This is a genomic window from Acinetobacter sp. GXMZU3951 (assembly GCF_054457875.1).
In genome coordinates this window covers 1-45,445 of record NZ_JBTLFO010000013.1, presented here as the reverse complement: position 1 = coordinate 45,445, position 45,445 = coordinate 1, and the positions used below count along the sequence as shown (strand labels likewise).

Below are 45,445 nucleotides of genomic sequence, written 5' to 3'. Positions count from 1 at the left end.
TAAGTCATCGCCAGCTCATTAATTCTAAACACCCCCTGTTAATCAACAGGGGGTGTTTTTTTATGTGCGGGAAATAAGGAAAATAATCAAATTAAGAAGAATTAAAAATAAGATAAACAGTCAAATGGTTGTAAAAGTATCAATTAATCTTAGTGCAGCGCTTAAAAATTGTATGACTTTTACTAAAACTGTGCTATAAAAATACAAATCGGCATAAAAATTGCTTATATTTAATGATTAATAATGAGTAGGATTGTATGAAGTTATCGGTTGGACTTAAAGTTGCGAACTCATTGTCGTTGACACCTCAGTTGCAACAAGCCATTCGCTTGCTTCAATTATCTAGTTTGGAATTAGAACAAGAAATTCAAATTCAACTCGACAGTAACCCATTGTTAGAAAAAGTTGAAGAGCAAAATAGTGTTGAAAGTTTAGCTAGTGTAGAAAAAGAACAAGAGAATAGTGATTTAACCAACGAATTAAATGCAGATCATTTACCTGATGATTTACCCGTTGATACGGATTGGGATGATGTCTATACGCATCAATCGACCAGTTTAGCGAGCCCTGAATTTGAAGAGCGTGAAGATAATCGCCAAGGTCATTTAGGTCTAAAAGAGCATATGCTGGAACAAATTAATTTACTGCATTTTTCACAAATTGATCGTTTAATTGCCTACTGTATTATTGATTCCTTGGATGATAAGGGTTTTTTAGAAGTTGATATTTCTGAAATCACCTCATCGGTTCAGCATCTTTTAGACTCTATGGATTATGATGAAAGCGTTGAAGATGATGAAGTTATAGTGGTGTTAAAACATATTCAACGTCTTGATCCTATTGGCATTGGTTCTAGAAATTTGGCCGAATGCTTAATGGTGCAACTGGAAAGTTTACCAATACAGACCACACATCGAAATGAAGCCATAATCTTACTGAAGCATTATGAGTTGCTGATTTCGAATGAACTTGCAAAGTTGCTTAAACAAACAGGATTAAGTACTGAACAGTTAAAATCAGCCGTTAATTTGTTAAAAACATTAAAAGCTCATCCTGGTCTTGAGTTTGAAGATAAAGATTCGGATTATCAAATTCCTGATGTGGTGGTCATGAAGCGTCATGATCATTGGCAAGTTCAGCTCAATCCTGATGTGATGCCTAAATTAAGAATCAATTCTTTCTATGCTAATATGATTCGTCGCGCAGATCAAAGTGATGAAAATCAATATTTGCGCAACCAAATGCTAGAAGCCAAAAATTTTATTAAAAGTGTCGATGAGCGGCATAAAACCTTATTAAAAGTAGCTTCTTGTATTGTCGAACATCAAAAAGCATTCTTAGAAATTGGTGCTGAAGGCATGAAACCTTTAGTGCTGAGAGATATTGCTGAAGAAGTTGAATTACATGAATCCACTGTTTCTCGAGTCACCACCAATAAATATATGCTGACCCCGCGTGGCTTATTCGAATTGAAATATTTCTTTTCCAGTCATGTCGGAACGACTTCGGGTGGGGAAGCTTCTTCTACTGCAATTCGCGCTAAAATAAAAAAAATGATTGCAGAAGAAAATGTACGTAAGCCTTTGTCTGATAACGCAATTGCAAATATGTTGAAGGAAGAGGGGATTGATGTGGCAAGACGTACAGTGGCAAAGTATCGTGAATCGTTACATATTCCATCGTCTTCTGAACGAAAAGTCTTGATCTAAAATTTAAAGTATGACTATTCTAGAGATTCATTATGACGAAATAATGAATCTCTTTTTTATTTTAAAGGATAGTTGAAATGCTTTGATCAGATTGTGCAGATTCGTTTTCTGGCTGTGAAACATTTCGGCTGTACCTTTGCTAATCCTAAAAGAAGGTGAGGGATAGAATTATGCAAATAACAATTCGTGGTCATCATTTAACTATCACCCCTGCAATCGAAGAAAATATTCGTGATAAATTTGCCCAAATGACGAAGCATTTAGATCAAGTCAATAGTATGCAGGTGAAGCTGTCCAAAGATCATCAGATTGACAAACATTCTAAAAAAGGTAGTTCGAATCATATTGCGGAAGCTATTATTCGCTTACCTGGAATAGAATTGTTTGCTCAGGCAACAGCAGATGATATGTATACCTCAATCAAGTTATTAACAGAAAAACTAAAACGACAGCTAAATAAACATCGTGAATTACAGCTGGACTATGCACCTGTATTGGCTTAGTTGAACGCTGATTATGAGGAGGTTGATATTAAACCTCCTTTTTTTATATATAAAAATTGTGCCTCGAATGCATTATTTTTCTTGATTTATAGTAAAATGGCGGGTTTTACACCATTGGTCCTATATAGAGGTCTTTGTCATGAATAGTGAACAGCTCACTGAAATTTTAAAAGCTGCTTTTCCTGAAGCTGAAGTTGCAGTTAGTGGGCAAGCTGGCAAGTTTGATCTTCGAATTGTTGATGATCAGTTTGAAGGTAAGCGTCCTGTTGCGCGTCAACAGACTGTTTATGCTCCCTTGAACTCTTATATTGCAAGTGGTGAAGTACATGCGGTTACAATTCGCGCGATGACAAAAGAAGAATGGCGCAAAGCAAGCCTGTTCGGAGCTTAAAAATTAATGGATAAGTTTTTAATTCAAGGTGGTATTAAGCTCGAAGGCGAAGTACGAATTTCAGGTGCAAAAAATGCAGCCTTGCCTTTACTTGCTGCAATGATTTTAGCCGATTCACCAATTACATTGACGAATGTTCCGCATTTAAAAGATGTGAATACTTTGGTGAAATTGATTGCTGGTTTGGGCATCACCATGACTTATGAAGGTGATACGGTTACTGCCGACACCTCGACTTTAGATAACCAATTCGCGCCTTATGAATTGGTCAAAACTATGCGTGCCTCTATCTTAGTGCTTGGTCCACTTGTTGCTCGTTATGGTAGTGCTAAAGTCTCTTTGCCAGGTGGCTGTGCGATTGGTTCTCGTCCAGTCGATCAGCATTTAAAAGCTTTAGAGGCTTTAGGGGCTGAAATTGAAGTCGAAAATGGTTATGTACATGCCAAAGTCGATGGCCGTTTAAAAGGCGGTGAAGTTGTCTTTGATATGGTGACCGTAGGTGGTACTGAAAATATTTTAATGGCGGCTGTGCTTGCCGATGGTGTTACGACGATACGTAACGCTGCACGCGAACCTGAAATTACCGATCTTGCTAAAATGTTGATCAAGATGGGGGCTAAAATTGAAGGTTTGGATACCGATACCTTAGTGGTGACTGGTGTAGAAAGTTTACATGGCTGTGAATATGCAGTAGTTGCCGATCGTATCGAGACTGGTTCATATTTAGCAGCAGCTGCGATTACCGGTGGCCGCATTAAAACGACCCATACCGACCCGACATTGTTGGAATCTGTGCTAGATAAGTTTGAAGAAATGGGCGCAGAAGTGACCCGTGGTGATGACTGGATTGAGCTAGATATGATGGGCAAACGACCAAAAGCTGTTAGCTTCCGTACACTGCCACATCCTGAATTTCCAACCGACATGCAAGCGCAATTAATGGCTGTAAATGTCATTGGTCGTGGATTTGCTACGATTTCAGAAACGATTTTTGAAAACCGTTTTATGCATGTGCCTGAATTGTCTCGTATGGGTGCAAATATTGAAGTTGAAGGTAACGATGCGATTGTGACGGGCGTAGAAAAATTATCTGCAGCACCAGTCATGGCAACTGATTTACGTGCTTCTTTTTCATTGGTACTCGCTGCTTTAGCGGCTGAAGGTGAAACATTGATTGACCGTATTTATCATATTGATCGCGGTTATGAAGATGTAGAAGCAAAATTACAAGGTTTAGGTGCTCAAATTAAGCGAGTAAGTGCATGAGTGACATGAGAAACGATGATCCTAATTTCAATGTAATGGGTAATTTTGATCATGGTTTAACATTGGCATTAAGTAAGGGGCGTATTCTTAAGGAAACTTTACCTTTACTTGAAACAGCAGGGATTAATTTACTTGAAGACCCTGATAAATCACGTAAATTGATTTTTCCAACCACCCATAAACAAGTGCGTATTTTAATTTTACGTGCTTCTGATGTGCCGACCTACGTGGAAAATGGTGCAGCCGATTTGGGTGTGGCGGGTAAAGATGTGTTGATGGAGCATGGGGCACAAAATGTCTATGAACCATTAGATCTTAAAATTGCCAACTGCAAGTTAATGACGGCAGGTAAGGTGGGGATGGAGCGTCCTAAGGGCCGTTTGAAGATTGCCACCAAGTATGTCAATTTAACTCGTCAGTACTATGCCAGCTTGGGTGAACAAGTGGATGTGATTAAGCTCTATGGTTCAATGGAGCTAGCACCGCTCGTTGGTTTGGGTGATTACATTGTGGATGTGGTGGATACAGGCAATACTTTACGCGCCAATGGTTTAGAACCCTTGGAAGAAATTTGCAAAGTGTCTTCACGTTTAATCGTGAATAAAGCGAGTTTTAAACGTAAACAAGCCTTGTTAAATCCCATTCTTGCACAGTTAGAAAAAGCGGTAGAAGAGCGTCAAGCGAAGAACTGATTTACGATTGCTCGAAATTAAAAGACTGCCAATGCAGTCTTTTTCTTTTGGGGAGAATTGAAATTGAAGATGATCTTTTCAGCCATACATTAATAACTGTAAAGGATTTTTCCCATAAAACTCAGATGCTGTAAGCTGATATCTTCCCCACAAAGGCAGTGAAACAAGGTAAACTTGGTCTTTCTTCTCAACCTTGTGGGTAAATTGATGCGACGTTTATCGACTCAAGATCAAAACTTCAAGCAGGCTTTTGCAGACTTGTTGGCTTTTGAAACTGTAAGTGATCCTGAACTTTTAAAAACCGTAGACCAAATCATCGCTGATGTTCGTCAGTATGGCGATGCTCATGTTCTAAAGCTTACTCAGCAGTTCGATCGACATCCAGCGCATCAATTTTCTGATCTAGAACTGACTCAAACACAATTAAAAGCGGCTTTTGACGGATTAGACGCGGAGGTGCGAACTGCGCTTGAATTTGCAGCCGAGCGCATTCGTGAGTTTCACCAAGCACAAAAGCAAGAAGGTTGGACTTATGTTGATGCTTTGGGGAATACCTTAGGGCAAAAAGTGACGCCTTTAGATCGTGTGGGTATTTATGTACCTGGTGGTCTGGCGTCCTATCCATCTTCGGTATTAATGAATGCTGTACCCGCACATGTTGCTGGAGTCCCTGAAATTATTATGGTTGTACCCGCACCAAATGGTGACTTAAATCCATTGGTGCTTGCAGCTGCATATTTGGCTGGTGTGACGCGAGTATTTACCATTGGTGGTGCTCAAGCAGTCGCTGCATTGGCGTATGGTACCGAAACGATTCCTTGTGTAGATAAAATCACGGGACCTGGCAACCGCTTTGTGGCTGCGGCGAAACGCGCAGTCTTCGGTCAAGTGGGCATTGATATGATTGCAGGGCCTTCTGAAATTTTAGTGTATGCCGAAGGTGCAAATAATGCGCAATGGCTGGCGATGGATGCTTTGTCCCAAGCTGAACATGATACGGTTGCACAAGCTATTTTTATCACACCAGATGAGCAACTCTTGAATGAGGTTGCACAAGCGATTGAAGAGCATTTAGCTATCCTGCCTAAAGCTGAAATTGCACGTACTTCGATTGCCAATCGTGGGGCTTTGGTTTTGGTGAAAGATCGTCAGGAAGCCATTGATTTAATTAATCAGGTGGCACCAGAACATTTACAGTTGTGTCTCGATGACGCTCAAGTGATGGCGGAACAGATCCGTCATGCTGGCGCAATCTTTATGGGACGTTTCACGCCAGAAGCAATTGGGGATTATTGTGCAGGCCCGAATCACGTCTTACCGACTTCAGGTACAGCGAGATTTTCATCTCCATTAGGCGTTTACGATTTCCAAAAACGTTCTAGCTTAATCATGTGTTCGCAACAAGGGGTTAAACCTTTGGCTCAGACTGCGGATATTTTGGCACAGCAAGAAAATTTAGATGCGCATGCGCGATCTGCGCGTTACCGTTATCAGGACTAAGTCTGATGTTCCCTTCTTCAAAATATGGAGAAGGGGCTTCCTGAGCTTGAGTGTATATATGATGTGCTCCAAAGTGTTCTGTGTAGCCTAAACGAGGTTTAGGCAGAGCCGAAACCGGAAATGTTAGAGATGTATCTCAGCTTCAATTAAGCTAGCCGCATTAAAAATAATCTTTCCTCAGCTTGAATGAACAGATTTTGGGTACAAAAAAAGATAAGAGAAATGAAGATGTCGACCATCACTACTGAACAAATGCGATTTTGGAGTCCAGAAGTACGTGAGTTAGAACCTTATGTCCCTGGCGAGCAGCCCAAAATTCAAAATTTATTAAAATTAAATACCAACGAAAACCCTTATCCGCCTTCACCTAAAGTGGTCGCAGCGGTGCAAGCGCTGTTAGTGAATTCTGCGGATATTTTACGCTTATATCCAGATCCTGATGCGATGGCTTTAAAGCAGGCGATTGCACAACAACAACAGGTGGATGTGCATCATGTATTTGTGGGCAATGGCTCAGATGAGGTTTTAGCACACATTTTTAAAGCCTTTTTGGTACAAGAAAAGCCGATTCTATATCCAGATATTACTTATAGCTTTTATCCTGTATATAGTCAGTTCTTTGGGGTAAATACACAAATTTTACCGCTGAACGAGAAATTCGAGATTGAGGTTGACGATTACAAGCAGGAAAATGGCGGTATCATTATCACCAATCCAAATGCTCCAACCAGTATCGCTTTAGGCTTGTCCGCGATTGAAGAAATACTGCAAGCAAATCCAAATTCTGTGGTGGTAATCGATGAAGCTTACGTCGATTTTGGTGCGGAATCTGCGGTTAAATTAGTGGAAAAGTATGAAAATCTAGTGGTGTGTCAAACCACGTCCAAATCACGTTCTTTAGCGGGCTTACGAGTTGGTTTTGCAATTGGTCAGCCGCATTTAATCGCTGCACTTGAAGCTGTGAAAAATAGTTTTAACTCTTATCCGATTGACCGTTTTGCAATTGCAGCAGCCATCGCTTCATTTGAAGATCAGGCCTATTTTGAACAGCAATGTGAAAAAGTCATTCGCAGTCGAGAGCAATTAGTCACTGAACTGCAAGCGATTGGTTTTCATGTGCTACCTTCAAAAGCCAACTTTATTTTTGCATCCTTACCAGGTAAAGATGCAGGAGAGCTGGCAGCAGAATTGCGTGCTTGTGGCATTATTGTGCGTTACTTCAATAAGCCACGAATCAATCAGTTCCTAAGGATTACCATCGGAACAGATGAGCAAAATCAACGTTTAGTCGAAACCTTAAAGCAAGATATTCTCGCTTAAGGATGAGTTTTCTGCCATGTATTGAGTAAGTTCAGCATGGCAGAAACTTTATCAAAACATTCCTGATATTCAGCATCACAATCTGATGCAATGGTGATTCCGCCACCGGCCCAGAGTGAAAGGTCTTGTTGCGATTTTTGAATGGATCGAATCAAGATATTCCAGCAACCCGTGCCATCAAAATTAAAATACCCAAGCGAACCACAATAGGCACCTCGCGGAGCACCTTCAAGTTCTTCAATGATTTGCATCGCGCGGATTTTAGGTGCACCAGTAATTGATCCGCCTGGTAATGCTGCCATTAAAACCTCTAGGGGATTTACCTCAGGTTTGAGCGTGGCCCTCACTTCACTGACCATATGATGAACCTGATTAAAGGATTCAATTTCAAAAAGTTTTGGAGTTTTCACAGAACCTGTTTCAGCATAAACACTTAAGTCATTGCGAAGCAAATCAACGATCATGACATTTTCAGCTTGATCTTTCGGGGATTGTTTTAATTTTAATTTAGATTGTTCATCGCGTTGAGGATCGGCATAGCGTGGCATGGTTCCCTTAATCGGTTTGGTCACCAGTTTTCGATTTGCTAAAAATTCGATAAATAATTCGGGGGAACAACTTAATAATTCAAATCCTTCGGTTTTTAGATAACCTGAGTAAGGGGCATCAGTGAGCTGCCAAAACTCTTGAGCAACCGATAATAAGCGCCCTTCGGCTTGTCCTACAAACTCTTGGGTGAGGTTAATTTGATAACAGTCCCCAGCTCGAATGTAGTCTTGAACTTGAGCAAAAGCATGTTGATATTGTGGTTTGCTCCAACGTGCTTGGCAAGCCTGAGTCAGTTGCAAGGCATCAATGTTACTAACTCGATTTAATTGGGTTTGAATGAATGTATACAGTTGTTCAGCTTCGGCTTCATCACTGTAAAAATACCAACCATCTTCGGTGTATTTTAGATAACTGCGGAAAAGACCAAGCCAATAAGCAGGTTGATCTTTTGAGTGAACATTCACGTGCTGACCACTGGCAAAGTCATAACCAATAAAGCCCATCAGTCCACCATTGAAGCCTTTGTTCAAGCTGTCTTGATAGGCCGATGGCTTAAAGTCTAAGGCTGTTTCAACTTGTTGATATTGGTAGTTTGGGGTTCGCTGATAGGTTTCACGCTTTCCATTTTTTACCCATTCAAATTCGACTGGTAAAAATGCAATGACAGGGGCGTGGTTATTCTTAAGGTAAATGAAATGTGATAAATCATCTAGACGAGAAAGAATATCTTGAATACTAAGAGATTGATCAAAAAGAATTTTATGGGAGAAAGAAGGGGTGGTCATACACTCGGAGCAAGCTTTCGTCAAAACGATATTTTATAGTTTACTCGAATGTGAAGGAAACAATACAGTAAATACCGTTTGTCGGTAAGATTCATATTGCGACCAACAGCAGTTGAACAAAAAATAACACACATATAACGTTGTCAGGGCCAACGGATCGCTCAAGGAAAAATGTGGCGCTGTCGAAAAACAAATAAAACAGCGGTTACATCGAGTGGTTGACACTAAAGAAAAATAATACTCTTGGGAGAGTGGAACATGAAAAATTTGACTAAACTAGTTTTAGTTTCTTCGATGGCTATTAGCGCGAATGCGATGGCTATGCAAGCAATGGATGATGCTGCATTAAGCGCGGCAACGGGTCAAGATGGTTTAAATATCGGAATTGGCATTTCTAAGGTTGAAATTGAAAAATTATTCATTCATGACAATGATGGTTTGGCAGCAGCGGGTACGGCTGGTCAAGCAGGATTTGGTGGTACATCAACTGCTGGTGCAATTGTGATTAAAGGTAATGGTTCTGGTGCAACGGCTACCAAAGGTATTGTAATTGGTGCCAACTATGACAACGCTGGCGCATATTTATTAGCTTCACGTAACCTTGCAGATTTAACCATTGATAGCGATGCGGGTACAACAGGAACTGGCGGAGCATTCTTAAACATTGGTGCGCAAGTTTCTGGTTTAGATATTAAAATTGGTGAAATTGGGGTAACAGGTTCAGGTGCGCTTCCAACTGCAGCTTCTACAAGTATTCGTCGTGGTGGGGATGACGCGAACTACAATGCGATCTTGTCTGGTTTATCATTAAAAACAGGCCCGATGTCTGCCAATATTCAACTCGGTGCAGCGCCTCAAGGTGCGATGGTGAAATTGAATGCACAAATGATTGGTGGTCTAGAAATTACCAATTTAGGTATTTTAGATAATTCAACTAAGCAGGGTAATGGTGATGGTACCGCAGGTAACCGTGCAGCAGGTCAAATCTTTGTGGAGAGCATTAAAGTTGCTGATGCCAATGCAAAAGATTTAACCTTGAATCAAGCGATTAGCGTCATTGGTGCTGAAGGTGCAAACAATGGCTATTTACGTATTATTAGCTCAAGCGGTCCAGTAGATAACTATGTGAAAGGAGTTCATTTGGGTAGCCAAGGTGCAGCATCAATTGGTGATGTCGAGGTGCAAGGCTTACAGACTTATTACAGTCCAGCTATGGGAGTTTATACTCCTGGTGCTGTGATTACGATTTCTGGTCACTAATCGCTTCTATATAAAAAGCGCGTGAGTTCACGCGCTTTTTTTTACAAAAAATATTCAATTCATCGAAAAAAGTAAGAAAAAGCTGTTTCTTTTTTGAAAAAACAGGTATCTTTCAAAACACATGGAAGTATAGAGTATTTACTCTAGAAAAATAATAAACTTCAGGCACATCATGCCGAAAACTAGAAAGTTAGGAAATATGTTAGAGATCGCATTCGGCTCGGCATTGATGTATTTTTTTGCCACACAAGCCTTTGAAATCAAAGAAAAACCACCTGAGACTATTTATTACACAGAAACCCTAGATTCACGGCAAGACTCCTTTACCCGGATGCATCGTGAGACTGTACAAATTCAGCCCGCAATCATTGATCAGTTCCGTGGCATCGTTCGACAAGCCTATGATTACAGCTGTGGGTCGGCTGCATTAACCACCTTATTAAATGGTTATGTTGGGACGCAACTCACTGAACAGCAAACCATGACGGGTTTACTGAAATTTGGTGAATCTGAACGTATTATTGAGCGTCGAAGCTTTTCTTTATTAGACATGAAACGATTTGTCGCGGCTTTGGGCTTAGAAAGTGGGGGCTACAAAGGCGAGTTTTCAGATTTAGTTGCTCAAGGCCAACCCGCTATAGTTCCTATTTCCTACGCGGGCTTTAAACATTTTGTCGTGTACAAGGCTTATAAGGATGGCCGTGTCTATGTAGCCGATCCTGCGTTGGGCAATATTAGTTTTGATGAAGAGCGTTTTAAGCAAGTTTGGGAAAATAACACGTTATTTTTAATTAGCGTACCACCAGAGCAGCGCAAAAATTTATTGGCATTACAGGAAAGCGATATGCGCCATGTTGAGGATGCAACCGTAAACCGTTACGCATTAGTTGATATCCAATATCCGCAGTTTTATATGGAAAAACTGGCGGATCGGGGAGCAACGACCTCAAGAATTGTCAATAATAACCCTGAATCAGAGATGAACGGCCAATATGTTGATCGACATTTACGCCTATATTACAAAAGCAAATAGCACAGTTTAAAGCAAATAAAAAAAGAATAGAGTGGACTGCAATGAAAAATCAATGGATGAGTAAAACAATCTTGGTGCTGAGTATCCAAATTTTAATGGGGACTGCTTACGCGACAGAGTTAACATCAGAAACACCCAATACAGCCGTTTCAACTGATGCTGAAACAGCGGCACCGCAGGATGCTTCAACTGCATTACAGCAACAAGAAGGTGATGCCACCAAGCAAACCAATCTTGAAGAGGTCTTTACCTCAAATGAGCGCCAATATTCTCTCATTAAACAAGGTGATATCTCTGCATTTTATGATGTGGATTATACCTATTATCGAGATACTCAATTAGATTTAGAGATGGCACAAGGGAGTCTGTATCAATTACGTGTACAGGAAAATGCCAGCCATACTTTAACCAATACGTTCACCGTTCAGTATGGTGTTTTAGATAATTTAACTTTGACTGCATCCTTACCTTTGGTGGCAAAAACCGATAATTTAAAAGATACCTCAACGGCGGGTTTAGGCGATATTTCCTTTGGCACGCGCTGGGAACCCTTCCCATTAAAAACAGGACGTATACCACTGATTTTGTTTGGTAATGTATCAACCAAAACAGGAGATAGTCCTTATGAGATTAACCCAATCACCGATTTAGCGACTGGTAAGGGCTATTATTCAGTGGGTGTTGGAGCAAGTACACGTAAATATATTGACCCAGTGGTACTTTTTGCATCTGTTTCAGCCAATTATGGTTTCAAAGAAACAGGACTAGACCAGCGTCGCGGTCCTCGTGTGATTGAAGAATTTGATCCAGGCATGAGTGGTGGCTTTTCATTCGGATTTGCCTATTCATTTAACTATGATGTCTCGATGACGATGTCCTATCAACAAAGTTTTAATACTGGGGCGGAGTTCCAATATACCTCTGGCGAAAGTTACTCTCCAGCTGATCAAACCAGTTCAACCTTTGCAATTTCATTGGGTGTCCGCGTTTCACCAGAAACCATTGTGAATGGCACCTTAGGCATTGGTTTGACCGAAGATGCACCTGATGTTTCACTAGGGTTGTCTTTGCCACTAGATATTGCAGGTTTTGGTAAAAAAATTAGCTAAGAGGGCGGTCGCATGTACAAGGTACGACTTAGCCCGTTAGTTTCAGCGATAATTTTATCGGGCTGTTCAAGTATGGCTTTTGCTCAACTCGGGCAAAATCTATCTGTAGATATTCGTTCACTGGCAATGGGGAATGCTGTTACGGCGGACCCACCTGGGGTCAGTGCTGTGCATTATAACCCCGCAGCATTAACCAAAATTGAAGGTTTACAAACAGATGTACAAGGAATCTTGGCCAATTTTAATATTCAGCGGCAATATTCTGCCCCTGAAGGTTATAACGTTTTTGGTTATTCAGATGATCCTTTAATTTGTAATGATGGACCAGAAGTCGCTTCAGATTTGTGTACCGACTATAAGGGCAGCGTTAATGGCGATGTTGAATATATTAGTTTGTATGTGCCTTTTCTGAAGAAAGTTGTGGATTTAGGCGAAGGCATGCCAATGCTTGCCCCAACAGCAGGCGCTGCCTATAAGCCGCCAGGTTCGAAAATGACCTTTGCTACAGCATTTTATGCACCGCTTGTCGCAGGATTTGGAGCTGAAAATGGGAATCCGAGTAACTTTATGGGACAGCAGGTTGCTTTGGAGCGGTTTACTTATTTGTCTCCCTCAATCGCCTTTGAAGTCAATGATGAACTTTCAATCGGTGCCTCCGTGGGCATGTCCTATCAGGCTTTTGCGCTAAAAACGGATTTGCGTTTTCCCAATGAAATGATTGGGATGTTACGCATGATTGATGAAGTGGTGTGTACGCCATTTAAAGACAATTCAGATGTCATTACCGATATTTTGTTACTCGGGATATGTAATGCCGAGGAGGGGATGAACCCGTTTGGTCTGTTTGGTCGAATGGAAGTGGCCATGGAGCAATCTTTGAGTCCCAGTTTTAACCTAGGAGTGATGTGGGAACCTACGGATGATTTCAGCTTTGGTATGGTTTATCAAAGTGCAGCGAAAATGCGCCTAAAAGGTAAATATACGATTGATAACTCCAAAGCACCACGAGAGTTAATTAATGGCTTGATGTCATCACCGACTGGGCAAATTCTTGCCGCGATTCTAGACTTTCCGCAAAGTATTCCGGCTTCGGAGTCGGGTTTGGTATCTATGGATTTTGAATATCCGCAGCATATTCAAGCCGGGATTAAATATAAAATTTTACCGGATTTACAGGTGAATTTTGATGTGGGCTGGACCGATTATCGCGCTTGGGACAAGTTTAAGTTTGAATTTGACCGCTCAATTTCAGCCTTGAAAATTGCGAAGTTGTTATCTCCAGATATTACTGACAATAGTCTGGCCTTACCGCTGCGTTTTGATTCGCCATGGAACTATGGCATAGGCATAGAGTATTCCGCAACGGATCGTCTGAAATTGCGTGCAGGCTATGAACCGCGAACCAGTGCAATTCCTGATGATAAGCGTAATACCATGGTCCCGATCAATAATGCGCAATTGTTTGGTCTAGGAGTGGGGTATCGATTTGATGCGGATACCGATCTTGACTTATCTATTGGTTATTTACGCAGTAAGGACAGTATCCCAGCCAATACCAGTACTTTATCGAATCAAACTGGGGTGAATAATATTTTATTAAACCCTTATGCGGGGCTGAACGTGAAAACAGAAACCAATCTCACAATTTTAGGGTTGAGCTATCGTACAAAATGGTAAGAACAAAGAAGATAAATTGGCGAGTGGCAAGCGTGCCATCAACCCTGCTGTTCATGTGTGGGGCTATGGCATGCGCGGTACATGCAGCAGAGTTTTATACCATTATTGGTCCAGATGGTCGTCCAATGGTGGTGCCGCGCGTCACTTCCGAGATCAAGAAAACTGAAGTACACAAGCAGGTTTCGGAGAGTAAGCCAGCGTTGACGCAAAGCTCAAAAAATAATCCTCACGGTGTTCAAGCTGCTCAGGTAGAGCGATTGTCTGAACTTTCCAAAATGGAACAACCGCAGCACCCATCGGTTCCAGTTAATCAAATAGCCGTGAGCCATGCCAAACCTTTAGCGCAGAAGCCAGTTCCAGTCATACCCACTCAAAATACGGCATTAACAACCATAGCAGTGACTGAACTTCAGCAACTGCCCACTTCAAAGGTGGAAATTCAGAAATCAGTGCCAGTGAATAGGCTATCGGAACAAAATGCGCACAAAGCCAGTGCAATCACGGTTCAGCAAAGTGAGGCGAAACCAGCACTTGAAAACGTTGTTGAATCGCTGCATCAACCTGTAACCATCGCTACAGATTCTATGTCAGCGACATCGGTTGACCGGGCTTTGCATCAAATTGAAACTAATATGGCATTTGAAAAAGCGAGCCGATTAGCGCCCCCACCCAACATAAGTTCACACACATCCGCATCGAATGGTTTTTTTGAAGTGAATGGCGAACGCTATGTCAAAAATGAATATTTAGAAGGGCAAGAGTTTAACTTAGAAAATAAAAAGCGCTTTTATGTCATGCCAGAAGGTGTGGTAGATAAGGAGTTAACACCACGACTACAAGTGATTGAACGAGAAAAAGGGGTCAATAAAGGAGTATTGGATCGTCTGTTTAACACGCAACAAAAGGATGAAAGTTCAGTTATTAGCTTATCAACCCAATATTACCCAATCGCTAAAGAGCAAGTGGTTCAGAGTCTTGGACAAGCGTGTTATCGCGATAAAAAAATACAGAAAGCCAAAGTGCTGAAAGCACAGCAGGACGTCAATGTTTGGGCACGGCAACCTTTAAAAGATCAGTTTGATTATGAAGTGGTGGCAGTACAGGCAGGAATTCAAAATGTGCAGTTAAGTTCCTATGCAGCAAGTCAACATCAGCCGAGTTTTTATTGGCCTTTTGTGGTGTTTTTAGATCAATCCGGTTGTGTCATAGAAGGGGTAACGGGTTTTAAAAATCAAGATCGGCTGGGGAATACTTATCGCTATGCAGTGATGGACGGTATGTTACAACTGCCCGCTCAAACCCGATACATTTTTATGACGCCGTTACTTTCGGCTGTTGATGTTGAAGATCAAAAACTCAGTAATCAGGGACAAATCAAGCTAACCGCAATTCGTTAGTAGAATTTAAGAGTAATAGCAATGAAAAATAAATATATTTTACCGTTAGCATTTTCTGGATTGATGGCTGGACTGACGGGGTGTGGAGGTGAAAGTGCCAACATTATTCCCGAAAAAAATAATAACAGTACCGTCAATGGGAGTTGTACGGCAGGTGCTGCCAATTGTATTCAATTCGCACTCGACTATCCTTTAGATGGTTTAAATTTTTCTTGTAGTAGTGATACACAAAATACCTTTGTGACCTTGATGGATTTAGAGAACGGGGTCTCCACAGGAACCTGTAAGTATAGCGATACGGTGAATGTATTTTTGTTGGGCAAAGCTGATAAACGGATTGCTTTGGGATCTTTCCCGATCAGTAATATTGCTATGGTGAGTACCAACCAAATTCCACGTTTAACGGTACTAGATATAGCGGTAGGTATGACCAATCGGAACGCCGTGACACTTGATCCGAGTGATGTAACTGTCAAAACCGCGATGAATTTGGTCAAGATGATTCAGGCATTGGCATTACAACAGGGCAGTATTAACAATAAAACCGATATTCAAGCGCTTTATATCAATGACAGTATTCGTGAAGGCCTCGATAAGATGAGCAGTTCCATAACGGCGCAACAGGTCGTCAATGGAGAGTATGCTGCGATAATCAAGCCATGGTTGGATGTATCGGTGATTTCTGATGCAGAAGCATTTGAAGTCGTCACTAAGCTTTTAAATATCAGTAATGCTGCGGTGTATCAGCCAGAATTTTCACTGTTTTCCACTTCTGGAAGTGTGATTAGTAGCCTTACAGGTTCGGATGGTTTAACAGGTTGTAATAAAGAGATCTGTGAAGCCAATGACACCAGCACCAAGCATTTGTTTGGACATTTTATGTTACTGACTGATCGTCAGGGTTATACCTTTGGCAGCGGCTTGCAGTGGCGAGGGCTGGCTAAATCAGGTTTAACCTCAATAGCGGGGGTGAATGCCGAACTGATTCGGAGCTATAAGCCAACCCGAATGACGGCTTATCCGCAAAATCATTGGATCAATCCACTGAATAAACGCATTGACCAGCACTATTATATTGGGGTAGATGATCCAGAGTCTGAGGATCTGAGCATATATCAGGGCAAGTTGTATAATGATTATATGATTGCCGGCAAAGAAAAGTTTTATCAGTTACTGACGCAAAAAACGACGGTGACCGCTGAGGACCTGAAAGATTTAGGTCAATGGCAACAGCGCTATGGGGCAACGGATACTTATAAAGGCTCATTAGATATTTTTAAAGTTTTCCCCATCACGTATTTAGATAAACAGGTCTTCAAATCGAGTGGAAATGTCGTCGCTGGTGAAAAATATATTTTTCCACTTTATGCCGATTTGACCTTTAAATTTAGCGATAGCACCGTACCGAATGTCAAACTGGGCATTGTGATTGATGAAAATGGCGACATTCGTACCAATATGAAAGCAGCTGCAACTGATATGGATATGAGTACAGGGAGCTGTAGTCTAAGCATAGGCAGTAACTTAAAAGACAGTAATGGCGTTCAGCAATACCGTTTGGGGACGACGTCACGTGCCTTTATTGATGATCGGGCCATTTCTTTACGTCTAATTTTGGGTGATGAAGCATTAAAAACCATCAATGGCGCCTTGGTGGGAGTGAACTCCAGCATCCAAACGTCTGCCGCAGGTGAAAGTATTGTGGTCGGTGGAGCATTGCTGCATGTGCAAAATCTATTGAATGCATCCGCAGGTAGCACCGGACGTATTAGCTTTACCGATTCGGCAGGCGAGAGTGTGAAATGGGCCAATAGTTATGCCAGTTTTCAAAAAGTCTATAACGCCAACAACACCGATGAAACCGCAGAAGACACCGCTTTGGCAAAATTAAGCGGGGGAACTTTGGAAATGAATTTAGCCTCGTGTTATACGGTGAAAGCGAAGATCTAAATCATTGCTATGCAAAAAAAGCCGATTCAATTGAATCGGCTTTTGAGTCTTTGGAAATCTGTGATTTTTTAACCAGTATGATCCAGACGAGTGCCTAGCGTTTCTAAATGGGTCACAAACTGATTGTTTTTACGGTCGGCAAAATAGTGTTTCAGGGTTTGCTCGACACTTGGAAACGCCAACTCTGTCCACGGAATTTCATGTTCTTCAAAGAGACGACATTCAATGCTTTCTTCGCCTGCACCAAAAGAACCATCAATCAATTGAGCTTTAAACAACACATAGATTTGCCCGATACGGGGAATATTGTACATACAATACAGTTGTTCAATGGCGACTTCGGCTTCGGCTTCTTCACGTGTTTCTCGTGCTGCACCTTGTTCCATGGTTTCAAAAAGTTCCATGTAACCCGCAGGAAGCGTCCATAAGCCATACCGTGGTTCAATCGCACGGCGGCAGAGTAAGACTTTGTCTTCCCAGATTGCCAAAGCACCACAAATGACTTTGGGATTTACATAATGAATATGACCACATTCTGTACAAACGCGACGTAATTGATGATCGCCAAGTGGGATTTTTTCAGTCGTTTTATGTCCACAATTTCCGCAGAAGTTCATATTCATCATCAATGATAAAGTTGCCACTCAGCATAACTGAAAAAAAGAACTTTGACATCAATTCTCTCCAATCCACTCAAAATTCAGCTATGATGAAAAGAAGAAGAATAGAGGTGAGTGATATGGATGATCGTTCATTAACACATGTGTTACAACAGCATTTAAGATTTTCGACCCGAAAGCGTGAAGCCGAAGCTGCTGTGTTAATTGCGATTACCGATGAAGCTGATCCTAAAGTATTGTTAACCCGCCGTTCCGTGTATTTGTCGAATCATGCGGGGGAGGTGTCTTTTCCGGGAGGGAAGCGTGATCCTCAAGATACCAGCAATATTGTGGTGGCCCTCAGAGAAGCCCAAGAAGAAACCGCCTTAAATCCGTTTGATGTTCGTCTGCTCGGTGATTTACCGATGCAAAAGGCCCGCAATGGAATGTTGGTCAAACCGATTGTCGGGCTCATTCCGCCTCAGGTAGATTTAATTGCGCAACCCTCAGAAATTGATCGTATTTTTTTTGCATCCTTAAAACATTTAATGGATGCTCCACCGACACCCTATGAAGTGCGTTATGCCCAACAATCCTTATATTTTCCCAGTATGCGGGTAGAAAATGAAATTGTATGGGGGCTTACCGCACGCATGCTGATTTCGCTGTTTCAATATGGATTGAATTATCAAAAGGAATGGCCATTTTTATTAAATTCGCCATTATTTTATGCCCAGCAGGCATTACTCAAAACAAAAGGACGTAACTCAACATGATGTACAAATTTGCAGGGCATGCACCGAAAGCTACGCATGCTCCCTTTGATGGCTGGGTCGCAGACAATGCCACGGTGATTGGGCAAGTGGAATTGGGGCAGCAGGTCAGTGTCTGGTTTGGTGCGGTGATCCGTGCAGATAACAGCAGCATTAAACTCGGGGATTTTACCAATGTGCAGGAAAATGCCGTGTTACATACCGATGCGGGCATTCCGATGCGGATTGGCAATTATGTGACCATTGGCCATCAAGCGATGCTGCATGGTTGTACCGTGGGCGATAATTCATTGATCGGAATTAATGCTGTGATTCTGAATCATGCGGTGATTGGTAAAAACTGTATTATTGGTGCGAATGCTTTAATTCCAGAAGGTAAAGTCATTCCCGATAATTCATTGGTCATGGGTTCACCTGGCAAAGTGGTGAAAAGCTTAGATGCCGATGTTGAAGCTAAACTCAAACTGAGCGCCCTACATTATGCCGAGCATTATAAAAAGTTCACCCAATTAGAAGTTTTTGAGTTCTGATGAATCTCATCTTAAAAAGCCAAGCATATGCTTGGTTTTTTTGTATCTACCGTTGGAAATTCTCGCGTCCAAGATATGAGTGGAGTATGATAGCCCTCGTTTTTTAAGATTAAATTGAAGCAAGGTTGAGCATGAAATTGCTGGCATTAGAAACAGCCAATGAACAGTGTTCTGTTTCTATCGTAGATGAAAATCAAGAACTGTTTTTCCAATTAGATACGCGTGCAAAAGCTCAAACGCAAACCATTTTACCGATGATTGAACAGGGCTATACGCAACTAGGTCTGAGCACAGCAGATTTAACCGCGATCGCCTTTAGCCGAGGACCGGGTTCATTCAGTGGGGTTCGAATTAATGCCGCAGTCACGCAAGCTTTGGCATGGTCGCATGATGTCCCCGTGATTCCTGTTTCGACCTTACAAGCTCTGGCACAAGCGGCTTATCGACTGCAGGGTTTGACCCAAGTGACTGCAGTTCTTGATGCCCGTATGAATGAAGTCTATATCGCCAGCTTTAGTCTGGATGATCAAGGCATTATGCAAGCCATTGATGAAGAACAATTATTAGACTATGCGCAAGCGGCAGAAGCAACAAAATTTACTTTAGTTGGATCGGGTTCAGCTTTAATTCAGCCTGACGCTTTAGCATTCAAACAGTTGGTAGCGACTGCACAAGATATTGCTCAGATTGCCCGAGCAGCCGCAGGCAAAGCGCAGTGGTTTAGCGCAGAACAAGCACTTCCAGTATATTTACGTGATAATGCGTGGAAAAAAATTCCAGAACAAGGCAAATCATAATTAGGATTTTCTATGGATCTTTTACTGCTGCTGAAAGCAGCGATTATGGGTATCGTTGAAGGTATCACTGAGTTTTTACCAATTTCGAGTACAGGGCATCTTATTCTGGCATCAGAGTTAATGCAGTTCTGGACCAAAGAAAAAAGCGATGTCTTTGTAATTGCGATTCAAATGGGGGCAATTGCAGCGGTTATTTATGAATATTGGTCTCGCCTTTGGGGTGCAGCCACGGGGATGTTTACGGGTGAACCTAAAGGACGTCATTTAGGATTTAACCTGATTATTGCCTCGATTCCGATTATTCTGGTCGGTTTGACTTTTGGACAGACGGTTAAAGAACTGTTGTTTAATGACATTACCGTGGGTCTAGGCTTGATTATTGGCGGTTTGATTATTATGTGGATTGAAAGAAATCCACCAACAGTCAATGCTCAAGAGGTTGAAAACATTAGCTACAAAGAGGCAATCTGGATTGGTTTAATTCAGGTTCTGTCTTTAGTCCCTGGCACATCACGTTCAGGTGCTACGATTATTGGGGCCATGTTCCTTGGGGTATCTCGTAAAGCTGCGACTGAGTTTTCATTCTTTCTTGGTATTCCCGTCATTATTGGTGCAGGTCTACTCGATTTATATCAAAGCTATGACGTGTATCAAACCACCGAAGATTGGACAGTCTTAGCGGTTGGTATCATTGTTTCATTTATTTCAGCCCTGATTTTAATTCGTGCTTTGGTGGCCTATGTGGCAAAACGTGATTTTATGGTTTTTGCTTGGTACCGCATTCTTTCTGGCATCATAATTTTGATGTTTGCCTTCACAGGTTGGAAATTATGGTAAGCGAATTGCGCTTATATACAGAAGCCGAGTTTCAACAACACGCGCAGCACTATGCGGCTGTGCTTGTTTCACGTGGTGTTGCTGTCAGTATTGAGCAGATTGAAAAACTCAATGCGCGCTTTTTGCGGTTAAATCCAGATTTGGCCCTGTGTGTAGATGAACAGGGCTTATGGTTATGTGCCAACGGGATGAAAATGCAGCCCGATTGGCAGGCTGAAATTCCACGCTTAAAGCGGGCATCACTGAAATCTGAAATGATTGCACGTGCCTGTCAGTTGGCTGAAAAACCGCGTTTAATCGATGCGACAGCAGGGCTTGGGCATGACAGCCTATTGCTTGCGGCACTTGGGGCTACAGTGACCTTGGTCGAGCGTCATCCCGTGTTATTTACCTTACTGGAAGATACACAACGGCAAGCACTGCAAGATCCCTACTTGGCTCCGATTGCAGCCCGGATTAATTTGGTTTTTGCTGATTCTGCAGATTACTTAAAGCAATGTGCCGAACAGCAGCAGCTCAGTGATGTGGTGTATTTAGACCCGATGTTCCCGCAACGCGATCAAAATCAACAGGCAGTGAAAAAGCAGGCGCAAGTGAAAAAGCAGATGCAATTGTTGCATATGCTTTTACCTGAAGATGGGGAAATGGATTTAGGCGATCAGCTTTTACCTTTAGCGCAGCAAATTGCAAAACGGGTGGTGGTGAAGCGTCCACGACTGGCGGTATTTCTGAATGACCAGCAACCGGATACCCAATGGCAAGGGGATGCTTGTCGCTTTGATGCTTACTTCCAGCTTGATCATCCGACCTTAGGATAATTGCTTCATTATTGGGCAAAGATTTGTTATATAGTTAAAAATAATATTGATAAAACCCTGATCAAGCATAAACTAACAATGCGATTGAGCGAACAGCATTAGCCACCTGAACACCTTATGAAAATTGATTTCAAACCCTCCATAAATTTTTGGCACGATTTTAAAAGCAACCAAACGGCAGGGATGTGGCTTTTTTTGGGTTCGCGTCGCGCCTTGCAGATTGTGCATCCTTCCATCCTGCAACTGATTTTTTGGGGGATTTTAGGCGGCTGCGCCAATACCCTGTTTAGTTGGCTCAGTGCGGGAGAAGTCGGGGAGTTTAACTCGCAAGGCTTAGTGAGTTATGCGCTATGGCCCTTTATCGCTTTAATTGTTGGTATATTCTTATCACAACGTGTTAATAATCCACGTCTAATGTTGGTTCCGGCCTTATTGTGGCTGGTCTTGGACACGCACATCGCCTTGTTGCAAAGTCTGATTCAGTATTTGGGCATGATCGATATTTTGCCTTATGCGCTTTATGATTACTTGCCGACCATTTTCATGGTGCTATTTGTTTGGCAAAGTCTGGCCGTGGTCTGGGTCTTTGCCCGTGAGTTGAAATGGCCGTGGTGGGAGCGAGCACTGATTATGCTGGCGACACTGTTCACCTTGGTGGTGTGGCAGATGTCTGTGAAAAGCCAACCCATCTGGAAAGTGGAAGAGGTTGCCCCAACTTTTGCTGAAGATGCCTTTTATGCACAAAGCCGATTATTAAATAAAAGCTTACAAGCAGTTGAATATGGCGAGTTTGCTCAGTCACATTGGTATTTCTTGGGGGTGGCAGGTGCGAGTTATCAAGACGTATTTATGTCTGAGGTCAAGCGTATTCGCGAACAGTTTGATACCCGTTTTGGCACCTTCGGACGTTCGCTGATTTTGGTGAATAACCCTGCGACACGGACCGAGATTCCAATTGCTTCGCGCACCAGTATGGAGCTGGCGTTAAAGCGAATGGGTCAGCAAATGAATCGTGAAAGTGATGTGTTATTTTTATATATGACTTCACATGGCTTACAGAACCAGTTCGAGATGGAAAATGCGCCACTCGATTTGGCGCAAGTTGATCCTAAATGGTTGCGGGATACCTTAGATCGTTCAGGGATTCGCTGGCGTGTCATTGTGATTTCAGCCTGTTATTCGGGCAGTTTTGTCTCGGCACTGCAAAATGACAATACCTTAATTATTACCGCTTCTGCTGCAGATCGTGCCTCATTCGGTTGTTCGAGTGAAGCAGACTATACCTATTTCGGACGTGCCTTTTTTGATCAGGCCATGCGTGAACAGCATTCGATGAAAGATGCCTTTGCGCAAGCCAAAGATACAGTGGCGCAATGGGAAACGGCGCAAGGCTTTGAGCCTTCAGAACCGCAGTGGTCGATTGGTAAAAATATGGAACTGATGTTGCCTCAACTGGAGCAACGCTTATTTCCGCCCACTACAATGACACAGCAAACTCAAGCGCAAGCGGTTGCGCATACACCTTAAAAAAGGAAGTGAAGATGGAATTATTACAACAAAATCGTTGTTTTGATGGTGAGCAAAGGATTTATCGTTTTAATTCTGAGTCGCTGCAAGGCGATAGCCGTTTCGGGGTGTTTCTCCCACCACAAGCACTTGAAGGTGAGGCCTGTCCAGCCTTGTTTTATTTGGCCGGTTTAACCTGTACCGAAGAAACCTTCGCGATTAAGGCACATGCACAACGACTAGCGGCTCAATTGGGGCTGATTTTAATTAGCCCGGATACTTCGCCACGTGGTGAACAAGTGGCTCAAGGTGATCATTGGGATATCGGACAAGGGGCTGGATTCTATATTAATGCGACACAAGCGCCGTGGGCTGAACATTATCAAATGGAACGTTTGATCGCGCATGAGCTGTATGCACTTATAATGCAGCAGTTTCCAGTTCAACAGCATCGAATTGGAATTTTTGGACATTCCATGGGAGGACATGGCGCATTAACTTTGGCGTTTAAATACCCAGAGAAGTTTAAATCTGTATCAGCATTTGCCCCGATTTGTGCACCAAGTCAGTGTCCTTGGGGAGAAAAAGCCTTTTCTAATTATTTAGGCCATGATCAAAGCCAGTGGCAGCAGCATGATGCAACAGCTTTGGTAATAGAGAAAGGTGCGTTATTTAATGAAATTTTGATTGATCAAGGTTTGCAAGATCAGTTTTATGCGCAATTACATCCAGCTGCTTTTAAACAGGCATGTGCACAAGCGGGGCAGGCACTGACTTTACGTGAACATGAAGGTTATGATCATGGTTATTACTTTATCCAAAGTTTTATGGATGATCACCTACAATTTCATGCGGTACAACTTGAATCTTAATCACTGTAGATGGGGCGGAGTTTAACTCCGCTGCCATTCTGCTGCAAACTCTTGCTGTGCCATACGGCTTAAATGATCCAGCACCACTTTTTCCAAATGATCCAGCTTTTCTGCTGCTGCGGTAATTTCAACGGCTAAGTATTCAGCCTGTGGAATCAGGCTGACTTGCGCTTCAGGCATGATAATTTCAAATTGTTGCTCAGATTCTTTGACTTCAAATTTGTGTTTCCAGTGATTGTATAAACGCTTGGCGATACGAGCAGATTCGAGTGTGGCAATTTGACTGCTGCTTTTCATTTTCTTCGACCATGATGTAGGGATTTCACCTTAACAAATTTGCTGTGCTTAAACAGTAGTCCTTTGCAACGCTCCGTTGCAAAAATGAAATGTCACAGACCTTGGTCGCAGTTTGCTATAATATTGGCATTAAATTCATGAACTCTCAGGTTGATCCATGTCTAAGCCCTATTTAATCGCACCTTCAATTTTATCTGCTGACTTTGCTCGTTTGGGTGAAGATGTTGAAAAAGTATTAGAGGCAGGTGCTGATGTGGTGCATTTTGATGTGATGGACAACCACTACGTACCGAACCTGACTTTTGGTGCGGGTGTCTGCAAGGCATTAAAAAACTATGGCATTAAAGCCCCAATTGATGTGCATTTAATGGTTTCGCCAGTGGATCGTATGATTGGTGATTTCTTGGATGCTGGTGCAGATATTATTACTTTCCACCCAGAAGCTACAGAACATATTGATCGTTCTTTACAACTGATTAAAGCAGGCGGTGCCAAAGCTGGTCTGGTGTTTAACCCAGCAACCCCGTTACATTATTTGGACTATGTACTGGATAAAGTTGATCAAATTTTATTGATGAGTGTAAACCCTGGTTTTGGCGGGCAGAAATTTATTCCGATGACTTTGGAAAAGTTGCGTCAGGCTCGTAAAATTATTGATGCTTCAGGACGTGACATTCGCTTGGAAGTGGATGGTGGTGTAGGTCCAGCCAATATTCGCGAAATTGCCGAAGCGGGTGCAGATATGTTCGTCGCTGGTTCAGCGATTTTTGGTAAGCCAGACTACAAAGCCGTGATTGATGAAATGCGTGCAGAACTGGCGAAAGTCGGTTCAGTGAATGTATAAGTCCTATGGATAAATATGCGGCGAGTTGTGGATAACTTTGTGAATAAGCTTGTCGATATCTATGTAGATAACCTTATGGATATCTTGTTTAAACAATAAACGATTCCACATCAAACGTTTAGACATTAGACTTATTATGTATAAAAAGAGCACATTCGTGCTCTTTTTTATGCAAATTAATGCTTGAAAAAATTGCTGTTTTATTCAGCTGGGCTTAAAAATAATACAGACTAAAAAATAATGAATAACAGGCAATGTTTGAAGCATTACAGGATTTGAAAAAAGTAGCGATTGTGTAGAAAAAATTGTGTATAACGGCATTCTTGGGTATGCTGTAATTTCATTATTGAGTGTCATTACCTCTGGCTAATGGGTTTTCGCATGAGCACTTTACTTCGCAAACAGTCTTGGTTTGTTTGCCTGATGGCTTTTGTCATGGGGTGGAGTAGTCTTGTCTATGCGTCGAGCATGCCGATGCACGCGCAAATGTTGCAGCAGCAATTGTCTGCACTTGAGCCAGTAACTGAAGTAATTAGCACTGAGCATCAGCAACACCAAAAGCAGATGCATATCGCGCAGTCGGATTGCCATGCAGCGAGCATGCAGCATCATAAGGCCGCTGCTGATCTTCAAAGTAGCCCCTGTGACCGTGATCTAAACAGCACCTCGATAAAGCAATGTGCAGACTGTGCGCAGTTGCATTGCCAAAGCTTAACGGTTTGGTTAGACACAGCGGTAGCTGAGGACTTGCAACATCTTCAATCGGATCGAGCATCCAATTTACATAGCCGTTATAACGCACAACATTTGATTGGTTATTGGCAAGAGATTCTCCGTCCACCCAAAGCTTAACTTTATTCAGAACAAAATTTTCATTAATTTCATGAATAAAGGTTAAGTCATGTCTATTTTATTTCGTCAAAGCCTCATCGTTGGGCTATGCATATTCTCCTCTTCATGGGCATTTGCTGCGGTTAAGGAATATCACCTCACCATTGCTGAAGCGACCGTGAATTTAACGGGTAAGCCTGTCAAACGTATTACCGTAAATGGTCAATTTCCTGCCCCCCTTTTAGAGTTTGAAGAGGGTGATGAGGCAGTGATTCATGTGCATAACCAGCTCAAAAATCAGGATTCTTCATTGCACTGGCATGGTTTATTGCTGCCAGGTTTAATGGATGGAGTACCGGGATTTAACGGTTTTAAAGGCATTAAGCCGAATGCCGATTTTGTCTACCGCTTTAAAGTGCGTCAAAACGGCACCTATTGGTATCACGCACATTCCAAAGGTCAGGAACAAGATGGTTTATATGGTGCCTTGGTCATTTATCCTAAAGGCAAACAACCTGTTGCCCAGCACGAACAAGCGCAACGCGATTATGTGGTGATGTTGTCAGACTTTCATGAATCGAGCAGTGAGCAGATCATGAAGAATTTGAAAAAATCAGCAGAATATTATCAGAATCAGCGAGAAACGCTGGCAGATGTCTTGAAGCAAACGCAGCGCGCTGGGGTGAAAAGCACATGGCAAGACCGTTCCATGTGGAACCAGATGCGCATGTTAAAAACGGATTTGTCTGATGTAACGGGGTATACCTTTTTGGTGAATGGTAAAACGCCAGCACAGAATTGGACGGGAGTATTTCAGCCGAATGAAAAAGTTCGTTTGCGTTTTATCAATGCTTCCGCCATGTCATTCTTTGATGTGCGTATTCCCAACTTAAAAATGACCGTGGTTAGTGCCGATGGACAGCCAGTGAAACCTGTTGCAGTGGATGAATTCCGCATAGGCACCGCTGAAACTTATGATGTTGTGGTTGAGCCACAACAACCGCAATACCAGATTCAAGCCGAGTCGATAGACCGTACAGGTTTTGCATTGGCGACTTTACAGCGTGAAGGCAGTGTAAACGCACCTATCAGTATGCCTACTGCACGTCCACGAGCATTACTGACCATGGAAGATATGGGGCATGGTTCATCGCATACAAATATGGATCATTCTCAAATGAATCATGCTGAGATGCAGGGCATGGATCACTCTCAAATGAACCATGCTGAGATGCAGGGTATGAACCATTCCCAAATGAACCATGCTGAGATGCAGGGTATGGATCATTCCCAAATGAACCATACGGAGATGCAGGGTATGGACCATTCTCAAATGAATCATGCAGAAATGCAGGGCATGGATCACTCCCAAATGAATCATGCTGAGATGCAGGGCATGGATCACGCTCAAACGAATCACGCTGAGAAGCAGGATATGGAGCATTCAACACATGCTCAGCATCAGGCTGCAACCACAAGTTCAGCAGCGCATACACCAGTACAGGGTTGGGCGAATGCGTCCACACCGCAGGGACATAAAGCCTTGCAATATGCCGATTTGGTGGCGTTGGAACCACAAAAAGATACACGACCAGCCGAACGCGAACTAGAAATCCGTTTGGGTGGCACCATGGAGCGTTATATCTGGACCATCAATGGTAAAAAGTTTACTGAGATGCAGCCCTTGCAAGTGAAATATGGTGAACGTGTTCGTCTGAAATTTATTAATGACAGCATGATGGCGCATCCTATGCACTTACATGGCATGTTTATGCAACTGGAAAATGGACAAAGTGCTGCCAATATGCCGAATAAGCATACTTTGGTGGTGCCGCCAGGCAAAACAGTCACCGCACTCCTGACTGCGGATGAGTTAGGTGAATGGGCGATTCACTGTCATCTGCTCTATCACATGTCTTCAGGCATGATGAGTAAATTGATCGTGGCCAACGTTGATCCTCAGCAAACCAAGCAGCCATCTGCGCAACCTGTAACACAAGGAGCTGAACATGCACATCACTAAGTTTTCTTTTATGGCGTTCAGCTCATCGTTAATCTTGCTCAGTTCAATGTCATGGGCTGCAACGGAAGATGCTACTACACCACACCACGCACATACGACGATGCCGATGCCAAGCGAAAGCATGTCCATGACCACGATGGGGACAGAGCATGAGCATTCTATGATGCAGCATCAAACCATGGTTGCTACTTCGGCTGGCACAGAGGCTGCTGATCACGCGGCACATCTGAAAGAACATGGTGGGCAGATTTATCAATCGACGACCTTGGAAAGTCGCTGGTTGCGTAATGACGAGGGTGAGGGAACGTTAAAATCCGAACTAGAGACCCGCATTGGTACTGATGAAAATAAACTGTTTATCAAGCTACATAGCGATAAAGCAGAATCGCATCGTGCAGAGACCGAAGCCAAAGTTTTGTATAGCCGCATGATTTCAGATTTTTGGGATGCACAGGCGGGTATACAATACCGTAATGATCCGAACCGTCAGGTGGATGAAAATCAAGTGGATGCCGTTATCGGGTTACATGGTATGGCCCCCTATTTCTTTGAAACGGATGCCTATCTATACGTAGGTCAAGATCAGCAATGGCGTTTAAGCTTGGAAACTGAGCGGGATCTTTTATTGACCCAAAAACTGATTGTTAAACCTTATCTGGATATGGATGTGGTATTGAGTGATGACTCTAAATATGCACAAAAAACAGGGTTAAGTCGTATTGCGAGCGGTTTGGAAACTCGTTACGAAATCAGTAAGCAAATTATGCCGTTTATTGATGTGTCTTATGAATATCAAAAAGGCAATCAGGAAACACACTGGCAGCAGCGAACTGATTCCGAACAGGGGTGGCTCTATGGTGCGGGCATTCGGTTTAAATTTTAAACCTTGCTCAGAAATGTAGTTTGAGTTGTTTGGATTGGGCTGATTCTGTGCTGATTGATTCAGGCTCAGGGTCGGCCCATTTTTGATTGCCAGAAACTCCCGAGTATTTTGAAAACTTGGTCTTTGCGCTATTTTGAAGCAGATTTGCGTATAATAAACCCATATTTAAGGAGGAACGACCTCCCTTGAGGCAAGATTAATTGATTTTGCACCAAGAAAATTCGTCAGGACGACCTGACTCTAATCAATTGGAGGAAGGCAAATGGCCTGGATGATGTTGCTGTTGGCGGGTATTTTTGAAGTGGTTTGGGCGTATGCCATGAAAATGTCCGACGGATTTACCCGTTTAGTCCCGAGCGCAATTACCGTGGTTTTTATGGTGCTGAGTTTTGTCTTGTTGGCTTATGCGATGCGATCTTTACCGCTCGGAACGGCTTATACCATCTGGACAGGCATTGGGGCAGTCGGTTCTTTTCTGGTCGGTGTTTTGATGCTCGGTGAACCGGCTTCTGCGCTGCGTATGCTGGCCGCTGTGCTGATTGTTTCAGGACTGGTACTGATGAAAGTGGCATCCAACTAATCTATTCATTTTATCAATTGAGCCAGCGAGGTGTGTGTCATGCAACTTTCATTTGTGTATATGCACACTCCCGTGGGGCAACTTAAATTGGTTGCCCATGAAACTGCGCTGGTGGCGGTACTTTGGCAGAATGAAAATCCGAAACGTGTGCGCTTGGCCGAATTGGTTGAACAGCCGGATCATCCGATTTTATCTACAGCTCAGCAGCAATTGTCGGAATATTTTGCGGGAGCTCGGCAGCAGTTTGACCTGCCTTTAGACTTTGAAGGGACGTCTTTTCAGAAGCAAGTCTGGCAAGCCTTGCTTGCAATTCCTTATGGTGAAACCCGTAGTTATAAACAGATTGCAGAACAGTTGGGCAATCCTAAAGCAGTTCGTGCTGTGGGCGCAGCCAATGGCAAGAATCCAATTTCCATTATTGCACCGTGTCATCGCGTAATTGGTTCGAGTGGTAAATTAGTCGGTTTTGCAGGCGGATTAGCCAATAAAGATATTCTTTTAAAAATCGAGCAACTTCAATAAACTATTGAGCTTAATTCATTATAATTTTAACTCAAAAATGATTTCACAGATTTTCACTCCGCTACTGTCCACATTTTGGTGGATTTTATTGTTGTTTATTGTGGTTGCTGTATTTAAGGCATTTAAACCATTTTTAAAAGGGAAAATGGGTGAGTTTGCTGTCAGTGCGCATGTCAAACTGTATTTAGACAAAGAGCAGTATATTTTACTGAACGATTGTACCTTACCAGACGAGCAGAATCAGACCACGCAAATTGACCATATTCTGTTAAGCCCATTTGGTGTCTTTGTGATTGAAACCAAAAACTATAAAGGCTGGATTTTTGGCAGTGAGCGGCAAAAAATCTGGACACAAAAAATTTATAAAAAGAGTTATAAATTTCAAAATCCCTTACATCAAAACTATAAGCATCAGAAAGTTTTGGAACAAGTTTTAGCGGATATTGTCGATCCTGCTCTGATTCATTCGGTGGTGGTCTTTATGCCCGATTGTGAATTTAAAACACAGATGCCTGAGAATGTGTTTCGTGGCGCGGCATGGACGGATTATATCAAGAGCTTTACCGCACTGGTTATTCCACCCATGAAGCTAAAGCGGATTCAATTGCGGATTGAAAAGGAAGTGCTAGAAAAGTCGTGGAAAACCAATCGACAGCATGTGGAAAATTTAAAGACTTATCGCAGTGAATAAAAATGCCCCCACTGGGCGTTGCACCAGAGTGGGGGATTGTCTGATTTAGAAACGTTTTGGAATTTTCTGTCCATTCGGTACGGGTGTTTCAGCCTGCTTTAATACGCCAAATAACCATGTTTCCGCATGTTGTACCGCAATTTTCAGCTCATCACCCATGGCGAGACGTCCTGCAATAAAGCTGGCAAGTGAGCAACCTGAACCGTGGTATTCACCAGCTAAACGCGGGCAATGGCTTTCAGTAACAAACTCACCATCAATGTATAAAGCATTGCGAATATAGTCCGCCGTGTCTTCATGTCCACCTTTGACCAAAACCGCTTTTGCCCCCATGGCAAACAGTTTTTGCGTGGCAGCATCTAAGTCTTGCTCACCAGTTAAAGCACGCAGTTCAACCGTATTCGGGGTAATAATGGTGGCCAGTGGAATTAACTCGACAAAGGCTTTGACCAGCGTGGCCTGATCGCCCAATGAGCCACCGCTATTAGCCACCAAAACTGGGTCAAGCACATAGCGATATTCTGGATGTTCACGCAGAAATTCTGCCAGTGCAGCAATATTGTCCGTGGTGCCGAGCATGCCAGACTTCACGCACTGAATTGGTAAATCGCCAACCACGGCATGCGCTTGCGCCAAGAGTAATTCTTTGGAGGTTGCTTCAAAGCCAAAGACTTGCTGTGAGTTTTGAATGGTCAGCGCAGTACATGCAATTGCGGCATGCGCACCACTTTGACCAATCGCTTCAATATCCGCTTGTAAACCAGCACCGCCAGAAGGGTCTAAACCCGAAAAGCAAAGTACAGTAGGGCGCATGTACATTTCCTTAATACATTAAATTTGCGATAGTATAGGCAACTTTGAGCGAAGTCTCGAGCGTAATTTATTGGGTTTAGGGTCGGGTTGTGATTAAGAATATTTTAATTGATTTAGATGGAACGCTGACAGATCCCAAAGTGGGGATTACCACTTCTGCACGTTATGGTTTGGCAAAAGTTGGACATCCTATTCCAGAGTCGGAAAATATTGACTGGATTATTGGGCCGCCGTTAAAAGCATCGCTAGCAAAGTTGCTCAATGTAGAAAGCAATGATGTCTTGGCAGATCAAGCTTTATTGGGGTATCGCGAACGCTTTGCAGTAACAGGCTTGTTTGAAAACCATGTGTTTGATGATGTGGCACAGACCTTAGACGCCTTAAAAAGCAAAGGTTATCGCTTGTTTTTAGCCACAGCAAAACCCGAAGTTTATGCCCGTCAAATTTTAGATCATTTTGAGCTTTTGCAATATTTTGACTATCCTTATGGCAGTGAACTGAACGGTGAACGCACCAATAAAGGCGAGTTGATTGCCTATATTTTAGAAAAAGAGCAGCTTAAACCAGAAGAATGTTTAATGGTCGGTGACCGTGAACATGATATTTTTGGCGCACGCAGCAATGGCATAGAGACGATTGCCGTCGAATATGGTTATGGTTCTTCCGAAGAACTGGATCAGGCACAACCCAAGGCACGCATTCAGCGTTTTGCTGATTTGTTGCAACTGATTTCATTGGCATGTGATGGATGAATTAGCCCCCCATTTTGTGAAATCCAAATGGGGGGCTATGCGCGTTTATAAGCCTAACAAACGGCGAATTTCATTGGCTAAAACTGCGGGATTGGCATGTTGATGCGGAATGCTCAGACTTTTAAAACCATCGCCTCTAAATTTACGGTCAACTTCTAGCAGCACGTGAGTCTGATGTTGTTCCGCAACAAAAGAAACTTCAACTTCATTAATACCACTAAAAAACTGTGCTGGTTTAAACTCTAATTCTTGGTAGCAGCCAAGGGTCGAGTAAAAGCCGTTACCTCGTAATTGCCCCTTTTCGACATCTGCCGAAACTAAGTGTAAACCACAGTCTTGCATGGCTTGAATAAAGGCGTGCATGGTCGGTGTCGGGGCAATCTGTAAAAAGTCCTTATCGGTGGCATCCAGTCCCCAATCTACATCCAAATGGGTATGTAGCCAGACGCGGGTTTTATTATGCTGGCAAGCCAAATCAGTCAATGGGGTTTCAAAAGGTAGCTGAATTGAAAAAGGAAAGGTGTGGGACTGGTTGGCTTGTAATTCAAAAGCACCACTAATATGCCACTCGGCAATGCTTAAACTGGTATTGTATTCCGAATCATTCGCTTCGACTTCGGCAGTGGTCATTAATTTTAAGTAAATACCATTGATGGTTTTATTCGACGCAGCTCCTTTAAAAATCACTTCGCCATTTAAAACCTGACCTGCTTGTAGCTGGGGATTGTGTAAGCGGGTATCGACCTGAATACCTTGTAAGCCGAGGCTCGACATGAGTTTATTGAACATGATGCAGAAATTCCAATTGCGGATAATGAAGATGAATAGGATTCAATATATGCATTTAAAAAAGCTTGTGCAGTACACTTAAGTCTTAACGCATATCTAAATATAAGGTTTCTTTAATTTCTTCCATCACAATGTAGCTGTGAGAAGAGGCGGATGAGGGCAGTTTTTTCAACAAATCCCCCAATAGTCTGCGGTAAGCACTCATTTCTTTGAGTCGAGCTTTGACCAGATAATCAAACTCACCTGAAATGAGATGGCATTCTAGCACCTCAGGAATTTCGACCAAATCACGCGCCACTTGGTCAAAGACATCGCCAGATTTGGCAGAGAGTTTTATCTCTAAAAACACCAGTAAATTTCGGTCGACCAGCGCAGGATTCAGCCGTGCATGATAGCCGGTAATGATGCCATCGCGCTCCAGTCGCTTGACCCGTTCCGAGCAAGGCGTGGTGGATAAATTGACCCGTGAAGCCAATTCACTAATTGCAATCCGGCCTTCCATTTGCAGAATATCCAAAATCAGGCGATCTACACGGTCTAATTTGCGCATAAGTTTTTCTCTGTTTTTAGCCTTTATTTAGTGAAAATGGCATGAATATCTCTTAACTATACCCGTTAAATCAGTCAAATTCACTATTGATGTGGAAATATACTAGTTAAATAAACTGGCGGTGCAGTGAGAGAAAGGAAATGCGCGTAATCGTTTTAGGTAGTGGTGTAATTGGTGTAGCAAGTGCATATTATCTTGCGCAGCAGGGAGCGGAAGTCACTGTATTGGATCGTCAAACTGGTCCAGCAGAAGAAACAAGTTTTGGTAATGCAGGGCAAATCTCACCAGGCTATTCGACGCCTTGGGCTGCACCCGGCATTCCGTTTAAAGCCGTGAAGTGGATGTTCCAACATCATGCACCCTTGGCAATCAATATGGATGGCAGCATGTGGCAGTTACAGTGGATGGCACAAATGCTGAAAAACTGTAATGCACAAAGCTATTCTATCAATAAAGAACGTATGACTCGCGTAGCAGAATATAGCCGTGATTGTTTACGCGAATTGCGTAAAGACACGGGCATCAGCTACGAAAACCGCTCTAAGGGCACATTACAGGTATTCCGTAATGAAGCGCAATTAGAAGCGGTACAACGTGATATTCAAGTATTAAAAGAGTGTGGCGTGCCGCATGAGTTGTTATTGAAAGATGACTTGGCTCGTGTAGAACCTGCACTCGGTTTTGCCAAAGATAAATTGGTCGGTGGTTTACATTTGCCAAATGATGAAACAGGCGATTGCTACAAGTTTACCAATGCACTGGCTGAAATTGCCAAAGCTAATGGGGTGAACTTTCTTTTCAACCAAAACGTTGAGCGTTTAGTGGTTGAAGGCGATGAAATTAAAGGTGTGGTGGTGAATGGTAAGGTGCTGACTGCAGACCGTTATGTGTTGGCATTTGGTAGCTATTCACGTGATTTCTTAAAACCACTGGAATTGAATTTACCGGTTTATCCAGTCAAAGGTTATTCATTGACAGTGCCAATTGTGGACCCTGCATTTGCACCACAATCAACGGTACTGGATGAAACTTACAAAATTGCGATTACCCGTTTTGACCAACGTATTCGCGTAGGTGGTATGGCAGAGTTAAGTGGTTTCAACTTGAAACTCAATGATGACCGTCGTGGTACTTTGGAAATGGTCACAAAAGATCTATTCCCAGGCGGTGACTTACCGAATGCAACGTTCTGGACAGGCTTACGCCCAATGACACCAGACAGCACGCCAATTATTGGGGCGACACGCTTCAAAAATCTGTTCTTGAATACAGGACACGGTACCTTAGGTTGGACCATGGCATGTGGTTCAGGCAAGTTGATCAGTGACTTGGTGATGAACCATAAACCAGACATCAGCATTGATGGTCTATCCATTGAGCGTTATTTAAGCGCAGCATAATTCCTGAATTCAGGGAGTTGTTTGAATTTTAGGGAAGAAGGGTTATGCCACGTCCAATTACCGCGGTGATTCATCAATCCGCACTCAAACATAATCTGGCGATTGCGCGTGTCGCAATGCCAGACAGTCAAGTCTTTGCTGTGGTCAAAGCCAATGCCTATGGGCATGGCATTGAACGCGTGTATCAGGCCTTTAAATCGGCCGACGGCTTTGCTTTGCTGGATCTTGAAGAAGCAAAACGCATTCGCGCTTTGGGCTGGACAGGAGAAATCCTGTTGCTGGAAGGTATTTTTTCGCCTCAGGATTTGTATGATTGTGCGCAGTATCAATTGAATTTTACCGTACACAATGAACTGCAAATTCAATGGTTACAGCAATTTCCAGTCGCAGCACAATTTAAAGTGTTCCTCAAAATGAACAACGGGATGAATCGTTTAGGCTTCACCCCAGAACGTTATGTGCAGGCTTGGCAACAACTGAAAAGCTTGAGCTCAGTCCATGAGCTGGTGCATATGATGCATTTCTCCGATGCCGATGGCGAGCGTCAGGGGCAGGCGGGGATTGATTACCAGCATCAAGTATTTCAACAAATTCTAGAACAATATCCAGCACCGTGTTCAATCAGCAACAGTGCTGCAATTTTAAGATATTCCACCCAGTTGCGATCGGACTATGCGCGTAGCGGCATTATGCTTTATGGCAGTTCGCCAGATTTTCCAAGCCATAGCATTCAAGACTGGAATCTGCAACCAAGCATGAGTTTACGTAGCGAAATCATTGCCATCCAACAGTTAAATCCGGATGACAGCATTGGTTATGGCTCAAGTTTTGTCGCCGATCGCCCCATTCGCGTGGGTATTGTGGCCTGTGGCTATGCCGATGGCTATCAACGGATTTCACCGACAGGCACACCAGTATTGGTGAACTCGATTCGTACTCGCACCTTAGGTCGAGTCAGCATGGACATGCTCGCGGTTGACCTTGACCCGATTCCAGAGGCACAAATTGGCAGTGAAGTGGTGCTCTGGGGGCAGTCTAGCTCGGGGGCTGTCTTGCCAATTGATGAGGTGGCTGCAACTTCTGGAACAGTCGGATATGAACTGATGTGCGGCGTCACTGCACGTGTCAATTTTTCAATTCAGGAATAAGGAATTTTAACCATGTCACAACAAGATATTCAGCGCTTTAACACGACACCAGTGATGAGTGCTGTGACCATTTTTAATAACGTGGTGTATTTGTCGGGTCAAGTTCCTAAAAACCCTGATTCGGATATCACAGCGCAAACTCAAGATGTTTTAAATACGATTGATGAATTGTTGGCACAAGCCAATAGCGATAAAAGCCGTATTTTGTCTGCCCAACTCTTTTTAAAAGATTTAGCTGATTTTTCAGTCGTCAATGAAATCTGGATTGATTGGCTTGATGGCTATGCCACACCAGCCCGTGCCACCATTCAAGCAGATTTGGTCAATCCAAAATGGTTGATTGAAATTGCAGTTGTTGCTGCACAGAAGTAACACCCTAATCTACGGACGGAGGAACGTACCGAAGGTCAGTGCAGTCATCAGATAAACCAAGACGGTTTAGAGTGTACTGACAAGGACGAAGGCTTGGCTTTATCTCAGCGATTATTGCTCGTGAGGAGCGAGATAAAGTTAAGCCATATAAAGGAATTAAAAAAGGATGTTGAGTTATGACCACGACGCGTCAGCCACAAGCAGAACAGTCAACCCATGAGTTGCAACGCAAGCTCTCCAATCGTCATTTACAATTGATAGCCATTGGTGGAGCAATTGGTACAGGCTTATTTATGGGTTCCGGGAAAACAATCTCCCTCGCTGGACCTTCAATTTTAATTATCTATATGATTATTGGCGGTATGTTTTTCTTTCTAATGCGTGCATTGGGCGAAATTCTACTTTCAAATCTGCATTACAAATCGTTTATTGATATGGCGCACGACCTGATTGGTCCTGCTGCTGGCTATTATATCGGCTGGTCGTATTGGCTCGGCTGGGTCTTGGTCGGTATTGCTGACCTTGCGGCCATTATCAATTATCTCAATTTCTGGTTGCCGCCCGATATGGCATTTACCCCGATAGGGCAGGCTTTAATTAGTGTGGGCTGTGTACTGTTTGTACTCGGACTGAACTTGTTAACGGTTAAGCTGTTTGGTGAAATTGAATTCTGGTTTGCCTTAATCAAAATTTTAGCCATTTTGGGGCTGATTGTGATTGGTGGCTATATGGTTCTCAGTCATTTCCAAGCACCGCAAGGTTCGGTGGCCAGCTTTAGTAATGTTTGGGCCAATGGCATGTTCCCGAAAGGAACCAGTGGCTTCTTGGCCGGCTTCCAGATTGCACTCTTTGCCTTTGTTGGTGTGGAACTGATTGGTACGATGGCGGCTGAAGCCAAAGATCCTGAAAAGAACTTACCGAAGGCTGTCAATGCGATTCCAACCCGTATTATTTTGTTCTATGTGTTGGCTTTGTTTATTGTAATGTCGGTTACGCCATGGAATGAAATTCCTGCGGATCAAAGCCCATTTGTGAGCTTATTCTTGCATGCTGGTATTCCAACTTCTGCCATCATTATGAACTTGGTGGTGCTCTCTTCAGTGATGTCCTCGATGAACAGCGGCGTGTTTTCGACCAGTCGTATGTTGTATGGCTTATCGAAAGGTGGTCAGGCACCGAAAGCTTTGGCTGAATTATCGAGCCGCGCTGTGCCAGCCAAAGGTTTATTGTTCTCCTGTATCTTCATTATGGCGGGTGCTGCACTCCAGTATTTCGTACCGAACACAGTAGAAGCCTTCACTTTGGCCAGTTCATTGTGTGTGATTCTGTTTATCAGTATCTGGGGTCTCATTATGGTGTGCTATTTACGCTACCGTAAGCTACGCCCTGAATTGCATGCCAAATCCAAGTTTAAAATGCCGGGTGGGGTATGGATGTCATACGTAGTCTTGGTGTTCTTATTCTTTACTTTAATCATCTTAAGTTTAGAACCTGATACTTTGCGTGCCTTAATTATTAGTCCACTCTGGTTAATCATCTTGGCCATTACCTATCGCGTACTGTACTTACCACGCGTGAAAAAACTGAATGCGCAAAGCAATAATGAAGTGATTGGTTAAGCTAAGCAGTTTAATTGATTGATGAAAACTCACCTTCGGGTGGGTTTTTTTATGCTCAAAATTCATGATTGATTTAGAGGGATATAGATGTACCGGATGACTAAAAGCTTTCGTTAGCAAATAGGAAAACATGCTTGGCACTGCGCCGAGTAACTTAGCATATCAATTTAATGCTGATACATGCTGTCTATGCTCGCTTAAAAAAATGGCCGAGCGCGTACAGTGGAATGATCTGGAACTATGCAGTTGATAATTTCTTGATGAAGCCTCGACAATAAAAAACCTCCTGACGGAGGTTTTTGTTCGGGCTTAAAAATGGGGTTTCACCACCACCAAAATCACCACGGCAAATAGAATCAGGGTTGGCATTTCATTAAAGAAGCGCCAGAACTTATGCGATTTATAGTGAGCATTGCCAATCAATTTTTTACGGTAGTAACCACAAATCAAATGGTAAATCACCAATAATCCCACTAAACCGACTTTGAGATAAAACCATAAGGCTTCATGGTAGTGGCGGGTTGCATCGCCCCAATCCACCAAGAAATGCGCCGTGATCAGCGTAGCGATCATAGATGGCCACATAATGCCGCGGTACAACTTACGTTCCATGACTTCAAAGCGCTGATGACTGACGGCATCATCACTCATGGCATGGTAAACATATAAGCGAGGGAGGTAGAAGAGCGCAGCGAACCAACATACAACTGCAATGATATGTAATGCTTTTATCCAAAGGAAAGCATCAGAAGGAGCATCCATCAATTCACCCTATTAAGGGCAGTGTGGAAAGTTGATCATTCACTGCAGTGGCAATGAATGATCAAGATTTCTTAAATTAGCCTTCCCATTTTTTGAAAATGAGGCAAGCATTTACACCGCCAAAACCGAAACTGTTACTCATCACAGTATTCAATTTTGTATCGCGTTTTTCAAGTACGATGTCAAAAGGTTTTGCGCCTTCATCCAGTTCAGTTACGTTGATGTTTGGTGCAATAAAGTCATTTTGCATCATCAATACAGAGTAAATTGCTTCTTGTACGCCTGCAGCACCCAAACTATGACCAGTCATAGATTTAGTTGAGCTGAGTGGCGGAACTTGACCTTCACCGAACGCACGTTCCATTGCCAACAATTCAGTCACGTCACCAGCAGGGGTAGACGTACCGTGGGTGTTGACATAGTCAATCTTGTCTACGCCATGTTGTTTTGCTTCTTCAAGTGCCATAAGAACACAACGTGTTGCACCTTCACCAGATGGTGCAACCATGTCTGCACCGTCACTGTTCGCTGCATAAGCAACAACTTCAGCCAAAATGTTGGCACCACGTGCTTGCGCATGTTCAAGCGATTCAAGTACCACGAAACCGCCACCGCCAGCAATCACGAAACCGTCACGGTCTGCAGAATATGGGCGAGATGCTGTTTCTGGTGTGTCATTGTACTTCGAGCAAAGTGCACCCATCGCATCAAACAATAAGCTTTGTGACCAGTGATCTTCTTCACCACCACCCGCAAGCATCAAGTCTTGTTTACCTAATTGGATGAGATTGTAAGCATAACCAATCGCATCAGCAGAAGTCGCACATGCGCTGGTAATCGTGTGTGCAACACCTTGCATTTTGAAGGCAACACCCACGTTAGCCGTAATCGTGTTCGACATGTTACGTGGTACGAAGAAAGGACCTACTTTACGCGCACCTTTAGTGTCGAGTAATTCTTTCATTTCAATGACAGACGCTGTTGAACCGCCACCTGAACCGCCCGCAATACCGTAACGTGGATTGCCGCCAATTTGTTCTGCAGTTAAACCTGCATTTTCTACCGCAGCCACGGCAGCATTGTAAGCATACATCGCACACACACCCATAAAGCGTTTTAATTTACGGTCGATGTGGTCAAAATCTTGTTCTGCTGCGGCACTGATGTGACTTTTGAAGTTAAGTTCAGCATAAGTCGGGTTAAAACGTGTTCCAGAAATCCCGTTTTGCAATGAATGAGTGACATCTTCTAAAGTGTTACCGATACATGAGTTGATGCCCATACCAGTAATAACAACACGTTTCATCTACAGATCCCTTATATGGTGATATTTTGTTTAACCGTATGCAGTCAGGGGAGAGCCTTTATGCTACAAGTCTTCATATGTTGATTTGCAATCATGATAGCAGAAAGATTTTTGAATTCTTATGGCAAATATGATGCGTATTTGGAACAGTAGAAAAAACTCAATTTGTGCAAAGTTCTTAACTAAAAGAAACAGTTTGATGTTGAGATAAACTTAGACTATACCTAGTATTTAGCGAGAAATGAAAGAATTGAACAAGAAGGGTCTAGAATGACAGAAGCTAATAATAAACAATCAACCGGATTCCTCTCAAACGCCTTTGGGGTGGCTAAAAAGCTCAGCCAAACAGGAATTGATGTTTTGCAACATGTTGCACCAGGCTCTGTGGCTGCCTATCCGCAAGGTGCGGGAAATACAGCTTTTATTGAAGGAAAAGCACATTCAAAATCGGCTTTCGAGACCAAAAAATATCAAGATGCTCAACAAATTTTACGTGAACACTTTCCGCAAGTTTCTCGCCAACTTTTAGGTCGACACTATTCCAAAGTGAATAATGTGGCGAATTTTTTAGCACCGCAATATACCGATAAAATTAGCGACTACTTTTTTGAGCGATTGAATGCATTCAGTTCAGAGCTGAGTTCTGTTGACTATGTTCTCGATCAAGCTGGGGTCAAAGACCTAGAAACCTTAACTCAGGATGTTGACCGTTCCAAGCGGATTAGCCAAGCGCTGGCAGAACAGAATAAATGGATTGCCTCTTTGCAAGGTATGCTGACTGGCGCAACTGGAACTCTGGGTGCCAGTGTTGATATTCCACTGTCGCTTATACTGGCCTTAAGAACGATTTATCAAGTAGGGCGTTCTTACGGTTTCGAGCTGAACAAAGAAACCGAGCAAGATATAGTTCAGTTTATTTTTAAACAAATTGATTTGGGGCTGATTGCTGAAAAGCAGACACTATTAATGGCACTGAAAGCCGTTTCACAAATGTTGCAAACGCATGATCTTGGTCAGCTACAACATTTGCTGGGTTCCAGTAACGATATCGAGATGCTGAAAAAATGGCTGCATAACGAACAAGGTGACTTTAAATGGGCTTGGCTGAATAAAGTTCCCGATTATGCGTTCTTGAGTAAACTCACCCCTGTAGCTGGTGCCACTTTAAGTGCGGTATATAATTGGAAACTGATCGAAGATGTCAATCAAAAAGCCCAAGTGGTTTTTGCTCAGGCACGTCAATACATTCAACAGCATAAAGACGTCGAGCTTTCAGTGGTCGCGGCTTATGAGCGATCATTGGCTTTATTGGCTCAGGCTGCGCCCAAATTATTGACTGAAACTGTGCAACCGAGTTTAGTCGAAGCGATCGCGCTCAATGAAGGCACAGATGTCACACCAGAAAATCATAAAAATATTGCCAAAGTCCGAGTGCAGAAAAAAAGCAGCAAAACACCAGTCGATGAGACAGTGCAACAGCAGCACATTGAGCAAGGTTTAGAAAAGTTGGCGCATGATTTGGTTGCACCGCACAGCGAGGTACAAGCACAACAACCAGCTTTGAGTGCTAATACGCAAGAAGTCGTGGTTGATGGTGTAGCAGAACAAATTGAGAATCCATTGGCCGAGCCTGTGGTTACGGCAAAACGCCCTCGTAAGCCCTCAACAAAAAGGGTTACAAAAAAGCCAATCTCTCCAACCGAAGAGTAAACCTTCAAAAGTGCTCAAAAAATAGCAAGAAAAGCAGCAAGGCTGATGGATTGGTGCCTTGCTTGTGTTGACCATTTTTGCATCTTGACTTACAATTGCATGCCCTCAAAAAGTAGTATTTTTTGGGGCTTTTTATTAACGGGAGAATTGCCATATGGCAACAACAAATCAGTTGATCCGCAAGGGTCGTACGACTTTGGTTGAAAAATCAAAAGTTCCTGCGTTGAAGGCTTGTCCACAACGTCGTGGTGTTTGTACACGTGTTTACACAACTACACCTAAAAAACCTAACTCAGCAATGCGTAAAGTTTGCCGTGTTCGCTTAACTTCTGGTTTTGAAGTTTCTAGCTACATCGGTGGTGAAGGCCATAACCTACAAGAGCACAGTGTTGTTCTTATCCGTGGTGGTCGTGTTAAAGACTTACCAGGTGTACGTTACCATACCGTTCGTGGTTCTTTAGACTGTGCTGGCGTTAAAGATCGTAACCAGTCACGTTCTAAATACGGTACTAAGCGTCCTAAGAAATAATTTCTTAAGACACTAAGAAACCGCAATCCTTTATCGTCTCGCTTGTCTGATTTCTGCATTTAAAATTGTGAAATTCAAGCGACGTGTAGTAAGGCCAGCGAAAGTACATGACACTTTGTACTACTGCTGGATTAACCTGAAGTGTCATATATATAGGTAGTTTAAAATGCCAAGACGTCGCGTAGTTGCTGCTCGTGAAATCCTTCCGGATCCGAAGTTCAGTAGCCAAACAATCGCTAAATTCATGAACCACGTAATGCAAGATGGTAAAAAATCTATTGCTGAAAGTATCGTTTACGGTGCTTTAGACCGCGTTCAAGAAAAAAACAAAGTAGACCCAGTTGAATTTTTCGAGACTACTCTTGAAAAAGTTCGTCCTATGGTCGAAGTAAAAGCACGCCGTGTTGGTGGTGCTACTTATCAAGTACCTATGGAAGTGCGCCCATCCCGTCGTACTGCCTTGGCTATGCGTTGGTTAGTAGATGCTGCTGCTAAGCGTTCTGAAAAAACTATGGCTTTACGTCTTGCTGGTGAGTTGCTTGATGCAGCTGAAGGTAAAGGCGCAGCGGTTAAAAAGCGTGATGACGTGCATCGTATGGCTGAAGCCAACAAAGCATTCTCACACTACCGCTTCTAAGCGACTAAAACAGCCCCTATTCAGGAGGGTGACAAGCTGGCTTACGCTAAATTGTCATCGAATCGCTTTAAGCTGTTCGCCAGCTTAAAGCGTCCTGTTTTAAACAACAAAATTTAGGAATGCAAGAAATCATGGCTCGTCAAACCCCAATTTCTCGTTACCGTAACATTGGTATCTCTGCGCACATTGACGCAGGTAAAACAACTACCACTGAACGTATTTTGTTCTACACAGGTGTATCTCACAAAATTGGTGAAGTACATGATGGTGCAGCAACAATGGACTGGATGGAACAAGAGCAAGAACGTGGTATTACCATTACTTCTGCTGCTACGACTTGTTTCTGGTCTGGTATGGCTAACCAATTCGAACAACACCGTATTAACGTAATTGATACACCGGGACACGTTGACTTCACAATTGAAGTTGAGCGTTCTATGCGTGTTCTTGACGGTGCGTGCATGGTTTACTGTGCAGTTGGTGGTGTACAACCTCAGTCTGAAACCGTATGGCGTCAGGCGAACAAATATAAAGTGCCTCGTTTAGCATTCGTGAACAAGATGGACCGTACTGGTGCAAACTTCTTCCGTGCAGTTGAGCAAGTTAAAACTCGTCTAGGTGGTAATCCTGTACCTATCGTTGTGCCAATCGGTGCAGAAGATACGTTTGCAGGTGTTGTTGACCTTATCGAAATGAAAGCGATTATCTGGGACGAAGCGTCTCAAGGTATGAAATTCGAGTATGGCGAAATCCCTGCTGACCTAGTTGATACTTCTAACGAATGGCGTACCAACATGGTTGAAGCTGCTGCTGAAGCTTCTGAAGAGTTAATGGACAAGTACCTAGAAGAAGGTGATCTTTCTAAAGAAGACATCATCGCTGGTTTACGTGCTCGTACATTAGCATCTGAAATTCAAGTAATGCTTTGCGGTTCTGCGTTCAAAAACAAAGGTGTTCAACGTATGTTGGACGCAGTAATTCAATTCTTACCTTCTCCTACAGAAGTTAAAGCGATTGAAGGTGTTCTTGACGACAAAGCTGAAACTAAAGCATCTCGTGAAGCATCAGACGAAGCTCCGTTCTCTGCGTTAGCGTTCAAAATTATGAACGACAAATTCGTAGGTAACTTGACTTTCGTACGTGTTTACTCTGGTGTTCTTAAACAAGGTGACCCAGTTTATAACCCAGTTAAGTCTAAGCGTGAGCGTATCGGTCGTATCGTGCAAATGCACGCGAACGAGCGTCAAGATCTTGATGAAATCCGCGCAGGTGACATCGCAGCGTGTGTAGGTCTTAAAGACGTTACAACGGGTGATACACTTTGTGATGAGAAAAACATCATTACTCTTGAGCGTATGGAATTCCCAGAGCCAGTAATTTCATTGGCTGTTGAACCAAAAACTAAAGCTGACCAAGAAAAAATGTCTATCGCTTTAGGTCGTTTGGCTAAGGAAGATCCATCATTCCGCGTTCGTACAGATGAAGAATCTGGTCAAACGATTATTGCTGGTATGGGTGAGCTTCACCTTGACATCATCGTTGACCGTATGAAGCGTGAATTCGGTGTTGAAGCGAACATTGGTAAACCAATGGTTGCTTACCGCGAAACAATCAAAAAGACTGTTGAGCAAGAAGGTAAATTCGTTCGTCAAACTGGTGGTAAAGGTAAATTCGGTCATGTATATGTTCGTTTAGAACCTATGGATGTTGATGAAGCTGGTAAAGAATACGAATTCGCTGAAGAAGTTGTAGGTGGTACTGTACCTAAAGAATTCTTTGGTGCGGTTGACAAAGGTATTCAAGAACGTATGAAGAATGGTGTCTTGGCTGGTTACCCTGTTGTGGGTATCAAAGCGACATTATTTGACGGTTCTTACCACGATGTCGACTCTGACGAATTATCGTTCAAAATGGCGGGTTCTTACGCATTCCGTGACGGTTTCATGAAAGCAGATCCTGTTCTTCTTGAGCCTATCATGAAAGTTGAAGTAGAAACTCCAGAAGACTACATGGGCGATATCATGGGTGACTTAAACCGTCGTCGTGGTATGGTTCAAGGTATGGACGATCTTCCTGGCGGTACTAAAGCAATTAAAGCTGAAGTTCCACTTGCTGAGATGTTTGGTTACGCGACTCAAATGCGTTCTATGTCTCAAGGTCGTGCGACTTACTCAATGGAATTTGCTAAATACGCTGAAACTCCACGTAACGTGGCTGAAGGCATTATCGCTAAATTCCAATCTGGCGGTAAAAAAGGTGACGACGAGTAATCTTTCGATTACTATAAGCCCAAACTAATTTTTTAGTTAATAACCAGTTGCTCATGCAGTGATCCTGCATGAGTAGTTTAAAAAGGAAAATCAAATGGCTAAGGCTAAGTTTGAACGTAATAAGCCACACGTGAACGTGGGCACAATCGGTCACGTTGACCATGGTAAAACTACTTTAACTGCTGCGATTGCAACGATCTGTGCAAAAACTTACGGCGGTGAAGCGAAAGATTACTCACAAATC

The 45,445-nt window shown here is 42.9% G+C and carries 45 protein-coding genes; 37 read left to right on the top strand and 8 right to left on the bottom strand.

Annotated elements, in window-relative coordinates; genetic code table 11:
- Nucleotides 1-257: 257 nt before the first annotated feature.
- The 7 genes from ACX17N_RS15695 (at nucleotide 258) to hisC (ending at nucleotide 7,381) form a co-directional block, all read left to right on the top strand.
- Nucleotides 258-1,709, top strand: coding sequence for an RNA polymerase factor sigma-54 (locus tag ACX17N_RS15695; protein ID WP_458893500.1), 1,452 nt, complete (start codon nucleotides 258-260; stop codon nucleotides 1,707-1,709).
- A 170-nt stretch (nucleotides 1,710-1,879) separates the two neighbouring features.
- Entirely contained in the window at nucleotides 1,880-2,212 is a 333-nt protein-coding gene (gene hpf, locus ACX17N_RS15690; protein WP_458893499.1) for a ribosome hibernation-promoting factor, HPF/YfiA family, read from the top strand.
- Between the two features lie 139 nt (nucleotides 2,213-2,351).
- Nucleotides 2,352-2,603, top strand: coding sequence for a BolA family iron metabolism protein IbaG (gene ibaG / locus ACX17N_RS15685; RefSeq protein WP_100242923.1), 252 nt, complete (start codon nucleotides 2,352-2,354; stop codon nucleotides 2,601-2,603).
- A 6-nt stretch (nucleotides 2,604-2,609) separates the two neighbouring features.
- A complete protein-coding gene (gene murA / locus ACX17N_RS15680; protein WP_458893498.1) occupies nucleotides 2,610-3,869 on the top strand; it encodes a UDP-N-acetylglucosamine 1-carboxyvinyltransferase in 1,260 nt (419 codons plus the stop codon).
- A complete protein-coding gene (hisG, locus tag ACX17N_RS15675) occupies nucleotides 3,866-4,561 on the top strand; it encodes an ATP phosphoribosyltransferase (protein WP_458893497.1) in 696 nt (231 codons plus the stop codon). The genes murA and hisG overlap by 4 nt, the downstream gene beginning before the upstream one ends.
- Before the next feature lie 195 nt (nucleotides 4,562-4,756).
- On the top strand, nucleotides 4,757-6,061 hold the full coding sequence (gene hisD, locus ACX17N_RS15670; RefSeq protein WP_458893502.1) for a histidinol dehydrogenase: 1,305 nt from the start codon (nucleotides 4,757-4,759) through the stop codon (nucleotides 6,059-6,061).
- Between the two features lie 228 nt (nucleotides 6,062-6,289).
- Nucleotides 6,290-7,381 carry a histidinol-phosphate transaminase gene (hisC, locus tag ACX17N_RS15665; protein ID WP_458893496.1) on the top strand — a complete coding sequence of 364 codons (1,092 nt, stop codon included), beginning with the start codon at nucleotides 6,290-6,292 and terminating at the stop codon, nucleotides 7,379-7,381.
- On the opposite strand, the gene pabB is transcribed toward hisC, so the two are convergent.
- Nucleotides 7,378-8,715: an aminodeoxychorismate synthase component I gene (pabB, locus tag ACX17N_RS15660; RefSeq protein WP_458893495.1), complete on the bottom strand. Its 1,338-nt coding sequence runs from the start codon at nucleotides 8,713-8,715 to the stop codon at nucleotides 7,378-7,380. The two genes, hisC and pabB, sit on opposite strands and share 4 nt — an antisense overlap.
- A gap of 258 nt (nucleotides 8,716-8,973) precedes the next feature.
- On the opposite strand from pabB, the gene filA reads away from it, so the two are divergent.
- From filA to filF, 6 genes are all read left to right on the top strand, one after another.
- A complete protein-coding gene (gene filA / locus ACX17N_RS15655) occupies nucleotides 8,974-9,975 on the top strand; it encodes a putative pilus system protein FilA (RefSeq protein WP_458893494.1) in 1,002 nt (333 codons plus the stop codon).
- 199 nt (nucleotides 9,976-10,174) lie between these two features.
- The gene (filB, locus tag ACX17N_RS15650; RefSeq protein ID WP_458893493.1) at nucleotides 10,175-11,008 is read left to right on the top strand and encodes a putative pilus system C39 family peptidase FilB; all 834 of its coding nucleotides are present in this window, start codon (nucleotides 10,175-10,177) and stop codon (nucleotides 11,006-11,008) included.
- 41 nt (nucleotides 11,009-11,049) lie between these two features.
- Entirely contained in the window at nucleotides 11,050-12,117 is a 1,068-nt protein-coding gene (filC, locus tag ACX17N_RS15645; protein WP_458893492.1) for a putative pilus system protein FilC, read from the top strand.
- 12 nt (nucleotides 12,118-12,129) lie between these two features.
- Nucleotides 12,130-13,794 (top strand): putative pilus system OmpP1/FadL family transporter FilD, encoded by a 1,665-nt coding sequence (gene filD / locus ACX17N_RS15640; protein WP_458893491.1) that lies wholly within the window; start codon nucleotides 12,130-12,132, stop codon nucleotides 13,792-13,794.
- 65 nt (nucleotides 13,795-13,859) lie between these two features.
- On the top strand, nucleotides 13,860-15,191 hold the full coding sequence (gene filE, locus ACX17N_RS15635) for a putative pilus assembly protein FilE (RefSeq protein WP_458893489.1): 1,332 nt from the start codon (nucleotides 13,860-13,862) through the stop codon (nucleotides 15,189-15,191).
- A gap of 21 nt (nucleotides 15,192-15,212) precedes the next feature.
- A complete protein-coding gene (filF, locus tag ACX17N_RS15630; protein ID WP_458893488.1) occupies nucleotides 15,213-17,141 on the top strand; it encodes a putative pilus system protein FilF in 1,929 nt (642 codons plus the stop codon).
- A gap of 68 nt (nucleotides 17,142-17,209) precedes the next feature.
- Here filF and ACX17N_RS15625 read toward each other — a convergent pair whose 3' ends face one another.
- Complete coding sequence (locus tag ACX17N_RS15625) at nucleotides 17,210-17,758, bottom strand: NUDIX hydrolase (RefSeq protein ID WP_458893501.1); 549 nt, start codon at nucleotides 17,756-17,758, stop codon at nucleotides 17,210-17,212.
- 122 nt (nucleotides 17,759-17,880) lie between these two features.
- On the opposite strand from ACX17N_RS15625, the gene ACX17N_RS15620 reads away from it, so the two are divergent.
- The 7 genes from ACX17N_RS15620 to fghA all read left to right on the top strand — a co-directional run bounded on the left by ACX17N_RS15620 (nucleotide 17,881) and on the right by fghA (nucleotide 23,873).
- Complete coding sequence (locus ACX17N_RS15620; RefSeq protein ID WP_458893486.1) at nucleotides 17,881-18,516, top strand: NUDIX hydrolase; 636 nt, start codon at nucleotides 17,881-17,883, stop codon at nucleotides 18,514-18,516.
- On the top strand, nucleotides 18,513-19,043 hold the full coding sequence (locus tag ACX17N_RS15615; protein ID WP_458893485.1) for a gamma carbonic anhydrase family protein: 531 nt from the start codon (nucleotides 18,513-18,515) through the stop codon (nucleotides 19,041-19,043). The genes ACX17N_RS15620 and ACX17N_RS15615 overlap by 4 nt, the downstream gene beginning before the upstream one ends.
- A gap of 131 nt (nucleotides 19,044-19,174) precedes the next feature.
- On the top strand, nucleotides 19,175-19,840 hold the full coding sequence (gene tsaB / locus ACX17N_RS15610) for a tRNA (adenosine(37)-N6)-threonylcarbamoyltransferase complex dimerization subunit type 1 TsaB (RefSeq protein WP_458893484.1): 666 nt from the start codon (nucleotides 19,175-19,177) through the stop codon (nucleotides 19,838-19,840).
- A gap of 12 nt (nucleotides 19,841-19,852) precedes the next feature.
- Nucleotides 19,853-20,677, top strand: a complete 825-nt coding sequence (locus tag ACX17N_RS15605; protein ID WP_458893483.1) for an undecaprenyl-diphosphate phosphatase — start codon at nucleotides 19,853-19,855, stop codon at nucleotides 20,675-20,677.
- On the top strand, nucleotides 20,671-21,495 hold the full coding sequence (locus tag ACX17N_RS15600) for a class I SAM-dependent methyltransferase (protein WP_458893481.1): 825 nt from the start codon (nucleotides 20,671-20,673) through the stop codon (nucleotides 21,493-21,495). The genes ACX17N_RS15605 and ACX17N_RS15600 overlap by 7 nt, the downstream gene beginning before the upstream one ends.
- 117 nt (nucleotides 21,496-21,612) lie before the next feature.
- Nucleotides 21,613-23,022: a C13 family peptidase gene (locus tag ACX17N_RS15595; RefSeq protein ID WP_458893480.1), complete on the top strand. Its 1,410-nt coding sequence runs from the start codon at nucleotides 21,613-21,615 to the stop codon at nucleotides 23,020-23,022.
- A 14-nt stretch (nucleotides 23,023-23,036) separates the two neighbouring features.
- Nucleotides 23,037-23,873 carry an S-formylglutathione hydrolase gene (gene fghA / locus ACX17N_RS15590; RefSeq protein ID WP_458893479.1) on the top strand — a complete coding sequence of 279 codons (837 nt, stop codon included), beginning with the start codon at nucleotides 23,037-23,039 and terminating at the stop codon, nucleotides 23,871-23,873.
- Nucleotides 23,874-23,894: 21 nt separating this feature from the next.
- Here the strand turns inward: fghA and ACX17N_RS15585 are convergent, their stop codons facing one another.
- Nucleotides 23,895-24,170: a DUF2218 domain-containing protein gene (locus ACX17N_RS15585; RefSeq protein ID WP_458893478.1), complete on the bottom strand. Its 276-nt coding sequence runs from the start codon at nucleotides 24,168-24,170 to the stop codon at nucleotides 23,895-23,897.
- Nucleotides 24,171-24,327: 157 nt separating this feature from the next.
- On the opposite strand from ACX17N_RS15585, the gene rpe reads away from it, so the two are divergent.
- The 7 genes from rpe to ACX17N_RS15550 all read left to right on the top strand — a co-directional run bounded on the left by rpe (nucleotide 24,328) and on the right by ACX17N_RS15550 (nucleotide 30,544).
- Nucleotides 24,328-25,014, top strand: coding sequence for a ribulose-phosphate 3-epimerase (gene rpe, locus ACX17N_RS15580; RefSeq protein WP_458893477.1), 687 nt, complete (start codon nucleotides 24,328-24,330; stop codon nucleotides 25,012-25,014).
- 381 nt (nucleotides 25,015-25,395) lie between these two features.
- A complete protein-coding gene (locus ACX17N_RS15575; protein WP_458893476.1) occupies nucleotides 25,396-25,866 on the top strand; it encodes a hypothetical protein in 471 nt (156 codons plus the stop codon).
- Between the two features lie 49 nt (nucleotides 25,867-25,915).
- Complete coding sequence (locus ACX17N_RS15570) at nucleotides 25,916-27,868, top strand: multicopper oxidase domain-containing protein (protein ID WP_458893475.1); 1,953 nt, start codon at nucleotides 25,916-25,918, stop codon at nucleotides 27,866-27,868.
- Nucleotides 27,855-28,751: a copper resistance protein B gene (locus ACX17N_RS15565; RefSeq protein ID WP_458893474.1), complete on the top strand. Its 897-nt coding sequence runs from the start codon at nucleotides 27,855-27,857 to the stop codon at nucleotides 28,749-28,751. The genes ACX17N_RS15570 and ACX17N_RS15565 overlap by 14 nt, the downstream gene beginning before the upstream one ends.
- Nucleotides 28,752-29,013: 262 nt before the next feature.
- Complete coding sequence (locus ACX17N_RS15560; RefSeq protein ID WP_458893473.1) at nucleotides 29,014-29,331, top strand: DMT family transporter; 318 nt, start codon at nucleotides 29,014-29,016, stop codon at nucleotides 29,329-29,331.
- A 39-nt stretch (nucleotides 29,332-29,370) separates the two neighbouring features.
- Entirely contained in the window at nucleotides 29,371-29,853 is a 483-nt protein-coding gene (locus ACX17N_RS15555) for a methylated-DNA--[protein]-cysteine S-methyltransferase (protein ID WP_458893472.1), read from the top strand.
- A gap of 37 nt (nucleotides 29,854-29,890) precedes the next feature.
- On the top strand, nucleotides 29,891-30,544 hold the full coding sequence (locus tag ACX17N_RS15550; protein ID WP_458893471.1) for a nuclease-related domain-containing protein: 654 nt from the start codon (nucleotides 29,891-29,893) through the stop codon (nucleotides 30,542-30,544).
- A 45-nt stretch (nucleotides 30,545-30,589) separates the two neighbouring features.
- Here the strand turns inward: ACX17N_RS15550 and ACX17N_RS15545 are convergent, their stop codons facing one another.
- Nucleotides 30,590-31,357, bottom strand: coding sequence for a hydroxymethylpyrimidine/phosphomethylpyrimidine kinase (locus tag ACX17N_RS15545; RefSeq protein WP_458893470.1), 768 nt, complete (start codon nucleotides 31,355-31,357; stop codon nucleotides 30,590-30,592).
- Between the two features lie 89 nt (nucleotides 31,358-31,446).
- On the opposite strand from ACX17N_RS15545, the gene ACX17N_RS15540 reads away from it, so the two are divergent.
- Nucleotides 31,447-32,109 (top strand): HAD-IA family hydrolase, encoded by a 663-nt coding sequence (locus tag ACX17N_RS15540; protein ID WP_458893469.1) that lies wholly within the window; start codon nucleotides 31,447-31,449, stop codon nucleotides 32,107-32,109.
- Between the two features lie 45 nt (nucleotides 32,110-32,154).
- Here ACX17N_RS15540 and ACX17N_RS15535 read toward each other — a convergent pair whose 3' ends face one another.
- Nucleotides 32,155-32,898 (bottom strand): sporulation protein, encoded by a 744-nt coding sequence (locus tag ACX17N_RS15535; RefSeq protein WP_458893468.1) that lies wholly within the window; start codon nucleotides 32,896-32,898, stop codon nucleotides 32,155-32,157.
- An 85-nt stretch (nucleotides 32,899-32,983) separates the two neighbouring features.
- The gene (locus tag ACX17N_RS15530; RefSeq protein ID WP_100242952.1) at nucleotides 32,984-33,448 is read right to left on the bottom strand and encodes an Lrp/AsnC ligand binding domain-containing protein; all 465 of its coding nucleotides are present in this window, start codon (nucleotides 33,446-33,448) and stop codon (nucleotides 32,984-32,986) included.
- A gap of 140 nt (nucleotides 33,449-33,588) precedes the next feature.
- Here ACX17N_RS15530 and ACX17N_RS15525 point away from each other — a divergent pair, with 140 nt between their 5' ends.
- The 4 genes from ACX17N_RS15525 to ACX17N_RS15510 all read left to right on the top strand — a co-directional run bounded on the left by ACX17N_RS15525 (nucleotide 33,589) and on the right by ACX17N_RS15510 (nucleotide 37,987).
- A complete protein-coding gene (locus ACX17N_RS15525) occupies nucleotides 33,589-34,848 on the top strand; it encodes a D-amino acid dehydrogenase (protein WP_458893467.1) in 1,260 nt (419 codons plus the stop codon).
- Nucleotides 34,849-34,892: 44 nt separating this feature from the next.
- Complete coding sequence (gene alr / locus ACX17N_RS15520) at nucleotides 34,893-35,996, top strand: alanine racemase (RefSeq protein ID WP_458893466.1); 1,104 nt, start codon at nucleotides 34,893-34,895, stop codon at nucleotides 35,994-35,996.
- Nucleotides 35,997-36,008: 12 nt separating this feature from the next.
- Entirely contained in the window at nucleotides 36,009-36,368 is a 360-nt protein-coding gene (locus ACX17N_RS15515) for a RidA family protein (protein ID WP_458893465.1), read from the top strand.
- Nucleotides 36,369-36,544: 176 nt separating this feature from the next.
- Nucleotides 36,545-37,987: an amino acid permease gene (locus ACX17N_RS15510; protein ID WP_458893464.1), complete on the top strand. Its 1,443-nt coding sequence runs from the start codon at nucleotides 36,545-36,547 to the stop codon at nucleotides 37,985-37,987.
- Between the two features lie 309 nt (nucleotides 37,988-38,296).
- Here ACX17N_RS15510 and ACX17N_RS15505 read toward each other — a convergent pair whose 3' ends face one another.
- Entirely contained in the window at nucleotides 38,297-38,749 is a 453-nt protein-coding gene (locus ACX17N_RS15505) for a CopD family protein (protein WP_458893463.1), read from the bottom strand.
- A gap of 76 nt (nucleotides 38,750-38,825) precedes the next feature.
- Entirely contained in the window at nucleotides 38,826-40,055 is a 1,230-nt protein-coding gene (locus ACX17N_RS15500) for a beta-ketoacyl synthase N-terminal-like domain-containing protein (RefSeq protein ID WP_100242959.1), read from the bottom strand.
- 270 nt (nucleotides 40,056-40,325) lie between these two features.
- Between ACX17N_RS15500 and ACX17N_RS15495 the strand changes: the two genes are divergently transcribed.
- The 5 genes from ACX17N_RS15495 to ACX17N_RS15475 form a co-directional block, all read left to right on the top strand.
- Nucleotides 40,326-41,765 (top strand): EcsC family protein, encoded by a 1,440-nt coding sequence (locus ACX17N_RS15495; RefSeq protein ID WP_458893462.1) that lies wholly within the window; start codon nucleotides 40,326-40,328, stop codon nucleotides 41,763-41,765.
- Between the two features lie 154 nt (nucleotides 41,766-41,919).
- Entirely contained in the window at nucleotides 41,920-42,294 is a 375-nt protein-coding gene (gene rpsL / locus ACX17N_RS15490; protein ID WP_002050319.1) for a 30S ribosomal protein S12, read from the top strand.
- 166 nt (nucleotides 42,295-42,460) lie between these two features.
- Nucleotides 42,461-42,931: a 30S ribosomal protein S7 gene (gene rpsG / locus ACX17N_RS15485; RefSeq protein WP_004694929.1), complete on the top strand. Its 471-nt coding sequence runs from the start codon at nucleotides 42,461-42,463 to the stop codon at nucleotides 42,929-42,931.
- A 131-nt stretch (nucleotides 42,932-43,062) separates the two neighbouring features.
- On the top strand, nucleotides 43,063-45,201 hold the full coding sequence (gene fusA, locus ACX17N_RS15480; RefSeq protein WP_458893461.1) for an elongation factor G: 2,139 nt from the start codon (nucleotides 43,063-43,065) through the stop codon (nucleotides 45,199-45,201).
- 94 nt (nucleotides 45,202-45,295) lie between these two features.
- Nucleotides 45,296-45,445: GTP-binding protein (locus ACX17N_RS15475; RefSeq protein WP_227614499.1), on the top strand; the 150-nt coding region annotated here is incomplete at its 3' end.

Excerpts from the sequence above, each read along its gene's own strand:
- ACX17N_RS15695 (WP_458893500.1), top strand. The coding sequence starts at position 258 with ATGAAGTTATCGGTTGGACTTAAAGTTGCGAACTCATTGTCGTTGACA.
- hpf (WP_458893499.1), top strand. The coding sequence starts at position 1,880 with ATGCAAATAACAATTCGTGGTCATCATTTAACTATCACCCCTGCAATC.
- ibaG (WP_100242923.1), top strand. The coding sequence starts at position 2,352 with ATGAATAGTGAACAGCTCACTGAAATTTTAAAAGCTGCTTTTCCTGAA.
- murA (WP_458893498.1), top strand. The coding sequence starts at position 2,610 with ATGGATAAGTTTTTAATTCAAGGTGGTATTAAGCTCGAAGGCGAAGTA.
- hisG (WP_458893497.1), top strand. The coding sequence starts at position 3,866 with ATGAGTGACATGAGAAACGATGATCCTAATTTCAATGTAATGGGTAAT.
- hisC (WP_458893496.1), top strand. The coding sequence starts at position 6,290 with ATGTCGACCATCACTACTGAACAAATGCGATTTTGGAGTCCAGAAGTA.
- pabB (WP_458893495.1), bottom strand. The coding sequence starts at position 8,715 with ATGACCACCCCTTCTTTCTCCCATAAAATTCTTTTTGATCAATCTCTT.
- filA (WP_458893494.1), top strand. The coding sequence starts at position 8,974 with ATGAAAAATTTGACTAAACTAGTTTTAGTTTCTTCGATGGCTATTAGC.
- filB (WP_458893493.1), top strand. The coding sequence starts at position 10,175 with ATGTTAGAGATCGCATTCGGCTCGGCATTGATGTATTTTTTTGCCACA.
- filC (WP_458893492.1), top strand. The coding sequence starts at position 11,050 with ATGAAAAATCAATGGATGAGTAAAACAATCTTGGTGCTGAGTATCCAA.
- filD (WP_458893491.1), top strand. The coding sequence starts at position 12,130 with ATGTACAAGGTACGACTTAGCCCGTTAGTTTCAGCGATAATTTTATCG.
- filE (WP_458893489.1), top strand. The coding sequence starts at position 13,860 with ATGGCATGCGCGGTACATGCAGCAGAGTTTTATACCATTATTGGTCCA.
- filF (WP_458893488.1), top strand. The coding sequence starts at position 15,213 with ATGAAAAATAAATATATTTTACCGTTAGCATTTTCTGGATTGATGGCT.
- ACX17N_RS15625 (WP_458893501.1), bottom strand. The coding sequence starts at position 17,758 with ATGAACTTCTGCGGAAATTGTGGACATAAAACGACTGAAAAAATCCCA.
- ACX17N_RS15620 (WP_458893486.1), top strand. The coding sequence starts at position 17,881 with ATGGATGATCGTTCATTAACACATGTGTTACAACAGCATTTAAGATTT.
- ACX17N_RS15615 (WP_458893485.1), top strand. The coding sequence starts at position 18,513 with ATGATGTACAAATTTGCAGGGCATGCACCGAAAGCTACGCATGCTCCC.
- tsaB (WP_458893484.1), top strand. The coding sequence starts at position 19,175 with ATGAAATTGCTGGCATTAGAAACAGCCAATGAACAGTGTTCTGTTTCT.
- ACX17N_RS15605 (WP_458893483.1), top strand. The coding sequence starts at position 19,853 with ATGGATCTTTTACTGCTGCTGAAAGCAGCGATTATGGGTATCGTTGAA.
- ACX17N_RS15600 (WP_458893481.1), top strand. The coding sequence starts at position 20,671 with ATGGTAAGCGAATTGCGCTTATATACAGAAGCCGAGTTTCAACAACAC.
- ACX17N_RS15595 (WP_458893480.1), top strand. The coding sequence starts at position 21,613 with ATGAAAATTGATTTCAAACCCTCCATAAATTTTTGGCACGATTTTAAA.
- fghA (WP_458893479.1), top strand. The coding sequence starts at position 23,037 with ATGGAATTATTACAACAAAATCGTTGTTTTGATGGTGAGCAAAGGATT.
- ACX17N_RS15585 (WP_458893478.1), bottom strand. The coding sequence starts at position 24,170 with ATGAAAAGCAGCAGTCAAATTGCCACACTCGAATCTGCTCGTATCGCC.
- rpe (WP_458893477.1), top strand. The coding sequence starts at position 24,328 with ATGTCTAAGCCCTATTTAATCGCACCTTCAATTTTATCTGCTGACTTT.
- ACX17N_RS15575 (WP_458893476.1), top strand. The coding sequence starts at position 25,396 with ATGAGCACTTTACTTCGCAAACAGTCTTGGTTTGTTTGCCTGATGGCT.
- ACX17N_RS15570 (WP_458893475.1), top strand. The coding sequence starts at position 25,916 with ATGTCTATTTTATTTCGTCAAAGCCTCATCGTTGGGCTATGCATATTC.
- ACX17N_RS15565 (WP_458893474.1), top strand. The coding sequence starts at position 27,855 with ATGCACATCACTAAGTTTTCTTTTATGGCGTTCAGCTCATCGTTAATC.
- ACX17N_RS15560 (WP_458893473.1), top strand. The coding sequence starts at position 29,014 with ATGGCCTGGATGATGTTGCTGTTGGCGGGTATTTTTGAAGTGGTTTGG.
- ACX17N_RS15555 (WP_458893472.1), top strand. The coding sequence starts at position 29,371 with ATGCAACTTTCATTTGTGTATATGCACACTCCCGTGGGGCAACTTAAA.
- ACX17N_RS15550 (WP_458893471.1), top strand. The coding sequence starts at position 29,891 with ATGATTTCACAGATTTTCACTCCGCTACTGTCCACATTTTGGTGGATT.
- ACX17N_RS15545 (WP_458893470.1), bottom strand. The coding sequence starts at position 31,357 with ATGCGCCCTACTGTACTTTGCTTTTCGGGTTTAGACCCTTCTGGCGGT.
- ACX17N_RS15535 (WP_458893468.1), bottom strand. The coding sequence starts at position 32,898 with ATGTTCAATAAACTCATGTCGAGCCTCGGCTTACAAGGTATTCAGGTC.
- ACX17N_RS15530 (WP_100242952.1), bottom strand. The coding sequence starts at position 33,448 with ATGCGCAAATTAGACCGTGTAGATCGCCTGATTTTGGATATTCTGCAA.
- ACX17N_RS15525 (WP_458893467.1), top strand. The coding sequence starts at position 33,589 with ATGCGCGTAATCGTTTTAGGTAGTGGTGTAATTGGTGTAGCAAGTGCA.
- alr (WP_458893466.1), top strand. The coding sequence starts at position 34,893 with ATGCCACGTCCAATTACCGCGGTGATTCATCAATCCGCACTCAAACAT.
- ACX17N_RS15515 (WP_458893465.1), top strand. The coding sequence starts at position 36,009 with ATGTCACAACAAGATATTCAGCGCTTTAACACGACACCAGTGATGAGT.
- ACX17N_RS15510 (WP_458893464.1), top strand. The coding sequence starts at position 36,545 with ATGACCACGACGCGTCAGCCACAAGCAGAACAGTCAACCCATGAGTTG.
- ACX17N_RS15505 (WP_458893463.1), bottom strand. The coding sequence starts at position 38,749 with ATGGATGCTCCTTCTGATGCTTTCCTTTGGATAAAAGCATTACATATC.
- ACX17N_RS15500 (WP_100242959.1), bottom strand. The coding sequence starts at position 40,055 with ATGAAACGTGTTGTTATTACTGGTATGGGCATCAACTCATGTATCGGT.
- ACX17N_RS15495 (WP_458893462.1), top strand. The coding sequence starts at position 40,326 with ATGACAGAAGCTAATAATAAACAATCAACCGGATTCCTCTCAAACGCC.
- rpsL (WP_002050319.1), top strand. The coding sequence starts at position 41,920 with ATGGCAACAACAAATCAGTTGATCCGCAAGGGTCGTACGACTTTGGTT.
- rpsG (WP_004694929.1), top strand. The coding sequence starts at position 42,461 with ATGCCAAGACGTCGCGTAGTTGCTGCTCGTGAAATCCTTCCGGATCCG.
- fusA (WP_458893461.1), top strand. The coding sequence starts at position 43,063 with ATGGCTCGTCAAACCCCAATTTCTCGTTACCGTAACATTGGTATCTCT.